Genomic DNA, 50,516 nt, shown 5'->3' on the forward strand with positions numbered 1-50,516 from the left:
CGATTTCCCTGCTGTATCGGCCCCGCAACCGTTAAATCTTCGAAACCCTTGTCCTGATTGGGTTTGCGCTGCGCTATCATAGCAAGCGCCGCGAAGGGAGCGGCGGCACGGCCGCCAGACAGTCATCCGTCCGGCGCTATGTCCGGAGGGGATCCGGAGCCGCAGCTGCTCGACGGCGCGGCCCGCGCACGTATAATCGGCGCGTTCGCGCTGTTCGTGTCAACCTAAACTCAGAAAGGAACCTTAATGAACAAACAGGAACTGATCGACGCCGTCGCAGGTCAGACGGGCGCCAGCAAGGCTCAAACCGGTGAAACGCTGGACACGTTGCTTGAAGTGATCAAGAAGTCTGTGTCGAAGGGTGACGCGGTACAGTTGATCGGCTTCGGCAGCTTCGGTTCGGGCAAGCGCGCAGCACGTACGGGTCGCAATCCCAAGACCGGCGAAACTATCAAGATCCCGGCCGCCAAGACCGTCAAGTTCACGGCTGGCAAAGCGTTCAAGGACGCAGTCAACAAGCGCTAAGCAGATTACTGCCTGGCAGTTGACACCCGCCCACGGCGGGTTTTTTTCGTCTGCGATTTGTTTTCGGTTTAGCGGCGACGGGTGCCGCGGCTAAACATTCTGGTCGGGAAAACCGGCTCAGTCGTGGCGATGCAGGATTTCGCCGTGACCATGACCGTCGTGGTCATGATGGTCGTGGTCGTGGTCGCCATGGTCGTGATCGTCTTCGTCGAAGTCCCAGGCCGGGAACGGGTCGGCGAACTGTTGCCACGCTTGCGGCCCCGCTGCATATTCCGCGTCGGTCAGCAGGCACGCATTGAACTTCGCTTGCCAGACGGCCGGGTCGATGCTGATCCCGATCAACACCAGTTCCTGGCGCCGGTCGCCGATGCTCATATCGTCCGGATCGCCGTACCAGTCGCCGGCAATTTCGGCTGCCAGCTCATCGTCGCCGTCCGGCCATTCGCAGCGATCCTGAGCGGCCCACCACATTCCCGCCGGACCATGCCGGCAAGCGCCGCCCGCCTGCGACAGCGAACCGGCGATGTCGTTACGCGTCGCGAGCCAGAAAAAGCCTTTGCTGCGCAACACGCCCTGCCACTCCTGATGCAGCAGCGCCCACAGGCGTTCCGGATGAAACGGCCGCCGCGCTCGGTAAATGAAGTCGCCGATGCCGAATTCGTCGGCTTCGCCGTGATGTGCGTGGCCGTGCTCACGATCGTGATTCAGTGACGCCAGCCAGCCCGGCGCGCTCGACGCTTCGTCGAAGTCGAAGCGGCCGGTGTTCAGCACCTCGGCGAGCGGCACCGCGCCGAAGCGGCTCACCACCTGCGTGGCGCGCGGATTGATGCGCGCGAGGATGCGTTGCAAACGCGTGAGGTCGTCGGCGCTGACCAGATCGGCTTTGTTCACCACCAGCACGTCGCAGAATTCGATCTGCTCGATCAGCAATTCGACCAGTGTACGATCGTCTGCTTCAGTCGCGGCGATGCCGCGCTCGGCAAGCGCATCGGCCGAACCATAGTCGCGCAGGAAATTGAACGCATCGACCACCGTCACCATCGTGTCGAGCCGGGCGACGTCGGACAGCGACACGCCGTCAGCGTCGACGAAGGTAAAAGTTTCGGCGATTGGCATCGGTTCCGCCACGCCGGTCGATTCGATCAGAATCGCGTCGAAGCGCTTTTCGCCGGCAAGGCGCTTGACCTCGACCAGCAAGTCGTCGCGCAGCGTGCAGCAGATGCAGCCGTTCGACAGTTCGACGAGCTGCTCTTCGACGTGTGAGAGCGCGGCGGCATCGCGCACGAGGGTTGCATCGATATTGACGGCGGCCAGATCGTTGACGATCACGGCCACGCGCAAACCGGCCCGATTCGCGAGGATGTGGTTCAGGAGCGTGGTCTTGCCGGCGCCCAGAAAACCGGAGAGCACGGTGACGGGCAATAGCGGCTGGTTCATCGCAGTACGGAAATGCAAGAGGATTGGAAGGCGTGCCGGGCGCGGGGTCTGATGACACCATGACCAGACTGATGGCCATGCACCGACGGCAACACGAAGCCGCATTGTGCATCAAACGGACAGTGGCCGCGTGACGGGCTCCGAGTGGCGACTTGCGCAAGCTCGGGCGCACGCGTAAACAGGAAGGGCAGGAACGCCGTGCTTGCCCGCGCAACTGCCGGTCAGCGCGCAGCAGCCGTCGGCATCAGATGCCACTTGCGCAGGATCGCGGCGATCTCCTGAGCGTATTTATCGCGCAGCGCCGGTGTTTCGGAGTGGTAGGCTCCGACTGCTTGCCACGTATTGCCGTACTTGTTCATCTGGCGGCGCAGATGCCATGCGGCGATATAGACGTTCTTGCAAGGCTCCATCAGTGTGCCTTGCGAGATGCCGTACTGTGCGAGCGTGGGCAGATGGATCGAATTGATCTGCATGACCCCGTAGTCGGTCGAGCCGTTTGCGTTCTTATGCTGCGCGTCCGGCCGGTTGTGCGACTCCTGCCACGCAATCGCCCGCAGAATCAACGGGTTGACCTTCTGATACCCCGCTGCCGCGTCAAAGCAGTCGGCGCGCGCGGACCCTGCTGCGATCAGCACGGCAAGTCCTGCGGCGACGGTGACGAGGGTTTGTTTCATCGGTCAAGATGACTCAACAAATTGCAAGAGTAAGGTTTGGTAAGGTAATCAATCGGCCAAACTTCAGTCGCTCAAGGCCGGAGAGCCGCCTTGGCCGGGCGTGAGCCGGGCATGGGGGAAAACCCGCGTAGTCCAGCTACAACCAGCACCCCCAACGGCTCGTATCATACCGGCAGGCAATCGAGCGTCAAGTTGGCTAACCGACATAATCCAGCCAAAAACGCAGCACTATGCGGCACCGCGTACGGAAGCGCGAAAGCTTTCAAATACTTGACGATCCGGGAAGCTCCTTTGAGTAATCGTACGGGGCTGTTTGTTTTGTGACAAATTCGACATGAAAAACTGTTACTGTTCATTTTTTTCGGACATTGGGTGGCCGGCATCCAGGGCGGCGATTGCCCGTGAAGCCCGCCGGCAGACCGAAGGGGCTGCGGCTTGCTCATATGTCCGCATTGCGTGACCGCCGGCGGCTCAGGCTGTCGGCATCGATACCACATTCCATGAGAAGAAATCGTATGGCTTTGCGTCGCGTCGCAACGGCGCTGCTGGTGGCTGGATTGATCACCGCGCAGACAGCACAGGCACAGGTGACACTCAATTTCGTGAACGCCGACATCGATCAGGTGGCCAAGGCGATCGGCGCGGCAACCGGCAAAACGATCATCGTCGACCCGCGCGTGAAAGGTCAGTTGAATCTCGTGTCCGAAAATGCGGTGCCTGAAGACCAGGCGCTGAAGACTCTGCAATCTGCTTTGCGGATGCAGGGTTTCGCGCTGGTGCAGGACCACGGCGTGCTGAAAGTCGTGCCCGAAGCCGACGCCAAGCTGCAAGGCGTGCCGACCTATGTCGGCAACGCGCCGGTTGCGCGCGGCGACCAGGTGGTCACGCAGGTGTTCCAGCTGAGGAACGAGTCGGCCAATAATCTGCTGCCCGTTTTGCGTCCGCTGATCTCGCCGAACAATACCGTGGCGGCTTATCCCGCCAACAACACGATTGTCGTGACCGATTACGCTGACAACGTGCGGCGTATCGCGCAGATCATCGCGGGCGTGGATACGGCGGCGGGCCAGCAGGTCCAGGTCGTGCCGCTGAAAAACGCGAACGCGCTCGATGCCGCGCAGCAGCTCACGAAGATGCTCGATCCGGGCACGATCGGCAGCACCGACACGACGCTGAAGGTATCGGTCACGGCCGACCCCCGCACCAACTCGCTGCTGCTGCGCGCGTCGAACGCCGGGCGGCTGAACGCGGCGAAGTCTCTCGCGAAACAGCTTGACGGACCGACCGGACAGCCCGGCAACATGCACGTCGTGGCGTTGCGCAACGCGGACGCGACGAAGCTCGCGAAGACCTTGCGCGGGATGCTCGGCAAAGGCGGCGAGACCGGCTCGTCGACAGGCTCGAACGAAGCGACTTCGTTCAACCAGAGCGGCGGCGGCTCGTTTGGCAGCAGTTCGACGGGTACAGCGGGTACGCCCCCGCTGCCGTCCGGCGGACTCGGAAGCAGCTCGATGGCGTCGCCGATGGGCGGCGGTGCGGGAGGAGCATACGGCTCGAGCGGCGGCTCCAGTTCCGGCGGCCTGCTCGGCGGCGACAAGGAAAAGAGCGAGGACAATCAGCCGGGCGGCATGATCCAGGCGGACTCTGCCACCAACTCGCTGATCATCACGGCGTCGGACCCGGTGTACCGCAACCTGCGGGCGGTGATCGACCAGCTCGACGCGCGGCGCGCACAGGTCTATATCGAGGCGCTGATCGTCGAGCTGAACTCGAACACGAATGCCAATCTCGGCATTCAGTGGCAGGTCGCGAACGGTTCGGTCCTTGCCGGCACCAACCTGGCGACCGGCTCCGGCAACAGCATCGTCAATCTGACGGCGGCCGCGGCGACCGCGACCACCGGCGGTCTCGCGGGGGCGCTCGCAACCCAGAATCTCCAGCAGGGGCTCAACGTCGGGTGGGTGCACAACATTTTCGGGGTGCGGGGACTCGGCGCGCTGCTGCAGGCGCTGTCGCAGACCGCCGACGCGAACGTGCTGTCGACGCCTAACCTCATCACGCTCGACAACGAGGAAGCCAAGATCGTCGTCGGCACGAACGTGCCGATCCAGACGGGTTCGTATTCGAACCTCACGAGCGGCACCACGGGCAACGCGTTCAATACGTTCGACCGCGTCGACGTCGGTCTGACGCTCCACATCAAGCCGCAGATCACCGATGGCGGGATTCTCAAGCTGCAGCTCTACACGGAAGACTCGGCGATTGTGAACGGCACGACCAACGTGGCGACCAACCCGGCCGGCCCGGAGTTCACCAAGCGTTCGATCCAGTCGACGGTGCTCGCCGATAACGGCGAGATCATCGTGCTGGGCGGCCTGATGCAGGACAACTACCAGGTCAGCAACAGCAAGGTGCCGCTGCTGGGCGATATCCCGTGGCTTGGCCAGTTGTTCCGCTCGGAACAGAAGACCCGCCAGAAGACCAACCTGATGGTGTTCCTGCGCCCCGTGATCATCAACGATCGCGATACTGCTCAGGCCGTGACGTCGAACCGCTACGACTACATCCAGGGCGTGCAGGGCGCGTACAGGTCGGACAACAACCTGATCAAGGACAAGGACGATCCGGTGTTGCCGCCCAAGCCGATCGGCCCGGCCGAGGGCGGCTCGGCCGCCATGAACCTGTTTAATCTTGACCAGATGCGGCGCCAGCAGATGGCGCCGCCGCCTCCGGCTAGCGCTCCCGCACCGGCGACGAGTGGTGCTGTCCAGGCCAACCCTGTGCCCGCCGCGCCTTCCACCGCGTCGCCCGGAGTGCAGCCGTGAGCACGCCGTCCACGCCGCCGTCAGCTTCTGCGTCGTCAGCAGCGGCGCGAGCCGGTGCGTCGACCCATGCAGCGGCGATTCCGCCCGCGGTCGTGGCGGAGCATGCCGAGCGCATCGCGCCGTCGGCCGTCGCCGCACGACTCGTGCCGTACGGCTTTGCCCGCAGCGGCCAGATTCTGGTCGCGCATCAGCATGCAGACAGTCTCGAAGTCTGGATCAGCGAACGCACCAGCGACGCGGCGCTCGCCGAAGTCGCGCGCAATTTCGGCGCGCTGTCGGTCGTGCGTCTGCCCGCCGACGAACTCGCGCAGGCGATCAACCAGGCCTATGCGCGCCAAGACGGCAGCGCCGCGCAGGTGGTCGGCGAAGTGGAAGGCGAAGTCGATCTCTCGCGTCTGATGCAGGACATTCCCGAAGTCGAGGATCTGCTCGAATCGGAAGACGACGCGCCGATCATCCGCATGATCAACGCGCTGCTCACGCAGGCCGCACGCGAACAGGCATCGGACATTCATATCGAGCCGTTCGAGACGTCATCGGTGGTGCGTTTCCGGGTCGACGGCACGCTGCGCGATGTGGTGCGGCCGAAGAAAGCACTGCACGGCGCGCTGATCTCGCGGATCAAGATCATGGCGCAGCTCGACATTGCCGAGAAGCGTCTGCCGCAGGATGGCCGCATCACGCTGCGCGTCGGCGGCCGTCCGGTCGACGTGCGGGTCTCGACACTGCCCACCGGCCACGGCGAACGCGCGGTGCTGCGTCTCTTGGAAAAGGATGCGTCGCGCCTGAATCTCGAAGCGCTCGGCATGGCGTCCGACACGCTCGTCAAATTCGACAAGCTGATCGGCAGGCCGCACGGCATCGTGCTGGTGACCGGCCCGACCGGCTCGGGCAAGACGACCACGCTGTACGCATCGATGTCGCGGCTCGAGACCGCGACGACCAACATCATGACGGTCGAAGACCCGATCGAATACGACCTGTCCGGCATCGGCCAGACGCAGGTCAACGAGCGGATCGGCATGACCTTCGCGCGGGCGCTGCGCTCGATCCTGCGGCAGGACCCGGACGTCATCATGATCGGCGAAATCCGCGATCTGGAAACCGCGCAGATCGCGGTGCAGGCGTCGCTGACGGGTCATCTTGTGCTGGCGACGCTGCACACGAACGATGCCGCCTCCGCCGTGACGCGTCTGACCGACATGGGCGTCGAGCCGTATCTGCTGGCGTCGTCGCTGCTCGGCGTGCTGGCGCAGCGGCTGGTGCGGCGGCTGTGCCCGGTGTGCCGCGAAGAGCGCGTCGAGGAAGACGGCCGCGTGCACTGGCATCCGGTGGGCTGCGACAAGTGCGGGCAGTCGGGATATGCGGGACGGCGCGGCGTGTACGAACTGCTGCTGATCGACGACGAAATCCGCACGCTGGTTCACCGCAACGCCGCCGACGCGGAGATTCTCGCAGTCGGCCGCGCGCAAGGCATGCGCACGCTGCGCGAGGATGCGGACCGCTGGCTCGCGTCCGGACTGACGTCGCTGGAAGAAGTGATTCGCGTGACGGGCGGAGCATAAGCGCATGCCGGCATTTCGTTTCGAAGCGATCGACGCGGCGGGCAAAGCGCAAAAAGGCGTGCTCGACGCGGACAGCGCGCGCGGCGCGCGGACCAATCTGCGTTCGCAAGGCCTGACGCCGCTGGTGGTCGAACCGGCCGCGACGCGCACGCGAGGCGAGCGCAGTCAGCGTTTGTCGCTGGGGCGGCGCCTGTCGCAGCGCGAGCAGGCGATCCTGACGCGCCAGCTGGCGAGCCTGCTGATCGCCGGCCTGCCGCTCGACGAAGCGCTCGCGGTGCTGACCGAGCAATCGGAGCGCGACTACATCCGCGAACTGATGGCGTCGATTCGCGCCGAAGTGCTCGGCGGCCATTCGCTCGCGAATGCGTTGACGCAGCATCCGCGGGACTTCCCCGAAATCTATCGCGCGCTGGTGGCCGCCGGCGAACACACCGGCAAGCTCGGTCTCGTGCTGTCGCGTCTGGCCGACTACATCGAGCAGCGCAACGCGCTGAAGCAGAAGATCGTGCTCGCGTTCACGTATCCGACCATCGTCACGATCATCGCCTTCGGCATCGTCACGTTTCTGTTGAGCTATGTGGTGCCGCAAGTGGTGAACGTGTTCGCCAGCACCAAACAGCAACTACCCTTCCTCACCATCATGATGATGGCGCTGTCCGGTTTCGTGCGGCACTGGTGGTGGGCGGTGCTGATCGGCGTCGCCGGGCTGGCGTATCTGGTGCGCTCGATATTGAAGCAACCCGGCCCGCGCCTCGCATTCGACCGCTGGCTGCTGACCGCACCGCTGCTCGGCAAGCTCGTGCGCGGCTACAACACCGTGCGTTTTGCCAGCACGCTAGGCATTCTGACCGCCGCTGGCGTGCCGATTCTGCGCGCGCTGCAGGCCGCGGCCGAAACGCTCAGCAACAACGCGATGCGCGCGAACATCGACGACGCGATCGTGCGCGTGCGTGAAGGCACGTCCTTGTCGCGCGCGCTCGGCAATACGAAGACGTTTCCGCCGGTGCTGGTTCACCTGATCCGTTCGGGCGAAGCGACCGGCGACGTGACGACGATGCTCGACCGCGCGGCCGACGGCGAAGCACGCGAACTGGAGCGCCGCACGATGTTCCTGACGAGCCTGCTCGAGCCGTTGCTGATTCTGGCGATGGGGGGCGTGGTGCTGGTGATCGTGTTGGCGGTGATGCTGCCGATCATCGAGTTGAACAACCTGGTGCAGTGAAGCAGTGAGGTTTGCTGATTGCGCGGTTGCCGCAGGTTATTGCGGGTTGCCGCGGATTATTGCCCGCGGCGCAATCTGCCCGATCGGAGCAGGCTGGTTTAGCGCACGTAGATCGTAGGACCTGCCGCATTGGCCGGGAGGAACACTTCGGAATGCGCGCCATTGCGATCGATGATGATCGAGCGGGCGCGGACCTCGGAGAGTTTGGCGCCTTGCATGAGCGCGCTGCCGAGCGACACTGCATGCGGCGGCTCGCCGCCGACGCTGACGATCGCCGCGGAGCCCTCATGTAAAGCGAGGATGCCGAACAGATGCACGTCCTGGTTGGCGTTGCGCGTGAGCTGACCGCCGAACAGCGTAGCCGCCTGTTCGGTCGAGATCGGGGCATGCGCTGCGGCGGCGGGCAACGGAGCGCCCGACATCGTGGACAGCGTGATGACCCAGTAAGTGAGCGTCGCGCAGAACACGGCGAACAGCGCGAGCGAAAGAAGGCGAATTTGGATGGCGTTCATGCGCATCATTGTACGGACTATTGTGAAAATTGCGTTGGGTTGAAGCCCTTCAACTGCATGACATTAAAATGACCGGCCGGGCGTGTTCAATGGCACGCTGATTGCGAGTGCGCCTGCCAATGCGCGAATCCCGCCCGATCGAAAATTTCACCTGAAAAGAGGTAGCAAGCTATGCAACTGTCGACCACTCGCCGTATGGAATTCGCGGGTTCGCGCAGCCGCCTTCAACGCGGTTTTACGCTGATCGAAATCATGGTCGTGATCGCGATTCTCGGCATTCTGGCCGCGTTGATCGTACCGAAGATCATGAGCCGTCCCGATGAAGCACGGCGCGTAGCGGCCAAGCAGGACATCGGCACGATGATGCAGGCATTGAAACTCTACCGTCTCGACAACGGCCGTTATCCGACCCAGGAGCAGGGCCTGCGCGCGCTGATCGAAAAACCGGGCACGGACCCGGTGCCGAACAACTGGAAGGACGGCGGCTATCTCGAGCGTCTGCCGAACGATCCTTGGGGCAATGGCTATCAGTATCTGAATCCGGGCGTGCACGGCGAAATCGACGTGTTCAGCTACGGCGCCGACGGCAAGGCAGGCGGCGAAGGCAATGACGCCGACATAGGCTCGTGGCAGTAGTTCGCTGATTTTTCAGGCGCGCCGGATCGCCCTGCTCCCAGGCGATCCACCGCGCACTTTATCGACTCATCGTTTTTGATCGTTCGTGGCCGGCACTATGCGTATGTCCGCTTGCAAGTCCCGTGTGGACACACCGTGTACGGCGCCGATGCCGCACGCGGCGTGCGCCGGTGCGCGCGTGCGCGGCGCGCGTGGATGCGGATCGAAGCGTGCAGCGGGCTTCACGCTGCTGGAAATGATGGTGGTGCTGGTGATCGCGGGCTTGCTGGTGTCGTTGACGGCGCTGACGATGACGCGCAATCCGCGCACCGATCTGAACGAAGAAGCCCAGCGTCTCGCGCTGCTGTTCGAATCGGCAGGCGACGAAGCCCAGGTGCGCGCGCGGCCGATCGCGTGGCAGCCGCTCGAAGGCGGTTTCCGTTTCGACCTGCGCACCGAAGACGGCTGGCGTCCGCTGCATGACGATCTGCTCGGCCCACGCCGGTGGGAAGGTGGCGTGACCGGCGTGACGATCAACTATCCCGGCTCGGACGCACAGCCGAGCCGTGTCATGTTCGGCACCGAGGCGATCGACGTGCCGGTGCAGATCACGCTGTTTTCGGCGGCGGGGCGCGCGACGATCGTCGGCACCGGCAATGGCCGCTATGAGGTGCACTGAGATGCGTCGTTGCAGGAGCTTGGACCGTCGCGCACGGCAGCGCGGTTTTACGATGATCGAAGTGCTGGTGGCGCTGACGATCATCGCGGTGGCGTTGGCCGCGTCGCTGCGCGCGGTGGGCAGTCTGGCGAGCGGCGAAGCCGATCTGCATCGGCGCCTGCTGGCTGGTTGGAGCGCGGACAATACGCTTGCGCAATTGCGTCTCACGCATGGCTGGCCGAACGTCGGCGAAACCAGCTTTGACTGTTCGCAGGGCAACTTGCAGTTGACCTGTACGGAGCATGTGACGGCGACGCCGAATCCGGTGTTTCGTCGAGTGGAAGTGATGGTGACGATGCCTGGGGGTTCCGGCAATCTCGCTCAGATGGTTACGGTGGTCGCGAATGAAAACAACCGTTCGCTCTGAGCGTCGCCGCCGGCCGGTCGCGGGAGGTTTTACGCTGATCGAGCTGCTGGTCGCGATTGCGATCATGGCGGTGATCGCGGTGTTGTCATGGCGCGGGCTCGATCAGATCATCCGCGGTCGGCAGACCATTACGAGCGCAATGGAAGACGAGCGCGTCTTTGCGCAGCTGTTCGACCAGATGCGGATCGATGCGCGCCAGGCCGCTTCGGATGACGAGTCTGGGCAGGCGGCCGTTTCGATTGACGGCAGCGTGCTGCAGATCGTGCGGCAGATGGTGGTGCCGGAGGCTGCGCCGCGTTTGCAGGTGGTGCGGTACCGGGTTTCCGAGGGACGCGTGATTCGGTATGCGTCGCCGCCGTTGGGCAATGTCGGCGAATTGCGGCGGGCGCTGCGAGGTGGCGAAGGCGACGGTTGGACCGCGGTGCCTTTGATGGGTGGCGTGGGGACCATTTCTACTCGCGTTTATGTGCCGAAGGTCGGCTGGACCACGCAGATGAAGGATGTGCAGGCCGCTATTACGGAGAACGACAATAATCTGAAAGTGCCGCAGCTCGGCAATGCGCCGTTGCCGCGGTCCGTGACTGGGCTCGAAGTTGGCATTGGGGCTACGTCGTTGGCGCGGCCGGTTACGCGGGTTTTTCTCGTCGGAGAATGATATGAAGTTCTCTTTGTTGTCTCCGCGACGGTCTGCTTCTTCCTCGCTGTTGTCTTTGCCTGCGCCGCGGGCAAAACAGCAAGGCGCAGCAATCATCAGCGCGCTGCTAGTTGTCGCGCTATCGGCGATATTGGTCTCCGGCATGCTCTGGCGCCAGCAGGTCCAGATCCGAAGGATAGAAAACCAGCGCCTCCTGTCGCAAGCCCAATGGGTGGCAAGAGGCGCGCTGGACTGGACGCGCCTGATCCTCCGTTCGGAAGGCGACACCTCCGCAGGAATCACCTACTTAGGTGGCCTATGGGGCGTCCCCATCGCCAAAACACGGCTGTCGGATTTCCTCGGCCAGATCGGCGAAGTCAGAGCCGAGCAAGGCGCGGCAACCTACCTGTCAGGTTCGATCGAAGACGCCCAGGCGAAATTCAACCTCCGCAATCTGGTAGCAAGCCCGGCCCCAGGCGTATTGCAACTGAACATGGAACAGATTGGCGCCTACCAGCGTCTGCTCGTCTCCCTCGGTGTGAATAGCCAACTGGCGAAAAGCACCGCCGTCCAGATGCGCGCGAGCCTCGCTCAATCGGCGACACGTTTTCAAACCGTCACGTCCCTCACCGGCACGTCGGCGACCCCGCCCATCCAGGGCGGTGCGACCGGCGGCGGCAATTACACCGACAACCCCGGTCTCGAAGACAGCAACGAGAACGCAGCGCTCGCGCCGCTGCAAATGACCAGCGTCGATTCGCTGCTCGACATTCCCGGCTACACGCTGGAGATGGTCGCGCGCTTGCGTCCGTTCGTCACCGTGCTGCCGACGGCGTCGGCGGTCAACATGAATACGGCCTCAGCCGAAGTCATCGCGGCGGTCGTGCCCGGCATGAACCTGTCGAGCGCGCAGGCCTTCGTCGCGCGGCGGCAAACGGTGTTTTTCCATAACGTCGCCGATGTGCAGCTCGCGTTGCGCGGCGCCGGCGTGCAGTCGGTGTCGATCGATACGAGCGAACTCGACGTCAACACGAACTACTTTCTGATCCACGGCCGCGTGCAGCACGAGCGTGCGCAAGTGGACCGCACGACCCTCGTCTATCGCGACGCATTGACTCACGCTACGCGTATCGTGCGGGTACAAGACCAACTATGAGTAACGCTTTTCCCAGAGAGAGTGGCCTTTGAGCACGCTGATCGTCCTACTGCCGCCGCGTGACCCGGCGGTGCCATCGCAGGAATGGCAACTGCCGGAGCTGCCGTTCCTGCTGCTCGACAAGTCGGGCCGCACCCAACGCGCAGGCCGCTCGGCGCTCGCGCTGCTGCCGCGCGCTTCGTCGACGGTGCTGATGGTCGCCGCGCGCGACCTGCTGATGATGCCCGCCACGCTGCCGCCGCTGCGCGGACCACGGTTGCGTCAGGCGCTGCCGAACGTCGTCGAGGATCAACTGATCCAGGATCCGCAAACCTGTCACATCGCCGTCGATCCGCAACCGCTCGCGGGCGGCCGGCAATTGCTCGCGATCGTCGACCGCGGCTGGTTCCGCTTCATCTGCGAAGGCTTCGCCGCCGCCGGACACCGCAGCTTGCGCGCCGTGCCGGTGACCCGCTGCCTGCCGCAAGCGGTCGCGCTCGATATGCCCGTTGAAGTCGCCGAAATGGTCAACGCAGGCGAGCCGGTATCGGCGGGCCCGGCCCGCGTGGCGACAGCGGCGCCTGGCGCCGCAGCTGCGGCCGCGCCCGGCGTCGCGCCGGCGGTGCCGATGGTGGCGGCCGTACTGGGCGCCGTGGTTCAGACCGCGCCGGCGCTGCTGCTCGAAGGTGCGTTCGAAACCGGCGCACCGCGCGTCGAACTGGCGATCGCGCGTGGCGTGCAGGGCGAAGGGCTGGCGGTGCCAGCCACCGCGGTGAACGCGACCCTCGCCGCGCTGGCGGGCGCTGCCCCGGTCACGCTGTACATGCTGACCGAGGTGTCCGGCAATGAGCCGAGTCTCGCCGAAACCGGCCCCGCGAGACTTGCGGCCCATGTGCACGGGGCAAGTCCGCTGCCATTCGAGCAACTCGCGCGGCGTGCGCTGGATTGCCGTTTCGACCTCTGCCAGTTCGAATTCGCTTCGCAGCCGTGGCGCCTCGATCGCGCGACGCTGCGGCGTCTGCGCCTGCCGGTGCTGCTGGCGGTCGGCGCGCTCGTGGTCGCGATCGTCGGTGCGAACGTGCAGTGGCTGATGCTTGCGCGTCAGCGCGACGCGATCAACACGCAGATGACCGAACTGCTGCTCAACGCCTTCCCGAAAACGACCGTCGTGCTCGATGCGCCCGATCAGATGTCGCGCCAGCTGCAGCAGCTGCGCGTGGCGGCAGGCGAGCTGTCGCCGGACGATTTCCTGTCGCTGGCGGATCGTCTCGCGCGGTCGTTGGGAGCCGTGCCGGTCAACGGCATCGCCGCGCTCGATTATCACGACCGGCGGCTCGATGTCGCCTTCAAGCCTGAGATCAAGGTCGATCCCGATTTCGCGAAACGCCTTGCGCGCAACGGCCTGAACGGCGCGATCGACAGCAATACCGGCAAGTGGACCATCAGGAACGGACAATGAAAGCTGAACTCGCCCAATCGTGGGCTGGATTCTGGGAGCAGCGCACCGAGCGCGAAAAAATGCTGCTGACGTGGGGCAGCGCGGCGTTGGGCGTGGTGATCGCGTGGTCGGTGCTGTGGGCGCCGGCGCAGGACGGCCGTGCGCATCTGCGCGAATCGCTGCCCACACTGCAGCGCCAGTTGGCGCAGATGACCGCGCAGGCGAACGAAGCGCGGCAACTGTCCGCGGCGGCTCAAGGCGTCGCGCCGACCGGCGGTGCGCTGAAGGACGCGCTGAGCGCATCGCTCAGCGATCATGGCCTTGCCGCGACCCAGGTCCAGGTGATCGGCAACGCGGTGCAGATCCAGATGAAAAACGCGTCGTTTCCGGCGTGGACGAGCTGGGTCGACGATGTGCGCAAGCAGTTCAAGGTGCAGGTCGCGGAGGCGCATGTGACTGCGCTCAAGGAGGACGGCCAGGTGGATCTGACGGCGTCGTTGCAGCCGTCGACCGTCAAATGACCGCGCAGTCACAGGATCTCGCATGACCTTCCGGATGGGGCGCCTGCGCGTCGCGCTACCCTGGCTGGTGGTCGCCGTACTGTCGAGCGCCGCTGTCATGCTCGTGTTGTTGCCGGCCGCCTGGATCACCCCGCAATTCGCCAAACAGACCCGCGGCCATGTCAATCTTGTCGATCCGGCCGGCTCGCTGTGGCACGGCTCGGCGACGCTGATGCTCGCCGCCGGTTCCGACCTGAGCGCGGCGACGCTGCTGCCCGGACGGATCGAATGGCGCACGGCGTTCTGGCCGCTCTTCACCGGCCGCGTGCGCATGACCATGCGGCAAAGCGATGCGATGCCCGATCCGATCACCGTCGACGCCAGCCCGCGTAGCGCGACCGTCACGCAAGGCACGATCGGCGTGCCGGCTTCGCTGCTGACCGGCTTGGGCGCACCGTTCAATACGCTCGATCTGCAAGGCGACGTGCGGCTGTCATGGTCGGACTGGCGCAGCTTCAACAAGGAAGCGTTCGGCCAGCTGACGGTGACGCTGAACGACGTCAGCTCGCGCGTGTCGCTGGTCAAGCCGCTCGGGTCATATCGGCTGCTGTTCCAGGCGCAAGGCGTGTCGTCCACGATCGATCTGACAACGCTCAAGGGCCCGCTGATGCTGACCGGCAACGGCACCGTGTCGGCCGTCTCGACGTCGTTCCGCGGCACGGCCAGCGCCGTGCCAGAAGCGCGCGACAACCTCGCGGGACTGCTGAATCTGCTGGGGCGGCCGAGCGGGCCGGGTACGGTCACGTTGACGTTCGCGCACTGAAGCGTGCGCTTGCGCCGTTGCAGGTGTGAAGAGCGGGCCTAGTTGCTCGGCGCTTGTTGCGGCGCGGCGGTCCCGCTTTGCGCTACCGGCGTGGCCGACGACGCGGGCAGCGGCGCGGGTGCCGCGACGCCGCCGGTTTCGCGATTCATCTGCGAGACATCCCAGCCGCCGCCCAGCGCCTTCACCAAACCGACCGACGACACCATCCGCTGCCCGGCGATGCTTTGCAGCTTTTGCTCGGTCGTGAAGGCAGTGGTCTGCGCGGTCAGCACGCTGAGGTAGCCGACCGTGCCCGCCTTGTACTCGTTCGTGACGATGGCCAGCGCCTGGCGGGCCGACTCCACCGCTTGCTGCTGCACGACGATTTCCTGTGCAAGGATGCGCTGCGAGGCCAGGTTGTCCTCGACATCCTGGAATGCGGCCAGCACCGATTGACGATAACTCGCGACGTCCTGATCGTAGGTGGCGCGCGCGGCTTCGGTCTTTGCCTGGCGCAAGCCGGCGTCGAAGATCGTTGCGGCGAGTTGCGGGCCGAGCGTCCAGAACCGCGACGGCGCCGTCAGCAATTGCGAGAACACCGAGCTTTGGAAGCCGCCCGTGGCCGACAGCGTCAGCGTCGGGAAGAACGCGGCAATCGCGACGCCAATCTGTTCGTTCGCCGCTGCCGCTTTGCGCTCAGCCGATGCGATATCCGGGCGCCGCTCGAGCAGCGCCGACGGCATTTGCGCGGGAACATTGGGCGGCGTGGCGGTGAGCGGCATCGGCGGAATCGAGAAGGTCGAGGCCGGTTCGCCGACCAGCACGGCAATGGCGTGTTCGTCCTGGGCGCGCTGGACGCCGTTGTCGATCGCGGCAGCTTGTGCCGATTGCAGCTGTGTTTGCGCCTGAATCACGTCCGAGCGCGCGGCCACGCCTGCCGCGTACTGGTTTTTCGTGAGTTGCAGCGAGCGCTGATAGGCCGCGACGGTTTCGTCGAGGAGTTTTTGGGTGGCATCGAGCGAGCGCAGTGAGAAGTAGGTCTGCGCGAGCGTGGCCTGAGCGGATAGCCGGGCGTTCGCGAGATCGGCGGCGGCGCTCTGCTGACCGGCTTTCTGGGCGTTGACCGCGCGGCTCACCGAGCCCCACAGATCCGGCTCCCAGCTTGCGTCGAGCTGGACGTTGAAGCTGTTGCTGACGCGGGAGCTGCTCGAGCTGGTGGACGACGAGCCATTGCCGGAACGTGTCGCGCCCGCGGATGCGCCCACGGTCGGGAAATATGCCGCCCGCGCCTCGCCGACCAGCGCACGCGCTTGCCGGTAGGCAGCGGCGAACTGGGCGATGGTCTGGTTCGATGCGTTCAGCTTGTCTTCGAGCGCGTTGAGTTGCGGGTCTTCGTAGAGGGTCCACCAGTCGCCGCGGTCTTGCTGATCGGCCGGTTGAGCGACTTTCCAGCCGGGCGCGGCTTCCTTGTACGAGGCGGGAATCTGGGCAGCCGGCCGCTGATAGTCGGGGCCGACCGCGCAGCCGGCCAGTACGGTGGCGAGCGCCGCTGCCACCGCGAGGGTCAGGGCACGAGGCGCAATGGTCCGCGCGCGCGCGTTTCGATCAAACTGCATGTTCAATGAATTCCTTCTGGACGCCACGGTGCGGCCATTGGCGGCACCGCCAGCTGGACGAGATCATGGCTCTGCTGGAATGTTAGCGTATGGGCCCGCTTGGGCGCGGGAAACTGAAAGGGTAATGCCCGGGAGGTGGGTGGTGTGTTACTTAGGGTGTCGGGATGGTTACGTGGTGTTACGGGTTCTTTGCTTGGGCGGTAACTCCACGCCAGAAAACAGAAATTAACCGCGCAGAAATTAACCGCGCAAAGATCAACCGCGCGAATCGGTGCTCGCTTGCCGAGCCTGCTTACCGGCAGCCGCGCGACACGGCGCATCGCCGCGTGTCCGGCAGGTGCCAACTGAACTCACCGCCCCAGCGACCTTCTCCGCCGCCACGGCGGAACCTGCTAACTCCACTGGCGCAGTCATGGAAGACGCTCCCTTCTGCCCCCGCCGATGCCCAACCCAGGCAAACACCATCATCCCCACCGACCCGCCGGGAAGCACAAACAACGCGGCAAACAGCGCCAGTTTCCACCAGCGATGCGGGCCTTGAAAGCTGTTCAGCGCGGAATCGGTCAAAGAGCGGCTCAAGCCGCCAAGGGTGTTTTTCAGGTACGGCATCGGGGAATCCTTTTTGCACACCAAACACGCTGCGTGCAGACAATCGGTCAGAACATGGTCTCGGGTGGCGCGGATCGCGCGTAACTCGTTGCCTATAATAATATTGACTATGCAATTAAATTTCAAGATACTTTGCCTCGCAACAAACGGCGGTGTTGTTTTTCCGCCTTCCGCTCGGCACAAAATCAAATTTGACTTGTCTGCTTAGGCAGCTAAAATCCGTTCTGCTTGCCGATGTCCCTGGATACACGATGACCGATGGTCCCTACAACGCGGATGAGATTCACCTCGAATCGAGTCTCGGCTATTACCTGACGAAAGCGCGAAACGTGCTCGTCGAGCGGATGGATCGCGCGGTCAAACCGCTGGGGCTGACTGCCCAGCAGATCGGTGTGATCCTGCTGCTCTCAGCGCGGCGCGCGAACACGCCGTTCGAGTTGTCGCGGGTCATGTCATATGACAGCGGATCGATGACCCGGCTGCTGGATCGCCTTGAAAAGAAAGGCTTTGTGGTCCGCATGCGTAGCGACGCCGATCGCAGGATGGTCAAGCTGGAGTTGACGCCGCAAGGCCACGAAGCCGCGCGTCAATTGCCTGGGTTGGGCGCGGCGGTGTTGAACGAGCAGTTGCGCGGGTTTTCCGCGGCGGACCATGCCGCGTTGCTCGACCTGCTGGGCCGTTTCATCGCCAACGGCATCGGCGGGGGCGCGAGCGCTGCGTGCGGGCTCGGACCCTCGTCAGAATCGTCGGAAGAATCAGCTGAGGAATCACCTGAAGCGACGCCGCCGGAACACGGCGGGCAGTAACCAGTCGGCGCTTTTGAAGGCGCCATTATTTGCAAATATCTGTCTGGGCAGAGGGTGATCCGGCATGTAAGCGCACCATTCGGCATGCGCGATAAAGCTGCCGCGACAAGCTTTCCAGGCTGAGGAGAAACACATGGCTGCCACGGCTCCCGCCGCTGCCCTACCCGCCGCCGAGCCCGCTCCGCTCAAAGGCGGCGCGCTGGCTTTGCTTACGGTCGGTCTTGCGCTCGGCACTTTCATGGAAGTGCTCGATACATCGATTGCGAACGTCGCCGTGCCGACCATTTCCGGCAGCCTCGGCGTGGCGACCAGCCAGGGCACCTGGGTCATCTCGTCGTATTCGGTGGCCTCGGCGATCGCGGTGCCGCTGACCGGCTGGCTCGCACGGCGGGTCGGCGAAGTGCGGCTCTTTACCTTGTCGGTGCTGCTCTTCACGATCGCGTCGGCGCTGTGCGGCTTCGCGCACAACTTCGAGTCGCTGATCGCGTTCCGGCTCGTGCAAGGGCTCGTCTCCGGGCCGATGGTCCCGCTCTCGCAGACGATTCTGATGCGCTCCTATCCGCCGGAAAAGCGCGGGCTCGCACTGGGTCTCTGGGCCATGACCGTGATCTGCGCGCCGATCTTCGGGCCCGTGATGGGCGGCTATATCACCGATAACTACACGTGGCCGTGGATCTTCTACATCAACGTGCCGATCGGGGTGTTCTCGGCGGTGTGCGCGTTCCTGCTGCTGCGCGGCCGCGAGACGAAAATCACCAGACAGCGCATCGATGCAGTCGGCCTCTCGTTACTCGTGATCGGCGTGTCGTGCCTGCAGATGATGCTCGACCTGGGTAAGGATCGCGACTGGTTCAACTCCACGTTCATCGTTGTGCTGGCGATTATCGCGGTGGTGTCGATCGCGTTCATGCTGGTGTGGGAGATGACCGAGAAAGAGCCTGTCGTCGATCTCTCGCTCTTCAAGGATCGCAACTTCGCGCTCGGCGTGTTGATTATCTCGTTCGGCTTTATGGCGTTCTTTGGGTCGGTGGTGATTTTCCCGCTCTGGTTGCAGACGGTGATGGGCTATACCGCCGGGCTTGCCGGACTTGCAACCGCGCCGGTCGGCTTGCTCGCACTGTTCCTGTCGCCCTTGATCGGGCGAAATATGCATCGGCTCAATCTGCGGATCGTGGCGAGTTTTGCGTTTATCGTGTTTGCTCTTGTGTCGTTCTGGAATTCGACTTTTACGCTCGACGTGCCGTTCAATCATGTGATCTGGCCGCGGCTGGTGCAAGGCATTGGGGTCGCCTGTTTCTTTGTGCCGATGACCACCATTACGCTGTCCAGCGTATCGGATGAGCGGCTCGCCAGTGCCTCTGGTCTATCTAACTTCTTTCGGACTTTGTCGGGGGCGATTGGGACGGCTATCAGCACCACGTATTGGGAGAACGACACGATTTACCATCATGCGAGGTTGACCGATTCGGTGAATGTCTATGCGGCCAATACCAATTCTTATACGAATGCGCTGGCTGGTCTCGGGCTCTCCGGCGACGGGATCACCGCACAGTTGAATCAGATCGTCACGGCTCAGGCTTATATGATGGCCACGAATGATTTCTTCCGGATTTCCTGTGCGGCGTTTGTTGTGCTGGCGGCGCTGGTTTGGATTACTAAACCGCGCAAGGGGGTTGGGCCTTCGATGGGGCATTGATGCTTTTTTGCCCACGGCGTTGCCTTCCCGTTTCACTGCGTTATCGATTCGCCATTCGTTCCCGGGATCGATTGTCCCTGTAACGTATCCGGGTGCATCGCCGATGAGGTGGGTTGCGATGGTTTCGCGCCGCTCGGCGGCGCGCCGGTTGCAGTGCCTCGTACATACTGCTTGAAGGCGGCTCCTGCCACCCACGGGTTCGGCGTGCAGCCGAGCGAGCTGTCGCAATGCGCCGCAAAGCCAATCGTCGATGTGCCGTCAGGATTCGGGGCAAGCGTAATCTGGTACGCCAACGCCCGCTTGCCGCCGTCTGGGCCGGCGGTCTGGATCAACGTGTCCGTCGCGGCTTCGACCTTGTATTTCGAATGGGTCGTCACCCACGTCTGCGCGCGTTGCCACCAAGCGTCGCACTCGGCTTTGCTCGAACACGTCAGCGGCGCCGTCGCGATCTGCATGACGTCCGGATCGACCTGCCCCTGTGTCGAGCACCCCGCCGCCACTACGCACAACACGGCCAACAGACCTTTTTTCATCACGGTGATTCCTCCCCTCTGAAGCACGCCATGCAGGTTGGACCGCAACGCCGGCACCGTGTTTCACCCGCGCCGGCGAATCGTCAGCACGTACGGAATTTTTGCCGAGTTAAGCCGGCCGCGCGGCGGGCCGCTCGCGTAGACGTTACTTGTGAAGAATAAAAAAAGCGGCCTCGAAGGCCTAATGCCGTTCAGTTAGCCGCTGAACGGCATTAGCCTCGAAGGCCGCTTTTTTTGCATCCGGCTACTCGCCGTTCAGACGCTAAACCGGTTCAACGTATACGCCCGGTAAGCCGCGACGAATGCGTCGAACGAACCCACTTCCTGCTGTTCGAGTTTGGTCTGCTCCGCCAGCGACTGCGCGGCGAGTTCGGCGAACTCCTTCATTTGCGCGGCATTCAACGCACGCGCGCGAAAATGCGCGGCGTGCGCCTCGCTTTGTTCGAGGCCGAATGCCAGGAAGCTCTGCTGCTTGTCGCGCATGGTTTGCAGCACGCGCGCCGACGGCGTCAGCGACGGGTCCGCCAGCCTCGCGCGTTGAACCGCCACGGCGCGCGCGTGCGCGTCGCCGCCCTGCAAGGCATCGAGCGTCGCTGCGGCCGCGTCGATCTTGACGAGCAGTTCGTCCGCCCAATCCGTCATCGCAACCGTTTGGCCGTTGCGCGTCAGTTCGAGCCCCGGCTTGCGCCCTTCCATCGTCACGCGGCCGAAGTTCTGATTCGCTTCGGCGTAGGCGTCGGGTGGCAACAGCGCGCTCTCGTCGAGGGCGCAGACCAGCAGGTAGGCATCGAGAAACCGCGCGGTTTCCAGCGAAATACCGATCGGCTCGAACGGGTCGATATCCATGCAGCGCACTTCGACGTATTGCACGCCACGCGCGGCCAGCGCATGCAGCGGACGCTCGCCGGGATAGGTGACGCGCTTGGGCCGGATCGTCGAGTAGAACTCGTTTTCGATCTGCAACACATTCGTGTTGATCTGTACCCACTCGCCGTCGCGCTGCGTGCCGATCGCTTCATACGCGGGATACGGCTGGCTCACGGCCTTCGCGAGGGCGTCGAGATAGCCCGGCAGCGTGTCGTAGTCCGCATGCAGCGCGGCTTGCGCGGTGGTGTTCGAATAACCGAGATCGCTCATGCGCAAGCTGGTTGCGTACGGGCGGTACAGCGTATCGGCGTCGAACGTCTCGAGCGTGTGTTTCCGGCCGCGCAGGAAGCGGCGATCCAGCGCCGGCGACGCGCCGAACAGATACATCAGCAGCCAGTTGGTGCGGCGGAAATTGCGGATCAGCGCGAGATAACGTTCGGACTGGAAATCGACGGCGTTGGCCGTGGATTGCTGGTCGGCATGCAACAGCCGCCACACTTCTTCGTTCAGCGAATAGTTGTAGTGGATGCCCGCAATGCACTGCATCGTGCGGCCGTAACGGAGCGCGAGGCCGACGCGGTACACGTACTTCAGCTTGCCGATATTCGAAATGCCGTATTGCGCGATCGGAATGTCCTCGTCCTTTTCGGGCAACAGGCCCGGCATCGAGTTGTTCCACAGAATTTCGTCGCCGAGTTCGGCATAGACGAAACGATGCAACGTGTCGAGTTTCTCGAGCGTGATGGCGGCGTCGTGCTCCGCCGGCGTAATCAGTTCGAGTAGCGCCTCGGAATAGTCGGTAGTGAGCGATGGGTGCGTGAGCGCCGAACCGAGTGCGCGCGGATGCGGGGTCAGTGCGAGCTGGCCGTCGTGCATCACGCGCAGGCTTTCCCTTTCGATGCCGCGCAGGCCGCGGATCAGCGCGTCGCGCTGGGGGCCGGAGCTCAGCACGGACAGGCGGTGCAAGAACGCGTCGGTCGTGCGGGAAGGTGTGTTGTTTGGCATTGATGCAAGTCGGGCGTTGTCGGCCGCCATGTGCCGCGTGTCTGCATTCGATGCAGCGCTGGCGGTTGACAACGTTCGGCGGAATTTTCAGGTAGCGGGCACTTTAACATCTCGCCACGGCGGCTGCTTGAGGCCGCTTCGCGGCACTCGAGCCCGTCTGTTTTCCGGCCGAATCAGCCTGGCGGCGACCCGCTCACTCTACCTTTCACGCGTCCGGCTTTCACGCGTCCGGCGCGCGATCCGCGGTTCTCCCCGACCCGCCTCGGCGGGCGGGGCTTACACGGCCGATACCGGGTTAGCCGCGTGTTAGCCGCCGCGCGCGGCGCCGGCCCGGTCCGCCACCTCGTTCCATAGATGCATCGCCGCATACGCGCGCCACGGCCGCCACGTGTCGGTGCGGGCACGCTGCTGGGTGGGCCGCACGAGCGACGGATCGCGCGCGCAGATCGCCTGCATCAGCACGAGGTCCCAGGCGGGCCACGCGTCGGCGTCGCGCCATGCGCGCATCGCGACGTACTCGACCGTCCAGGGGCCGATGCCAGGCAGTGCGAGCAACGCGGCGCGCAGGCTGGTGGCGTCGGCCACGCTGCTGTCGAGCGGCACGTCGCCCGAAGCGACCGCGTGCGCGAAGCCTTGCAACGCGGCTACGCGTTTACCCGGCATGCCGATCTTTTCCAGATCCACCGCCGCCAGCGCGGCGGGCGTCGGAAAGCGCCACGCGGTGTTCTCGTGCGGATGCCCGTCGATGCGTTCGCCGGCGCGCTGCACCAGCCGCCCGATGATGGTGGTCGCGGCCTTCACGCTGACCTGCTGGCCGACGATCGCGCGCACCACCAGTTCGAAGCCCGACCACGCACCCGGCACGCGCAGGCCCGGCACCGATTCGATCAAAGGCGCGAGCCACGGGTCGGCGGCGAGTTCCGCGCCGATCTTTTTCGGATCGGCGTGCAGATCGAACATCTTCGCGATCGGCGCGGCGAGCGCGTCCGCGTGACGGCTCGCGGAACCCTCGATGCTCGCGACGATGCAGCGCTTGCGCGGATGCAGACGCACCGTCAGGGTGCCGCTGTCGCCGGCCCAATCGATGGCGCGGCGATAGGCACCGTCTTCGACCGCTTCGACGCCCGGCGTCGCGCGTCCGCCGAAAAAGCGCAGCAGCCGCGGCCAGTCGAAGGGAGGTTTGAACGGCAGTTCGAGTGTTGCGACGTCGTCAGGCGTGCTCACGCGGCATGGTCCAGGTTGGTGGCAGCGTCGGCAATGGCGTCGGTCTTGCGTTTCCCGGCGGTGTCGTGATCGTCGTGCGCGTCGTGGGCGTGTTGTGCTTCGTTGTCGAGCAGCGCAGCCTTGCGCGGCAGTCCCCAGCGATAACCCGCCAGCGCCCCGCTCTTCTGCACCACACGATGGCAAGGAATCGCCAGCGCGACCGGATTCGTCGCGCACGCGCTCGCCACCGCGCGCACGGCGCGGGGGGAACCGACCGCTTCGGCGATTTCCGAATAGCTGCGCGTCTCGCCATACGGAATGCGCCGCAGCGCGTCCCACACGCGTTGCCGGAAGGCGGTTGCGGCGATATCGAGCGGCAGATCGAAGCGCTCGCGCGTGCCGTGCAAGTAGGCGTCCACTTGCGTGATGAACGGAGCAAGCCGCGCCGGATCCTCGACCAGTTCGGCATTGGCAAACTCGCTGCGCAGTTCGTCGGCGAGCGCCGCGGCGTCGTCGCCGAAACCGATCTTGCAGATGCCCTTGTCGGTGGCGGCCACCAGCACGAAGCCGAGCGAAGTCGGCGCGCTGGCGTAGCGTACAACCAGGCCGGCGCCCTTGCGGCGAAACGCGGACGGCGCCATGCCCAATTCGGCCGATGCGCTGTCGTACATTCGCGACGGCGAACCGAAGCCGGCATCGAGCGTGGCGCGGGTGACGTCCGAGCCGCTCCGGAGCGCGTCGCGCAAGGCGGCGCCGCGCTTTGCGGCCTGATACTGACGCGGCGAGACGCCCACCACGCGTTTGAAGAGGCGTTGCAAGTGAAACGGGCTGACGTGCACGGCGTCGCTCAACTGCGCGAGCGTAAGGCGCTGTTGCGGATCGGCGTCGAGCGCGGCACAGGCGCGATTGACGACCTCGAGCTCGCGCGGCAGGCCGCCGGGCTGGCAGCGCTTGCATTCGCGATAGCCCGCGGCGCGCGCGGCGTCCGCGTCGGCGAAGAAATCGACGTTTTCACGGCGCGGCTGACGCGACGCGCACGACGGACGGCAGAACACGCCGGTGGTTTTGACGCCGTAGAAGAACGCGCCGTCGGCCTGCGGGTCGCGGCGGGTGACGGCGTCCCAGCGGTCGGCGTCGGAGGTCCACTGGGGGACAGCGGTGTGGTCGGCGCGGTTCATGATGCTTCCGGAAAGGCGGTGTCGATGCTCACCAATGTAAGCCGCATGCCGACACACTACGCTCCGGTTCTTGCTCTGTCATTGCGCTTCCTCGTAGGCTGGAAGCCGCGCCAAGCGGTCGTTTCGCCACAAAGTGCGACAATTTGGCACGATATCGGGTTTTCCCTTAAAAAGTTATTGCGTCGCACCAACCCCATGTGTATATTAGTACTTGTCTCCTCCATGTCTCCTCCTGATATGGATTCAGCCCGCTCCACATAGAGCGGGCTTTTTTTCGTCCGTACTTTTCATCTGTCGTTTCCTGATCCGCCCCTTTGCGGGTGATCGATGACGGATTGCATGCTGCCATCACGGCGCCACCCTTTCCTCCTACACTGGTTACTCATCCGTTCAGCGAACCATCCAAGGGGCGTTCGACATGAAAATCCACATTCGCGAGATCGATCACATCGTCATTCGAGCGGCGGACGTCGCGCAGATGTCGCGTTTCTATTGCGACGTGCTCGGTTGCAGCGTAGAGAAGGAGCAGCGCGATCTGGGCTTGACGCAGTTGCGAGCCGGGCGCTCGTTGATCGACCTGCTGCAGGTCGGCGCAAAGCTCGACCACGCCGAAAACGGCACGCCCGGCGCGGGACGCAACATGGATCACGTGTGTTTGCGGATCGAACCGTTCGATGCCGACGCGCTCAAGGTGCATCTGAGCGAACACGGCGCGCGGCTTGGCGAAACGGCGCTGCGCTATGGCGCGGACGGCTTCGGGCCGTCGCTGTATCTGTTCGATCCGGAGGGCAATATGGTCGAGCTGAAAGGGCCGCCGGAAGCGGCGCGTATGACGTCGCTGTAGTTACGCCCTGTAGTTACCCCCGCCGCTGCTGCGGGCCGGGCAGCGGAAAACAACGTAGACGCAGGCGCGCAAGCTGTACCCACGCAATGCGATCAGGCGTCAGCCGGGGCCTTCAACACCGTCCACTTGATCGGCACCGCGTCCGCCTCGGCGCTGCCGAGCCACGCTTCGCCGTCCTGCACGGTGCATTGCAGACGCATCGTGCGTTCGGCGAGCGAGCCGAGTGCGGGGGCGACGTCTTCGTCGAGCGTCCATACCGTCACATTGCGCATCCGCTCGACCTTGTTCTTCACGCCTAGCCACCAGATGCCCGAGGCGCGGCCGCCGTAAGCGATCACGATCACTTCGTTCGCGCGGCCGCTCGCCTTGGCGATGCGCCGTTCGTCCGGCTGGCCGACTTCGATCCAGGTTTCGATCGCGCCGGTCAGGTCCTTCTGCCACAGGTCTGGTTCGTCGACATCCGACAAGCCTTTGCAGAATTCGAGCCGTTCCTGGGCGAACAGCGCGAACGCGGCGACGCGCACCATCATCCGCTCGTCGGTTTCCGAGGGATGGCGGGCGATTGTCAGCGAATGGTCGGCGTAATAGTGCCGGTCCATGTCGGCGATCTGGAGTTCCGCCTTGTAAATCGTCGATTTGAGAGCCATGCCGTTGCTATACCAGGTGTTCGCTCCACCGGAGCGAACAGAAAAAGAATCGTCGACGGCTCGTTGCCGTTTACCGTGTTGTTTGTACATCGCTTGCCCCTCCCGTGCCGAAGGCCGGCGTTCCGCTGCGGTTCGGATCGCAGCGAAACGTGCGGCCCAGGGGCCGCGGTGCGCTGTCTGAATGCCGTCAGTTAGACGGCGCGACCGGCTGCTTTCTGCAACAGGAGAAGCATTTATCGCGCCACTGCCGGCTCGAAGGGGGCGCCGTAGACCTCGACAGCGGCTTCCCGCAAGGCTTCGAGCACAACGGAGGCCGCCGGCGAAAGCAGGTGCGACTGGCGCGTGATGATACCGAATGTATCCATCCTGCACGGTAAATCGATCGGCACCCGCTTCAGAACACCATACTGTTGGTATTGACGCGCCACTTCGTCGGGTAAAACCGCGAGCATGTCGCTTTGCAGCAGCAGGCTCGAAATCGCCAGAAAATTGTTGGTATTGACCACGTTTTGCGGCGGATTCAGCCCGATTTGCGAAAACATCAGATCGAAGCGATGGCGCAAAACGCTGCCCGGCGGATGCAAAACCCAACTCGCGTTGACGATTCCCCGCAGTGTCAAACCTGTTTCATTTTCGAGAGGATGACCGGGACGCGCGACCACGCACAGCGGTTCGTCGGCGAGCGGTTCATAGCGAACTTCGGTTTTGAACTGGTTCTGCCGTTCCAACACGCGGCCGACCATGATGTCCAGTTCGCCTTCTGCGATTCTCGGCAGCATCACGTCGGAGGTTTCCACTTCCGCCCAGATCTGCAATTGCGGATAGCGTTCCTTCACGCTGGCGATCGCGCGCGGCACCATCGTCGCGGCGGCGGCGGCGATCACGCCGATGCGGACCTGGCCTGCCAGACCGGCGCGCAGAGCCGAGATTTCGTCGTGCGCGTGGCTCAGGTTCGACAGCACCATGCGCGCGTGGCGGATCATCACTTCGCCGTACAGCGTGGCGTGCATGCCATGTGGCGTGCGGTCGAACAGACTCACCTCCAGCACGTCTTCCAGCTCTTTCAGAAGACGCGAGGCGGCGGGTTGCGTCATGCCGAGCACGTCGGCGGCGCGCCGGACGTTGCCCTCCTCTTCCATCGCCGCGAGTAACAGCAACTGTCGCGTCTTCAGCCGCGCGCGCACGAACCAGTTCGAGTAGCTGCGGGTCATGGCCTGTCTCCATAAAGCGGCTCAAGGCCGTCTGCTGGGGCGAAGGCTTCATCATGCCATACCAGAATTGATATCGCGAGAGCCCAAAAAGGGATTGGAAAGTTATTGGGACGGCTCATACCATTCGTGGACTTTCCGAGCTTCCTCACGTGGCGTCTACCCTTCGATTTCGATGAATCGCGATCCGCTCGTCCCCCTCGTTGCAAGTCCGTTCCGCCATTACATCAACGGCGGTTGGGAGACGGGTGCGACCACCGGCGTGTCGCTCAATCCATCGGACCTCGACGAACCGGTCGGCGATTATGTGCGCGCCGATGCGCGGCAGACCGATACCGCGATCGAAGCGGCGAGCGCGGCGTTCCGCGAATGGTCGCTGGGTTCGGCGCAGCGCCGCGCGGATGCGCTCGACGCGATCGGCAGCGAGATGCTGGCGCGCCGCGACGAGCTGGGCCGGCTGCTGGCGCGCGAAGTCGGCAAGACCTTGCCGGAAGCCCTGGCCGAAGCGACGTGCGCCGGCCAGATCTTCAAGTTTTTCGCCGCCGAGGCAGTGCGCGCGTCCGCCGAGCCGGCGGCTTCGGCGCGCGCCGGCGTCGAGATCGACGTGACGCGTGAGCCGCTCGGCGTGGTCGGCATCATCGCGCCGTGGAGCGCGCCGCTGGCGATCGCCGCGGCGAAGCTCGGCGCCGCCCTCGCCCACGGCAATTGCGTCGTCTTCAAGCCGGCCGAATCGGCGCCGGCTTGCGCGGCGGCGCTGACGACGATCGTGAGCCGCGTCGGCATGCCTGCGGGCGTCTTCAATCTCGTGATGGGCAGCGGCCGCCAGGTCGGCGCGCGGATCGCGGCGCATCCGCTGGTAGCGGCAATCAGCTTCACCGGTTCGGCGGAAACCGGCACGCGGGTTCTGCAAGCCGCGGCCGCGCGGCAGGCGCGCGTGCAGCTGGAAATGGGCGGCAAGAATCCGTTCGTGGTGCTGGCCGATGCCGATCTCGACGGCGCCGTCGATGCGGCCTTGAGCGGCGCATATGGCTCGAGCGGTCAACGCAGCACTGCGGCGTCGCGCCTGATTGTCGAACGCGCGGTGTTCGAGCCGTTTGTCGATGCGTTGCAGTCCAAGCTCGCCAGACTCACTGTCGATCATGCGTTGAAACACGGCACGGATATCGGCCCGGTCGCGAACGCCGCGCAGCTGGAGCGCAATCTCGATTACGTGCGTATCGGTCAACAGGAAGGCGCGCAATTGCTGCATGGCGGCCGGCGACTGGAACGCGCGACGCGCGGCTATTTTTTCGAGCCGGCGCTATTCATCGGCGAACCCGAACACCGTATCGCGCGTGAAGAGATTTTCGGACCGCTCGCCGTCGTGCTGCGCGCCGACGATTACGACCACGCGCTGCATCTCGCGAACGACACCGCCTACGGACTATGCGCCGGCATCTGCACGCGCTCGCTCGCCCGCGCGCGGCATTTCCGGCGTCACGTGCAGAGCGGCCTCGTGACGATCAACCTGGCGACCACCGCCGTCGAACATCACGCGCCCGCCGGCGGCCGCAAAGCGTCGGCCTACGGCACCACCGACTCCGCATTCTGGACGGCCGTGAAAACGGCCTACGTCGCGGACTGATCGCCATGGCATCCGCGCATCCACCCGCCTATCCACGTTCCGGCTGACGCCGGCCGTGCATCGCCCCGCTGCAACTAAACGAAATCAATGCAGCTTTTCAACGTCAGGAGACAGACATGACCAGCAAGCTTCGCCGTTTGACCCTATCCGCGATGGCCGCCGCCGCCCTCGCCGCGCCCTTTGCCGCGCAACTTTCCGCGCACGCGGATCAGCCGCTCAAAGTCGGCTTTCTCGTGAAGATGCCGGAACAGGCGTGGTTCATCAACGAACAGAAGGCCGCCACCGCGCTCGGCCAGCAGGATGGCTTCTCGGTGGTCAACATCGGCACGCCGGACGGCGAAAAAGTGCTGGCTGCCATCGACAACCTCGGCGCGCAAGGCGCCAAAGGCTTCGTGATCTGCGCGCCGGACGTGCGCCTCGGACCGGCGATTCAGGCGCGCGCGAAGCGCTACAACATGAAGTTCGTCACCGTCGACGATCAACTGGTCGACTCGACTGGCAAGCCGCTGCCCAACGTGCCGCATCTCGGCATGTCCGCGTTCAAGATCGGCAACCAGGTCGGCACGGCGATTTCCGATGAAATGAAGCGTCGCGGCTGGAAACCGGAAGAAGTCGGCGCGCTGCGCATCACGAACTACGAACTGCCGACCGCGAAATTGCGCACCGACGGCGCGACGCAAACGCTGCTCGCCGGCGGCTTCAAGAAGGAAAACATCTTCGACGCGCCGCAAAAGACCACCGATGACGAAGGCGGTTTCAACGCGTCGTCGCCGGTGCTCGCGCAGCACCCGAACATCAAGAAGTGGGTGATCTTCGCGCTCAACGAGGAGAGCGTGCTGGGCGGCGTGCGCGCGACCGAGCAACTGCACATTCCGGCAGCGGACGTGATCGGCGTCGGCATCAACGGCGCTGGCGAAGCATTCGCCGAGTTCCAGAAGAAGGAACCGACGGGCTTCTACGGCACGATCGCCGTGAGCTCGACGATGCACGGCAAGGAGAGCACGGAGAACCTCGTCGAGTGGATCAAGGGCGGCAAGCAGCCGCCGGCCGATACGCAGACCACCGGCAAGCTGATGGTGCGCGGCAACTGGCAGGACGTGCGTAAAGAGCTCGGGATTTAAGCGGGCTTCGCGTCCGCACGTTGCGGGCCGAAGCGCGCTCACGCGAGATCGGCCCGCACGGCTTGTCCACCAGCTAGAGGCTTTCGATGACGGTTTCCCACACTGACGAAGCGGCGCTTTCCGCGCAAGCGCCCTCGCCCGCGTTCGCTTCTGCGTCCGCCGATCCGTACCTGCGGCTCGACGGCATCACCGTGCGCTTTCCCGGCGTACTCGCGCTCGACCAGGTATCGCTCGAAGTGCGCCGCGGCGAAGTGCACGGCTTGATGGGCGAAAACGGCGCCGGCAAATCGACGCTGCTCAAGGTGCTCTCCGGCGTGAACCAGCCGGCGGCGGGTACGTTGTCGCTCGATGGCGTCGAGCAGCAGTTCGTCACCACCAAAGCGGCCATCGCGGCGGGTGTCGCGATCATCTATCAGGAACTGCATCTGGTGCCGGAGCTGACGGTCGCGGAAAACCTGATGCTCGGCGCCCTGCCCAATCGTTTCGGCGTGCTGGACGAGAAGGCGCTGATTGCTCGCGCAGTGCGCGAGCTGGAGCGGCTCGGTGAAAAAATCGATCCGGCGCAGCAGGTGAAAAATCTGTCGATCGGTCAGCGGCAGATGATCGAAATCGGCAAGGCGCTGATGCGCGACGCACGCGTGATTGCGTTCGACGAACCGACCAGCTCGTTGTCGTCGCGTGAGACCGCGCAGTTGTTCCGGATCATTCGCGCGCTGAAGGCCGAGGGCCGCGCGATCATCTACGTGACGCATCGGATGGATGAAGTCTACGAACTGTGCGACCGCGTGACGGTGTTTCGCGACGGCCGCCGCATCGATACGTTCGACGCGGGTGCCGGACTCGATCGCGACCGATTGATCAGCTGCATGGTGGGCCGCTCGATCGCCGACGTGTACGGCTACCGCTCGCGCGATATCGGCGACGTGCAACTCGACGTCAAAGGCGTGATGGGGCGCGGCCTGCGCGAACCGGCTTCGTTTGCGGCGCATAAAGGTGAAATCCTCGGCTTCTTCGGACTGGTCGGCGCGGGCCGTTCGGAGTTGATGAAGCTGATCTACGGCGCTGTGAAACCGACCGCCGGCGAGATCACGCTCAAAGGCAAGCGCATGCGCTTCACCACACCGCGCGACGCGGTGCGCGCGGGCGTCGCGTTATGTCCTGAGGACCGCAAGCAGGAAGGCATCGTGTCGATCGCCTCCGTTTCGGACAACCTCAACATCAGTTGCCGCCGCCACTTCAGCCGCTTCAACGTGCTCAACGGCCGCAAGGAAGCGCAGACCGCCAAAGAGTTCATCGGCAAGCTCGCGATCAAGACGCGCAACGGCGAGACGCCGATCGGCACGCTCTCCGGCGGCAATCAGCAGAAGGTGATTCTGTCGCGCTGGCTCGCCGAAGACATCGACGTGTTCCTGATGGACGAACCCACGCGCGGTATCGACGTCGGCGCGCGCAGCGAGATTTACGGCCTGCTGTATGGACTTGCCGAAGCGGGCCGCACGGTGATCGTCGTGTCGAGCGATCTGGCTGAAGTGATCGGCGTAGCGGATCGCGTGATCGTGATGAAGGAAGGCCGCATTGTCGGCGATCTGCCGAAGGCGCAGGCCACGCCCGACGCATTGATCAAGCTCGCGCTGCCGCGTTGATGCGGGCACCGGGATACACAGAGACACCGCGCCATTGAAAACGGAATAGATATCATGCACACACCCTCCACCGACTCCTCTACTCCAGCCGTCGCTCATGCGGGCCTAAGCGCACGCGCGGCGCGTACATGGGATCTGATCAACAAGTCCGGCATCGTGATGGTGTTCATCATCCTGTTCGCGGTCTTGTCATTCGCCGTACCCGATTTCCTGAGCTCGCGAAATATCCAGGGCCTGCTGCTGTCCGTCACGCTGATCGGTTCGATCTCCGTGACGATGATGTTCGTGCTCGCGTTGGGCGAAGTGGATCTGTCGGTCGCGTCGATCGTCGCGTTTGCGGGCGTGGTCGCATCCACCCTGATCACCGCGACGCATAGCGTGCTGCTCGGCGTGGCAGCCGGCGTGCTGGCAGGCGGCGCGGTCGGACTCGTGAACGGCGTGCTGGTCGCGCGCTACAGGATCAACTCGCTGATCGTCACGCTCGCGATGATGGAAGTCGTGCGCGGCCTCGCGTTCATCACGTCGAACGGCGACGCGGTGATGATTTCCGAAGAGCGTTTCTTCGACCTCGGCGGCGGCTCGTTCCTCGGCATTTCGTATCCGATCTGGAGCAACATCGTCGGCTTCGTGCTGTTCGGTTTTCTGCTGAAAAAGACCGTGTTCGGCAAGAACGTGCTCGCCGTCGGCGGCAATAGCGAGGCGGCGCTGCTCGCGGGCCTGCCGGTCACGCGCATCAAGATCACCGTGTTCGTATTGCAAGGGCTCGTCACGGGCTTCGCCGGCGTGATGCTTGCGTCGCGCATGAGTCTGGGCGACCCGAAGACTTCCGTCGGGCTTGAACTCGGCGTGATTTCCGCGTGCGTGCTCGGCGGCGTCTCGCTGACGGGCGGTGTCGCGACGATTTCCGGTGTGCTGGTCGGCGTACTGATCATGGGCTCCGTGCAGGACGCCATGAGCCTGCTGAACGTGCCGACCTTCTATCAATACCTTATTCGCGGCGGGATTCTGCTGCTCGCGGTGCTGTTCGATCAGTTCCGCCGCAGCAAGCGCGTGCACTGACGCGCGCCCCGGGCTAGGCGCCCCCCTCTACATGCTTGCCAACAGGAGATTTCATGGCTGATTCGAACCAGACTAAAAAGCCGCTGCGCAGCCAGGCGTGGTTCGGCCTCAAGGACCGCGACGGCTTTCTGCATCGCTCGTGGATGAAAAACCAGGGCATTCCGCACGACGAATTCGACGGACGTCCGGTGATCGGCATCTGTAATACGTGGTCCGAACTAACGCCGTGCAACGCGCACTTTCGCGAACTCGCCGAGTACGTGAAAAAAGGCGTGCACGAAGCCGGCGGTTTGCCGCTGGAGTTTCCGGTGATGTCGCTCGGCGAAACCAATTTGCGGCCTACCGCGATGCTGTTTCGCAACCTCGCTTCGATGGACGTCGAGGAGTCGATTCGCGGCAACCCGATGGACGGCGTGATTCTGCTGGTGGGCTGCGACAAGACCACGCCGGCACTGCTGATGGGCGCGGCGTCGTGCAATTTGCCGTCGCTCGCGGTGTCGGGCGGGCCGATGCTCAACGGCCGGTTCCGCGGCAAGCATATCGGCTCGGGCACGGGCGTCTGGCAAATGTCGGAGGAAGTGCGCGCCGGTTCGATGACGCAGGAGGAATTCACCGAAGCCGAGTCATGCATGAACCGCTCGCGCGGCCACTGCATGACCATGGGCACGGCGTCGACGATGGCCTCGATGGTCGAATCGCTCGGCATGGGTTTGCCGCACAACGCGGCGATCCCCGCAGTCGACGCACGCCGGCAAGTGCTCGCGCATCTCGCGGGCCGGCGCATCGTCGAGATGGTTCGCGAAGATCTGACGATGGACAAGATCCTCACGCGCCAGGCGTTCGAAAACGCGATCCGAACGAACGCGGCGATCGGCGGCTCGACCAACGCGGTCGTGCATCTGATCGCATTGGCGAAGCGCATTGGCGTCGAGCTGGCGCTGGAAGATTGGGAGTTGGGATCGAACGTGCCGTGTCTGGTCAATCTGCAACCGTCGGGCGAGTACCTGATGGAGGACTTTTACTACGCGGGCGGTTTGCCCGCGGTGCTCAAGCAACTCGGCGAGCAAGGGCTGCTGCATCGCGAGGCGCTGACCGTCAACGGCAAGACGATCTGGGACAACGTGCGCCACGCACCGAACCACGACGAGAAGGTCATCACGACGTTCGCCGAGCCATTCAAGCCGAAGGCGGGCATTGCAGTGCTGAGGGGCAACCTCGCGCCGAACGGCGCGGTGATCAAACCGTCGGCGGCCACCCAGCATCTGCTGAAGCATCGCGGACGCGCGGTGGTGTTCGAGAACATCGAGGAATTGCACGCGAAGATCGACGACGAAGCGCTCGAGATCGATGAGCACTGCATCATGGTGCTCAAGGGCGCGGGGCCAAAGGGCTATCCGGGTTTTGCGGAAGTCGGCAATATGCCGCTGCCGAAGAAGGTGCTGCAAAAAGGCATCACGGACATGGTGCGCATTTCCGACGGGCGCATGAGCGGCACGGCATACGGCGCGGTGGTGCTGCACGTGTCGCCGGAAGCGGCGGCAGGCGGGCCGCTCGCGTTCGTGCAGACCGGCGACATGATCGAGCTCGATGTCGAAGCGCGCCGCCTGCATCTGGATGTCCCGGAAGCCGAACTGGCGCGCCGGCGCGCCGCGTGGCAGGCGCCGGAAGCGCCCACGCGCGGCTACTACAAGCTCTACGTCGAGCACGTGCTGCAAGCGGATCAAGGCGCGGATCTCGACTTCCTGGTGGGATCGAGTGGTGCGCCGGTACCGCGCGATTCACATTGATCGACGTTTGTGTTGTTCCTGCGCTTTGCGAGAAGGCGTGCTGCCGATGCGGACCGAAAATCCGCATCGGTTTTTTTAATTCGCTTCAGCAATCCGGGCAATCTCGATCGAGCCGCAAATTAGAGCCGCAAATAAAAACGGCCGGGCGATTTACCCAGCCGTTTTTTAACTCGCAGATTCACCACCTCCGGCTTTTACAGTCAGAGGATTTTCAGTACACACTGGGTCCGGCGTTTCACCGGAGTGCGTAAGCTTATTGCTTGATGAACCGGTCGTTAGCCCAGAGGCCTTGCGTATCGCTATTAGCGGAATTCACGAATTCGACGTCATGGCCGACTACGCGCACCACGCGGAAACTCGAATTTTCCGGCGTTGAAATGCACTGGTATCCGGAGAAGAATTCCTGCATCTTTTGCTGTTCACCGGCTTGCGCATGCTGATCGGCGGCGTCGAGTTTATCCTTCGACAGACAGCCATACGCATTGGCCTTGAACTGGATGGTTTGCTGCGGCTTGACGACAACGTCTTGCGCTTGAACGGATGCGGCAGCCAAACCCGCAATGGCGAAAAGAAGGGCGATTCGTAATTTCATATTTCCTCCGGTGCGGGTTGATTACTCAGGTTAGCTATGTATTTAACTTTAACGTCGAACCCGCATCTTGCACTTTAGGAGAACGCGAGCGAACGACAAGCACATCTTGTGTGCGGTCGCAACAGCGGCGAATTGTCGCACCTGCTGCCGCAGCCCGTTAGCCGTCGGGCGAAGGCTTGAATACGCAGGATTGAAACGGATAACTAAAAGACGGGCGGGGCGCGCCGCTTTAACCGGTAAAGCTTTGCGGTTCGTATTCGCGTAAACGCGCAGCGACAATTAAGCGACTTAATACAATCAGGAAGTGCGGTTGGTGCATTGCACACAAAGTCATTCGACCGACTAAATGAAAAACGCGAAATAACGGTGTATGTGCAGAAGATAAACGGTGCCAGCTCTATCGGCCGGCGCGCCGGCGCGCGCCCTTGCCAAGCAGCGGGTCAATCGCCGCGTTGATTGGTCTCGAAGAACTCGGACTGAAACATGCACATGCGCAAGGCGTTGTGATACCGGCCATTGCCGAAAAACTCTTCGATCAGCTCGGCCTCGTGCTTGAAACCGCACTTCTCGTAAACGTGAATGGCGGCCGTATTCGACTTGTCGACGATCAGATAGATCTTGCGCAGATTCAGCACTGAAAACGCATAGTCGATCGCGAGCCGCGTGGCGAGGGTCGCATAACCGCGGCCCTGCGCATGCGGAGCGATGATGATCTGGAACTCGCCGCGCCGGTGGATGTAGTCCAGTTCGATCAGCTCCACGACGCCGATGGTTTCGCCGGCGTTGTCGATCGCGACGAAGCGCCGTTCGCGTTGATCGTGCACGTGCTGGTCGTACAGTTGGGTCAGCTCGGAGAACGTTTCGTACGGCTCCTCGAACCAGTAACGCATGATTTTCGCGTTGTTGTTCACTTCGTGGACAAAACGCAGATCGGCTCGCTCGAGCGGGCGTAACGTGAGTTCGCTGCTGCGTTCGCTGCTGCGTTCGATAGTCATTGGATTCCCCTTGAGAATATTTGCTTTGAACAGGCGGCCTGGAGGCACGCGTTTCTGTTAGTCCGGGCGCAGCGCACGGAGTTCTTGCAACGCGCGCAGGCGGCGCTGCGCGTTTTTTGCAAAGCGCGAGACGGCGCGCGGATTCGGCAAGAGCAGGGCGTCGCATTGTCGCAGGCGGGTTACCGCAAATTTATGAGCGGTGCGGCACGGTGTGGGCACGCATGCTGCTCTACAATGAAATCATGCTTTTGCGGTCAGGAGGCTACCGTGATCGAGCAACTGATTCTGGGCGCATTTCTGGTTGTGCCGCTCGTGATTGTCGCGTTCCTTTTCTCTGACGAATTGTGGCAAGAGCATCGACATCAGCAGGAGTTGCGGCCCACGCATCTACGGCCTCGCCGTATCGACTGGCGGCATCCGTTGCGCCGCACGCGGCATCGTCCTTGAGCCGTCGCTCAGTCCGCGCGCCAATGCTCGCGAATGCGCCTGGCAAGCGCTTCGAGCGTGGCGGCGTCGGCGACGTCGCGCGCGTGCATGCGCAGCGGCTGTCCCTCCCAGCGCGGAATCACATGAAAGTGCACGTGCGGCACGGTTTGTCCCGCGGCGCTGCCGTTGAACTGCCCGATGAACATGCCGTCCGGGCGCAAGGCCTTGCGTAGCGCGATGGCCAGTTTCTGCGACATCCGCATGCAAGCGACCACCGACGCATCCGACAACTCGAAAATTTCCACCGCCGCTTCCTTCGGCACGACCAGCACGTGACCGTCGGCTTGCGGCATCAGGTCCATGAAGGCGAGCGCCGCGTCGGTTTCCGCGACCTTGATGCAGGGTAGTTCGCCACGCAGAATCCTTGCGAAGGGATTGCTGTCGTCGTAGGTCTTCATCACGCGTCCTCTCTGGTTGCCGTTCAAATCGGGGTTGTGCCGCTGTCGCCGATATTGTCCACCAGATCTGTTACAGCGCACGCGCCGCGCGTTTGATCGCCTGCGGCGGCTGGCTGAACGCACGCAGAAACGCGCGCCGCATCCGCTCGGTGTCGACAAAGCCTGTCTCTGCGGCAACCGCCTCCATCGAATGACGGCCGGCTTCGAGCATCGAGCGCGCGGCTTCGACGCGCAGCGCCTCGATGGCCTTTGCCGGCGACTGCCGCGTCTCGTCGCGAAAGGCCCGGCTGAACTGGCGCGGGCTCAGATGCGCGAGCTCGGCGAGCTGTTCGACCGTGAGCGGCTCGCGCAGATGCGTTTTTGCATACGACAGCGCGTCCTGGATGCGATCGGACTTCGGTTCCAGATCCAGCATGGCCGAGAACTGCGACTGGCCGCCGGCACGCCGGTGATAGACCACCATCTTCCTCGCGACCGCGCGCGAGACGTCGACGCCCAGATCGTTTTCGACCAGCGCCAGACACAGATCGATGCACGCCGTCATGCCGGCCGACGTCCACACCGTTCCGTCGACGATAAAGATGCGGTCTTCATCGATCCTCACCTCGGGATAACGCTGCTGCAATTCGCGGGCATAGCGCCAATGTGTCGTGACATGCCGGCCGTCGAGGATGCCTGCCTCGGCCAGCACAAACGCGCCGGTGCAGATGCTGGTGGTGCGGCGCGAAGCGGCGAGCGCTTCGTTCAGAAAGGCCAGCAAACCCGGCGACGACGGCTCGATCCGCAGTGCACCCGTGACGACCACCGTGTCATACGACGGATCGCCGAACGGCTGCGTGGCGATCTGCACGCCGGACGAACTGCGCACCATCCCGCCGTGCTCGGAGATGACTTCCACCGCGTACTCCGGCTGCGGCGCTTCCATGTTGGCCAACTCGAACACGGAGTTCGCCACCAGGTCGAGGATCTGGAAGCCGGGGAAAACCACCACGCCGATACGTTTCATCGCGATGTCCTAAAACGAGGTAAATACGACATTTGAGACAATAGGCTACGCGCCTAGACTTGCCTCGTCAACGCCGCACCGCCCAAAAAAACGGCGCGGCGGCGGAGGTCCCAGGTTTTCCCATTCATCAATAGGGCGAGGGCGCGATGCGCATGGCCCGCAAGGAGAGATTCAAATGTCAACGCAAGCGAACAAGGGCACGGCATTGATTACGGGCGCATCGTCGGGCATCGGCGCCGTTTACGCGGACCGCCTCGCGCGGCGCGGCTATGACCTGATTCTGGTGGCGCGCAACGTCAAGGGCCTGACCGCCGTGGCCGAGCGTCTTACCAGCGAGACCGGCCGTCATGTCGATATCGTCGCCGCCGATCTGACCGTCAAGGCCGACACGCGCCGCATCGAAGAGCGCCTGCGCACGGACAGCAGCATCACAATGCTGGTCAACAACGCCGGCGTCGGCGCGACCGCGTCGCTAATCGACTCCGACGTCGACGAACTCGACAAGATGATCGAGTTGAACGTAACGGCGCTCACGCGTTTAACCGCAGCGGCGGTGCCGGGTTTCGTCGGGCGGGCGAACGGTATCGTGATCAATATCTCGTCGATCGTCGCACTGTCGCCGGAGACGCTGAACGGCACCTACAGCGGCACCAAGGCGTATGTGTTGAATCTGACGCAGTCGCTGCATCATGAAGTGGGCGACAAGGGCGTGCAGTTGCAAGCCGTGTTGCCCGGCGCCACCAGCACCGCGTTCTGGGACCGCGCCGGCCTCGCGGTCGAGCATCTGCCCGCGCAGATCGTGATGACCGCCGAGGATATGGTGGACGCCGCACTCGTGGGCCTCGACCAGCACGAACTGGTGACGATTCCGTCGCTGCCGGACGCGGCCGATTGGGAGCGTTTCAACAGCGCCCGCCAGCAACTGCAACCGAACCTGTCGCACAAGTCGCCGGCCGCGCGCTACACACGCGGTGCCTCAGCGGCTTAACGCCAGTCGGTCGCGACGTCGTCGGGATCGAGCAGCGTCAGTCCCGACGACGGCAGCGGCAGCGCCGTTTTATAGCGCACCTGTTTCAAGGCAAAACTGGAGCGGATGTTCGAGATGCCCGGAATCTTCGTCAGATGATCGACGATGAAGCGCTCCAGCGTCTGCATATCCGGCATGACGACGCGCAGCAGATAGTCGGCGTCGCCCGTCATCAGATAGCACTCCATCACCTCGGGGCGCTCCGAAATCGCCTGCTCGAAACGCTGCAGCGCGTCTTCCACCTGCTTTTCCAGACTCACCTGAATGAACACGTTGATGCGCAGCCCAAGCGGCTCCGGATTCAGCAGTGTGACCTGCTGCTTGAACAGCCCAAGCTTTTCGAGCGCACGCACGCGGTTGAAGCAGGGCGTCGGCGACAGATTCACCGAGCGGGCCAGATCCGCGTTGGTGATGCGCGCGTTCTGCTGCAACTGGCTGAGGATGCCGATGTCGATTCGATCGAGACGTCTGGGTGGCGTGGTGGTCATAGATGAAATATTCCGTGAGAGACGCGAAATTCGGAATAAATAGCCTATATCAGCGCGGGATCGCAAGCAATTGAGACGCTCATTTTGCGCATGGATGGGTACCATTATTTCACTCGATTTCGAACCGAATGCCTCCATGCGGGAGTGGCGCCATGACGGATTTGTCCAGCGGTAGCGAGCAGTTGCGGTCTCTGAATGTTCAGGGTGGGGAGCGCGTGGAGCGTGAGGACGCCGATCCGCAGGAAACCGCCGAATGGCTGGAGGCGCTGGACGCGGTAGTCGCGCACGTGGGCCGCGAGCGCGCGCAGTTTCTGTTCGACAAGCTCGCGGAGTATGCGCTGTCGCTGGGCGTGGAATCGGCGCGGATCAACGTCACGCCGTACCAGAACACGATCCCGTTCGGGCAGCAACCGCGTTATCCGGGCAATCTCGAACTCGAAGAGCGTCTCGCCGCCGCGCTGCGCTGGAATGCACTGGCGATGGTGGTGCGCGCGAATCAGGCGTATGGCGAACTCGGCGGGCATATCGCGAGCTATGCGTCGGCGGCGGATCTGTTCGAGGTCGGTTTCAACCATTTTTTCCGGGCCGCGGCGCCGGGCGGAGAGGAGGGCACAGGCGACCTCGTGTACTTTCAGCCGCATTCGTCGCCGGGCGTGTACGCGCGGGCCTATCTCGAAGGCTTTTTGAGCGAGCAGCACCTGCAACACTATCGTCGCGAGATTGCCGGACCGGGGCTGTGCTCGTATCCGCATCCGTGGCTGATGCCGGACTTCTGGCAGTTCCCGACCGGCTCGATGGGCATTGGCCCGATCAACGCGATTTACCAGGCGCGCTTCATGCGCTACCTCGCCAACCGCGGCCTTGCGCAAACGCACGGCCGCAAGGTGTGGGGCTTCTTCGGCGACGGCGAAATGGACGAGCCGGAATCGACCGGCGCGCTGTCGCTGGCCGCCCGCGAGGGGCTCGATAACCTCGTGTTCGTGATCAACTGCAACTTGCAGCGCCTGGATGGTCCGGTGCGCAGCAACGGCCGCATCATCGACGAACTCGAGGCGCATTTCATCGGCGCCGGCTGGAATGTGATCAAGGTGATCTGGGGCTCGGACTGGGACCCGCTGTTTTCACGCGACCGCACCGGCGCGTTGCTGCGAGCGTTCGCGCACACCGTCGACGGGCAGTTCCAGACCTTTTCGGCGAACGACGGTGCGTACAACCGCGAACGCTTCTTCGGCCAGAATCCGGAGCTTGCGGCGCTCGCCGCGCAGTTGAGCGACGACGACATCGACCGCTTGCGCCGTGGCGGTCACGACGTGCGCAAGCTGCACGCGGCGTATGCGAAGGCGCTGGCGCATCGCGGCCAGCCGACGGTGATCCTCGCGAAGACGATGAAGGGCTTCGGCATGGGCGCGGCAGGCCAGGGCCGCATGACCACGCACCAGCAAAAGAAACTCGGCTTCGACGACCTCAAGGCGTTTCGCGACCGCTTCCGCCTGCCGCTCACGGATGAGGACGTCGAACAGGTGAAGTTTTACAAGCCAGCGGACGACAGCCCAGAGATGCAATACCTGCATGCTCGCCGGGCTGCCTTGGGAGGCTATCTGCCCAGAAGGCGGAGAGTTGCATCGAAGGGGCTGATCGTCCCGCCGATGTCCTCCTGGGGACAATTCGCGCTGGACTCGAACGGTCGCGAGATGTCCACGACGATGGCGCTCGTGCGCATGCTGACCGCGCTGCTCAAGGACGACGAAGTGGGGCCGCGAGTGGTGCCGATCGTCGCCGATGAGGCGCGTACCTTCGGCATGGCGAACATGTTCCGTCAGGTCGGCATCTATTCGCCGCTCGGGCAGCTGTACGAGCCGGAGGACCTCGGCTCGATGCTCTATTACCGTGAAGACACCAAAGGGCAGATTCTCGAAGAGGGAATTTCCGAAGCAGGCGCGGTGTCGTCGTGGATTGCAGCGGCCACGTCGTACAGCGTGCACGACCTGCCGATGCTGCCGTTCTACATCTACTACTCGATGTTCGGCTTCCAGCGCATCGGCGACCTGATCTGGGCCGCGGCGGATCAGCGCGCACGCGGTTTCCTGATCGGCGCGACCTCGGGCAAGACGACGCTCGGCGGCGAGGGTTTGCAGCATCAGGACGGCACGAGCCATCTGGCGGCATCGACGATTCCGAACTGCCGCGCCTACGATCCGGCGTTCGCGTATGAAGTCGCGGCGATCGTCGACGAGGGCATGCGCGAGATGGTCGAACAGCAGCGCGACGTGTTCTATTACGTGACGGTGATGAACGAGAACTACGCGCAACCTTCGGTGCCCGGTGGCGATCCGCAGGCGCTGCGCGAGGGCATCCTGAAGGGGATCTATTCGCTGAGTACTCAGGTGCAGACGCAGACGCAGACGCAAGCGGTGCAAGCGGCGCAGGTCCAGTTGCTGGGCGCGGGCGCGATCCTCGGCGAAGTCATCGCCGCACAACGGGCGCTGAAGGACGACTGGCAGATCGAAGCCGCGGTGTGGAGCGTGACCAGCTTCACCGAGTTGCAGCGCGACGGTATGGAGTCTGAGCGCCTCGCGCGTCATGGCGAGACGACGGAGGCGCCGTATGTGACGAAAGCGCTCGGAGCGTCCCAAGGTCCGGTAATCGCCGCAACCGATTATGTCCGCGCGGTGCCCGAACTGATCCGCGCCTATGTACCGCGCCGCTACGTGACGCTCGGCACTGACGGCTTCGGCCGCAGCGACACGCGCCAGGCATTGCGCGAGTTCTTCGAAGTGGACCGCACGGCGATCGTGATCGCGGCGTTGAAAGCACTGGTGGACGAAGGCGCGCTCGAAGCCGGCGCGCTCGCCGAGGCGCGCCGGAAGTATCGCGGCGACGCTCCCGCAGGCGCAGCTTCATGGCAATGCTGACGCAACGCCGCGGCAAATGAAAACGCGCCCGGCACCACGACCGCAAACTCCTCGCCGCCGAATCGCGCCGCGAGATCCGACGAGCGTCCGAGACAGGACTCGACCGTGCGGCGAATTCTAGATTGATCGGGGGAATGGAGGTGGGTTGCGATGGTCTTGCAAAGGCGACAGCAACGGCTTTGAAGAGCGGTTTCAGCGTTACACCGGTAATTCCCCGTTACCACTTGCAGCATCTATTTCCGCGCGCGCCATACACAATCTGTTTCATGCCTAAACGGCGGGGAGTCAGACATGAAAAAGATTGCAGTGGCGTTGTTGATGGTCGGAAGTCTGAGTGTGACCGGACAAGCGTCGGCTCATGGCAATGGCGGCGATGTGGTCGGCGCGCTGATCGGCGGTGCGTTGCTCGGCGCCGTGGTGACGTCCGCTTTGAATCCGGCGCCGGTGGTGGCTTACCAGCAGCCTGTCTACGCGCAACCGGTGTATCAACCGGCTCCTGTCTATGCGGGGCCGCCGCCGGGATACTGCTTTGACCAGTACCAGCGTGCGTACGTCGCGTGCGGTGCGCCGCCGCCCGGACAGTACTACGGTTATCCGCAGGAGCCTCCGCCGGGGTGGTAAACAGGCGGATAGGTGGGGCGAGCCGGCGCGCGCAGCTGATGATAATCGCGCGCTACACAAAAAGGCCGTCGCGGCATGCGACGGCCTTTTCATTTGTGCGGTGCTCAGTGTTTGTGATGCAACCATTCCGCATAGTGCGTATCGAGCCAGCGCTCCAGGCGTTCCGGCCTTGTCTTGTGGCTATAGTGCGACGCAGCCCAGATCGCAACGCCGACCACCAGCATCACCAGGGGTCCCAGCAAATAAGCCATCAACGATTCAGACATGGGAGCCTCCGTATCGGGTTGCGCGCATGCTTCAGTTTAGGCGATGAATGGCGAGAGAAAAGGGCGCTGTGCGTTGAAAGTGATGAGAGCGCGAACGCGTTGTTATCGACGCGAGAGGAACCTGGTGGGGAGATAAATTTTCGTTTTTCTACAGCACCTTGCATATGGTCTACGTGGCTCTGTGTACCAACCATCGAATGGGAACTGTCTTCGGTAAGGTGGGCAACGCCCTATCTGCCGGATGCCATCAGAACGGGCCCGTCCCTACATTTCGGCCGCCCTGGATCTGGGTATCGACGAAGTCTGCCCAGCGCTGCAAGATCCCGCGCCGCTCGGCGGCATCTTCCACGCCATTGGCGCTTGCGGTGTCCTTGATCGTATGCGCCAAGGTCTTTTCGATCGCGCCTGATGGCTGTCCCAACTCGCGCAAATGCGTCGACGCGGTGCGCCGAAAGTCATGCAAAACGAAATGTTCCACGTCGAGTCCGAGTGCCTTGACGGCTTGATTGAGGGTGCTCTTCGCGATGGGCCGGTCGTCGCCCCTGACGGTCGGGAATACGAAATTTCGACTAGCCGTGCCGCCGCGCAACTCCCGAAGCATCGCAACCGCCTGGTACGAGAGATACACGTCGTGGCCCCGGTCTTTCTTCATTCGCGCGGCCGGAATCGTCCAGAGCGCTGCGTCCAGGTCGAATTCGGACCACGTCGACTCGACGAGTTCGGACTTTCGAACCATCGTCAGCACCAGAAGGTGCAAGGCTAGCTTCAGCGGTCTCCGGATACTCGATGCGTAAATCGAACGGAGCATCGTGCCGATTTCGCCTGGGGAGAGGACGCGGGTGCGGCTGTCCGATGTAGCTATGGAGCGGGCCGCAATGACCTGCGCGGGGTTTGTCGTCGCGAGTTGGCGGGCGATCAGATACTCATAGAGCCGCTTCACCACATTGCGCGTATGCAGCGCCATTTTTGGGGAGCCACGGCTTTTGATCGTGTCGGATATCGCGAGGATGTCGTCGGCAGTCACGGCTTTTATCGGCTTGCCGCCAATCGAGGGCAACACGTCCTTTTCCAGTGCCCGCCGCGTGGTGCGTTGATATTCTTCCGACTTGCCGGCCATCTCCGTCGCGAGATAGAGCTCCGCGCCCTCTCGCAGAACGTCCGCCTTGCTTTCCGCGCCACGGTCTCTGCGCGCCGTGGCCACCGGCGAGACGCCGCTTGCGACCATTTCGGCGTACTTTTGCGCCTTCGCGCGGGCGACCCGCAGCGAGATCATTCTGTAGTCGCCGATCGTGACGAGCGGCTGCCGCTTGCCGTTGAGCGAATAACGGAAACGCCAGACTTTTGTGCCGGTCGTCATGACTTCGATGACCAGGCCGTTGCCGTCGGCTACTGAATATCGGGTCGCGCGCGGTTCTAGCGCACGTATCTGAGTTTCGGTTAGGGGCGCGGCTAGTTTTGGCATTCTCGAATCGTTGACTCACGGACAGACGCGATTCTAAACCGTGTACCCGCTGTGTACCAAAGATTTGGGCTGTTTTGGGTCAACGAAGCCTGGTCGAATGTTTTCGGAAGTAATGCATGACGAGGCTGCTATACCAGTCATAGCGGGCTTTTCCCCGCAAAATTCGGAAACTCTCTACTTGCCGATACAGAACCTGCTGAAAATCACGCCGAGCAAGTCGTCCGAACTGAATTCACCGGTGATCGAGTTCAACTGGTCCTGTGCGAGACGCAGCTCTTCAGCGAAGAGATCCAGCGCCTGCGAGTTCTGATCGGCGTGTGCGGCGGCCGTCGCCAGATGCTCCTCTGCCGCGCGCAGCGCGATCAGATGCCGCTCGCGCGCGAGATACACGCTCTCCGCGCCGGCTTGCCAGCCGGCGATCCGCAAGAGTTCCTGGCGCAGCAGCGTGACGCCGTCGCCTTGTTTCGCCGACAGCCGCACCTCGCTCAGATCGACGTCTGCCGCCGTGCTGAGCAATTTCACCTCCGGCGCCAAATCAGTCAGATCGGTTTTGTTCAGCACCCGCACCACCGGCACGCCGCCCGGAAAGCGGCCGCCGATCGTCTCGTCTTCGGCGGTCATGCCGGTTCTTGCGTCGAGCAGATGCAGCACCACGTCCGCGCGTTCGATCTCGCTCCACGTGCGTGCGATGCCGATCTTCTCCACTTCGTCCTCGGTATCGCGCAGGCCGGCGGTGTCGATCACGTGCAGCGGAATGCCTTCGATCTGGATGGTCTGCGCAACCTTGTCGCGTGTCGTGCCGGCGATCGGAGTGACGATGGCCAGTTCCGCGCCGGCCAGCGCGTTCAGCAGCGACGATTTGCCGACGTTCGGCTGCCCCGCGAGCACCACCGACAAGCCCTCACGCAGCAATGCACCTTGCCGCGCTTCGCTCAGCACGTGCGCGAGCCGCTCGCGAATCCGCGCGAGCTTGCCGCGGGCATCCGCGGCTTCGAGGAAGTCGATTTCTTCTTCCGGGAAGTCGAGCGTCGCTTCGACCAGCATCCGCAGCGTGATCACCTCTTCGACCAACGCGTGAATGTCGCGCGAAAACGCGCCGTCGAGCGAGCGCCCCGCCGAGCGCGCGGCGGCCTCGGTGCTGGCCTCGATCAGATCGGCAACGGCTTCGGCCTGCGCCAGATCCAGCTTGTCGTTGAGAAACGCGCGGCGCGTGAACTCGCCCGGCTCGGCCAGACGCAGACCGAACGCGCGGCCGGCGTCGATGCAACGCTGCAAGACCAGTTGCAGCACGACCGGGCCGCCGTGACCTTGCAGTTCGAGCACATGCTCGCCGGTGTAGGAGTGCGGCGCGGGAAAGTACAGCGCGATGCCGCGATCGAGCGCGTTGCCGCTGTCATCGAGGAACGGCACGTAGCTGGCGTGGCGCGGTGCGAGCGTCTGGCCGGTGAGCGCTTGCATCAGCGGCTGGGCCGCCGTTTCGGCTGCGCGGCCAAACGAAATCCGCACGACTCCGATACCTCCTCGGCCGGGCGCGGTGGCAATGGCGACGATCGGATCGGAATCGGTGGTGAGCATGGGAAGGAAGCTGTCAGAAGAGATTGAAACGCCCGCCAGCGGGCGCCGGGCATTGTAACGCGGGCACTCGCGCGCACCTTCAAGGGCAAGGGACTCCTAAGGCTCTGCGCAGCTCATCAGACAAATAAGGATTTATCTCAAATAAGCTAAGATGGATTAAGACGCGCTGGCGACTCCTTGACGCGCATAAACCTCTGAAGTCCACGCTGCAGAAGGAAAAAGCGATATTCGACGAAATCGCGAAAAGCGTTATTTGATGGCCATTTCAGGCTAAAAATAGCCTATTTACGCTAAAAACTAGCGTGAGCGGTTGTCCACTGATTATGCGCTGAATTGCACAATCGGGCCATGCCGACCTCCAAAGAAAAAGTAGCTTTCGCCAAACGGCTGAAAGACTCACTCCCTAAAGATATTAAGGGTGGGACAGATTTAGCCAGGAAATTCAATCTGCTCTATAGCAGCGGCCCCGCTGTCTCGCCGCAAACCGCCCACAAATGGCTCGCAGGTACGACGATTCCGAAGCCCGATAAGTTGCAGGTTTTGGCCACCTGGTTGCAAAAGGATGTCCATTGGCTGCATTACGGGCCACCGCCTGTGGGCAAGGTCAAACCGCTCGCGCGCGGCGAGAAATATCCGCTGTCGCCTGAAATGATTGAGCTTGCTTCGAGGCTTGCGGGATTGCCGCCGCGTCAGCGAAATCTGGTCGAAGAAATGATCACGGAATTGTATGGCGGTGCTGACGATCAAATAGACGGCGAACCCTGAAGCCCAATAAAAAAGCCGCCCGGCGCAAACCGGGCGGCTTTTTTGCGGCCGGCTTTTCAGCTGGCTTCTTCAGTTTCCGACAACCGGCGGGCGCTACTGCCGCCCGCCACTGACATCGTCAGGCCGCTTTCGTCTTCGACTGGCCCATCATCCGCGTGATGTAGTACTGCTGGGCGATCGACAGCACGTTGTTCACGACGTAGTACAGCACGAGACCCGCCGGGAAGAAGAAGAACATGACCGAGAACGCGATCGGCATGAACATCATCATCTTGGCTTGAACCGGGTCCGGCGGCGTCGGGTTCAGCTTGGTCTGCAGGAACATCGAGACGGCCATCAGCACCGGCAGGATGAAGAACGGATCCTGTTGCGACAGATCGTGAATCCACAGAATCCACGGCGCGCCGCGCATTTCCACCGACGACAGCAGCACCCAGTACAGCGAGATGAACACCGGAATCTGGATCACGACCGGCAGACAGCCGCCGAACGGATTGACCTTTTCGGTCTTGTACAGCTCCATCAGCGCGGCGTTCATTTTCTGCGGATCGCCCTTGAAGCGTTCACGCAGCGCCTGCATGCGCGGCGTGATCGCCTTCATGCGCGCCATCGACTTGTAGCTCGCCGCCGACAGCGGGAAGAACACCGCCTTGATCAACAGCGTGAGCAGCACGATCGCCCAGCCCCAGTTGCCGACATAGCTGTGGATCTTCTCGAGCAGCCAGAAGAGCGGCTTCGCGATGATCGTCACATAGCCGTAGTCCTTCACGAGTTCGAGGCCCGGTGCGACGCCTTCCAGCATGCGCTCTTCTTCAGGACCGGCGAACAGGCGTGCCGCGACGTCGACCGACTGGCCCGGGGCGATCGTCGCCACCGGCTGCTTCACACCGACGCGATACAGCGCCGGATCGATCTTCTCGACGTAAATATCGCGCTTCGCGCCCTGCTGCGGAACCCACGCCGACGCGAAGTAATGCTGCACCATCGCGATCCAGCCGTTGTCGGCCGTGTTCGCGTAGGTTGCCTTGTTCTTGTCGATGTCGCTGAAGTCGATCTTCTGGAAGTGATGCTGATCGGTGTAGACAGCCGGTCCGATGAACGTGTGCGAGAAGCGCGGCGTTTCCACCGGCTGACTGTCGCGCACCAGTTCCATATAGACCGACGGGCTCACCGGCGCCGTGCCGACGTTCTCGATCTTCGTATCGACGCCGATCACGTAGCTGCCGCGCGTGAACGTGTAGGTCTTGATGACCTTCACGCCACCCTTGACCGGCGACTCGAAGCTGATCTGGAACGACTTGGCGTCGCCCGTCAGTTCGTGCGGCTGGTTCGGCACCGGCGTGTAGACGTCGTTATGGTTCGGGAAGTCGCCGCCGAGCAGACCCGTGCGCGCCAGATACGTGTGGTTCGCAGTGCGGTCGAACAGCGTGATCACCAGCTCCGACTGCTTGCCGTCGCCTTGCTTGACGAGCGACAGCTTCGACAGCGTGCCGCCGCGGGTGTCGATCTCGCCGTTATAGACGTCGGTGCTGAACTTGATCAGTTGCGACTGCGTTGCCGCCGGCGCGTTGCCCGGCGCTGCTGCATTGGTGGCCGGCAGATCGGCGGGCTGGGTTCCCGGCGTCGTGGTTCCCGGTTCGGCGCTACCGACGGCCTTGGTCGGCGTGGCGCTCGGGAAGAACATCGACGGGCGTCCGTGATCGCGTTGCCAGTTGTCGAACAGCATGACCGCTGACATGAAGAAGATGACCCATAGGACGGTGCGTTTGATATCCATGCGTTGTCTCAGTGTCGATGGAACGGCGCGTCAGCGCTTTTCAGAAGTGGGAGGCGGGACGAGATCGATGCCGCCCGCGGAAAACGGGTGGCAGCGGCAAATACGCCTGGCGGCGAGATAAGTCCCGCGCGCGGCGCCATGATACTGGATTGCTTCGCGCGCGTAATCAGAGCAGGAAGGGTAAAAACGGCACCGGTTGCCGAGCATGGGGCTCACGGCAATCTTGTAGAAACGCAGTAAAGCGATGAGTACCGTTTGCATGGCTGGTGCGGCCTGACAGCGCCGCGCAACGTGGAGTACCGGGCGACGCCCACGCAGCAGCGCTGCCAACGCTGCGGTATGGGCGGTCACTTGAGCGTCATTCCGTCTTGGGCGCTTCCGCGGGCGGCGCCTCGCGACGGACAATTTCGCGCGCTGCCTTGTCGAGCAGCGCCTCGATTTCACTGCGGCACAGCGCCTTCAACGGCGGCGACGAGGCGCTCGGCAAAGCCTTCTTGTCGAAGCGCGTGTGCAAACGCAGCAGCACATCCCAACCGCCGAATTCGGCGCGCCGCAGCCGGAAGGCTTCACGCGCGATTCGACGTACCAGATTACGCGTGGCCGCGCGCGGCGCATACTTCTTGCCGATCACGAGACCCAGGCGAGCGTCTTTGCCGGTGGGCCGGCCGTACACCACGAAGTGCGCGGTGCGGCGCCACGGTCGCAAACGAAAAACGGATGAAAATTCATCCGTTTTTAGCAGCCTCGCGGCTTTGGGGAAGTCGGCTTGCGCTCGCAACGGAACCGAGCCCTGTTGCTGCGCCCCAGCCGTTCCCGCTTCACCGCGGGCTTCGGTCACAGCGCGCAATCCGCTCGCCTGCCTTAGATGGCGAGGCGCTTGCGGCCCTTCGCGCGACGTGCGTTGATGACCTTGCGGCCACCTGCGGTCTTCATGCGAACGCGGAAGCCGTGGGTGCGCTTGCGACGGGTAACTGAAGGTTGGTAAGTACGTTTCATGTTGCTCTCACTTGATCGAAAAATAACCGCGCGATCATCGCTGAAAGCGCAATGGCCGGAGGTTCACTGAATTGGTTTTCGCGGAACCCGCTATTTAAACCGGTTTTCTGTTGGGCGTCAATAGTTTAGCCTGGTTCGGCCGCGGGCCCGGCGCGCTTTGTCAAGTGATCAGTCCCTGTGGATAACTCCCTTTCGGGTCCGATTTGGCGTTAGAATCTCGCCTTACTTTCCAAGAATCCTGCACGCCGCTCCGGCTCGCTTGCCCCGCAAACCCTTGTGGAACAAGCGCCTGGAGCCGTTACGCCTGGCTGCTCAGGGCCTTGTTGCGTGCGCGCGACAGTGGCAGCGGCGAACCGCCGTGCACACCATAACGACAGCAACTCGATGAACGATTTCTGGCAACACTGTTCCGCATTGCTGGAGCGTGAGCTTACGCCCCAGCAGTACGTGACGTGGATCAAACCGTTGGCCCCGGTCGCCTTCGACGCCGCTGCGAACACGCTCAGCATCGCTGCGCCGAACCGCTTCAAGCTCGACTGGGTCAAGAGCCAGTTCTCCGGCCGCATCGCGGATATGGCCCGCGATTTCTGGCACGCACCGGTGGACGTGCAATTCGTGTTGGACCCCAAAGCAGGCATGCGCGCCCCGGCGGCAGCGGCACCGGCGCGTCCGGTTTTGTCCGCGCCGATGGGCGGCAACATGGCCGTTGCCGCGGTGGACGCAGCGGTGGGCGCC

The 50,516-nt window shown here is 63.4% G+C and carries 49 protein-coding genes; 26 read left to right on the forward strand and 23 right to left on the reverse strand.

The features are described from left to right. Nucleotides 1-246 precede the first annotated feature (246 nt). Complete coding sequence (locus tag AC07WT_RS20950; RefSeq protein ID WP_006050811.1) at nucleotides 247-525, forward strand: HU family DNA-binding protein; 279 nt, start codon at nucleotides 247-249, stop codon at nucleotides 523-525. Nucleotides 526-642: 117 nt separating this feature from the next. Here AC07WT_RS20950 and AC07WT_RS20955 read toward each other — a convergent pair whose 3' ends face one another. Together AC07WT_RS20955 and AC07WT_RS20960 are read right to left on the reverse strand one after the other, a co-directional pair. Continuing rightward, the gene (locus AC07WT_RS20955; protein WP_494948322.1) at nucleotides 643-1,962 is read right to left on the reverse strand and encodes a GTP-binding protein; all 1,320 of its coding nucleotides are present in this window, start codon (nucleotides 1,960-1,962) and stop codon (nucleotides 643-645) included. A 221-nt stretch (nucleotides 1,963-2,183) separates the two neighbouring features. Further along, nucleotides 2,184-2,636 carry a lytic transglycosylase domain-containing protein gene (locus AC07WT_RS20960; protein ID WP_492590765.1) on the reverse strand — a complete coding sequence of 151 codons (453 nt, stop codon included), beginning with the start codon at nucleotides 2,634-2,636 and terminating at the stop codon, nucleotides 2,184-2,186. A 515-nt stretch (nucleotides 2,637-3,151) separates the two neighbouring features. On the opposite strand from AC07WT_RS20960, the gene gspD reads away from it, so the two are divergent. From gspD to gspF, 3 genes are read left to right on the forward strand one after another with little or no spacing between them, the layout of a single operon-like run. Continuing rightward, nucleotides 3,152-5,461 carry a type II secretion system secretin GspD gene (gene gspD, locus AC07WT_RS20965; RefSeq protein WP_494948323.1) on the forward strand — a complete coding sequence of 770 codons (2,310 nt, stop codon included), beginning with the start codon at nucleotides 3,152-3,154 and terminating at the stop codon, nucleotides 5,459-5,461. Continuing rightward, entirely contained in the window at nucleotides 5,458-7,026 is a 1,569-nt protein-coding gene (gspE, locus tag AC07WT_RS20970; RefSeq protein WP_492590763.1) for a type II secretion system ATPase GspE, read from the forward strand. The genes gspD and gspE overlap by 4 nt, the downstream gene beginning before the upstream one ends. A gap of 4 nt (nucleotides 7,027-7,030) precedes the next feature. Next, complete coding sequence (gspF, locus tag AC07WT_RS20975; RefSeq protein WP_492590762.1) at nucleotides 7,031-8,248, forward strand: type II secretion system inner membrane protein GspF; 1,218 nt, start codon at nucleotides 7,031-7,033, stop codon at nucleotides 8,246-8,248. A 98-nt stretch (nucleotides 8,249-8,346) separates the two neighbouring features. Here gspF and AC07WT_RS20980 read toward each other — a convergent pair whose 3' ends face one another. Further along, nucleotides 8,347-8,760, reverse strand: coding sequence for a type II secretion system protein N (locus AC07WT_RS20980; protein WP_492590761.1), 414 nt, complete (start codon nucleotides 8,758-8,760; stop codon nucleotides 8,347-8,349). Nucleotides 8,761-8,931: 171 nt separating this feature from the next. Here AC07WT_RS20980 and gspG point away from each other — a divergent pair, with 171 nt between their 5' ends. The 8 genes from gspG (at nucleotide 8,932) to AC07WT_RS21020 (ending at nucleotide 14,990) form a co-directional block, all read left to right on the forward strand. Then, entirely contained in the window at nucleotides 8,932-9,396 is a 465-nt protein-coding gene (gspG, locus tag AC07WT_RS20985; RefSeq protein ID WP_492590760.1) for a type II secretion system major pseudopilin GspG, read from the forward strand. Between the two features lie 97 nt (nucleotides 9,397-9,493). Then, nucleotides 9,494-10,054, forward strand: coding sequence for a GspH/FimT family pseudopilin (locus AC07WT_RS20990; protein WP_494948324.1), 561 nt, complete (start codon nucleotides 9,494-9,496; stop codon nucleotides 10,052-10,054). A 1-nt stretch (nucleotide 10,055) separates the two neighbouring features. Next, complete coding sequence (gspI, locus tag AC07WT_RS20995) at nucleotides 10,056-10,460, forward strand: type II secretion system minor pseudopilin GspI (protein ID WP_494948325.1); 405 nt, start codon at nucleotides 10,056-10,058, stop codon at nucleotides 10,458-10,460. Further along, a complete protein-coding gene (locus tag AC07WT_RS21000) occupies nucleotides 10,438-11,115 on the forward strand; it encodes a PulJ/GspJ family protein (RefSeq protein ID WP_494948326.1) in 678 nt (225 codons plus the stop codon). The genes gspI and AC07WT_RS21000 overlap by 23 nt, the downstream gene beginning before the upstream one ends. Nucleotide 11,116: 1 nt before the next feature. Further along, nucleotides 11,117-12,250 carry a type II secretion system minor pseudopilin GspK gene (gene gspK, locus AC07WT_RS21005; RefSeq protein WP_494948327.1) on the forward strand — a complete coding sequence of 378 codons (1,134 nt, stop codon included), beginning with the start codon at nucleotides 11,117-11,119 and terminating at the stop codon, nucleotides 12,248-12,250. Nucleotides 12,251-12,278: 28 nt separating this feature from the next. Further along, complete coding sequence (gene gspL / locus AC07WT_RS21010; protein ID WP_494948328.1) at nucleotides 12,279-13,688, forward strand: type II secretion system protein GspL; 1,410 nt, start codon at nucleotides 12,279-12,281, stop codon at nucleotides 13,686-13,688. Then, nucleotides 13,685-14,188 (forward strand): type II secretion system protein M, encoded by a 504-nt coding sequence (locus tag AC07WT_RS21015; protein ID WP_492590754.1) that lies wholly within the window; start codon nucleotides 13,685-13,687, stop codon nucleotides 14,186-14,188. Before gspL ends, AC07WT_RS21015 begins: the two co-directional genes overlap by 4 nt. A 22-nt stretch (nucleotides 14,189-14,210) precedes the next feature. Beyond that, entirely contained in the window at nucleotides 14,211-14,990 is a 780-nt protein-coding gene (locus AC07WT_RS21020) for a type II secretion system protein N (RefSeq protein WP_494948329.1), read from the forward strand. 38 nt (nucleotides 14,991-15,028) lie between these two features. Here the strand turns inward: AC07WT_RS21020 and AC07WT_RS21025 are convergent, their stop codons facing one another. Both AC07WT_RS21025 and AC07WT_RS21030 read right to left on the reverse strand, forming a co-directional pair. Then, on the reverse strand, nucleotides 15,029-16,585 hold the full coding sequence (locus AC07WT_RS21025) for an efflux transporter outer membrane subunit (protein WP_494948330.1): 1,557 nt from the start codon (nucleotides 16,583-16,585) through the stop codon (nucleotides 15,029-15,031). Nucleotides 16,586-16,840: 255 nt separating this feature from the next. Beyond that, entirely contained in the window at nucleotides 16,841-17,194 is a 354-nt protein-coding gene (locus AC07WT_RS21030; protein WP_494948331.1) for a hypothetical protein, read from the reverse strand. A 251-nt stretch (nucleotides 17,195-17,445) separates the two neighbouring features. On the opposite strand from AC07WT_RS21030, the gene AC07WT_RS21035 reads away from it, so the two are divergent. Beyond that, nucleotides 17,446-18,000: a MarR family winged helix-turn-helix transcriptional regulator gene (locus tag AC07WT_RS21035; protein WP_494948332.1), complete on the forward strand. Its 555-nt coding sequence runs from the start codon at nucleotides 17,446-17,448 to the stop codon at nucleotides 17,998-18,000. A 133-nt stretch (nucleotides 18,001-18,133) separates the two neighbouring features. After that, on the forward strand, nucleotides 18,134-19,696 hold the full coding sequence (locus AC07WT_RS21040) for a DHA2 family efflux MFS transporter permease subunit (protein WP_494948333.1): 1,563 nt from the start codon (nucleotides 18,134-18,136) through the stop codon (nucleotides 19,694-19,696). 32 nt (nucleotides 19,697-19,728) lie between these two features. Here the strand turns inward: AC07WT_RS21040 and AC07WT_RS21045 are convergent, their stop codons facing one another. From AC07WT_RS21045 to ada, 4 genes are all read right to left on the reverse strand, one after another. After that, complete coding sequence (locus AC07WT_RS21045; protein WP_494948334.1) at nucleotides 19,729-20,229, reverse strand: hypothetical protein; 501 nt, start codon at nucleotides 20,227-20,229, stop codon at nucleotides 19,729-19,731. A 255-nt stretch (nucleotides 20,230-20,484) separates the two neighbouring features. Then, nucleotides 20,485-22,101 (reverse strand): glutamate--cysteine ligase, encoded by a 1,617-nt coding sequence (gene gshA, locus AC07WT_RS21050; RefSeq protein WP_494948335.1) that lies wholly within the window; start codon nucleotides 22,099-22,101, stop codon nucleotides 20,485-20,487. Between the two features lie 306 nt (nucleotides 22,102-22,407). Beyond that, nucleotides 22,408-23,325: a DNA-3-methyladenine glycosylase family protein gene (locus AC07WT_RS21055; protein WP_494948336.1), complete on the reverse strand. Its 918-nt coding sequence runs from the start codon at nucleotides 23,323-23,325 to the stop codon at nucleotides 22,408-22,410. Beyond that, nucleotides 23,322-24,482: a bifunctional DNA-binding transcriptional regulator/O6-methylguanine-DNA methyltransferase Ada gene (ada, locus tag AC07WT_RS21060; protein WP_494948337.1), complete on the reverse strand. Its 1,161-nt coding sequence runs from the start codon at nucleotides 24,480-24,482 to the stop codon at nucleotides 23,322-23,324. The genes AC07WT_RS21055 and ada overlap by 4 nt, the downstream gene beginning before the upstream one ends. Before the next feature lie 418 nt (nucleotides 24,483-24,900). On the opposite strand from ada, the gene AC07WT_RS21065 reads away from it, so the two are divergent. Then, on the forward strand, nucleotides 24,901-25,326 hold the full coding sequence (locus tag AC07WT_RS21065; protein ID WP_494948338.1) for a VOC family protein: 426 nt from the start codon (nucleotides 24,901-24,903) through the stop codon (nucleotides 25,324-25,326). Between the two features lie 92 nt (nucleotides 25,327-25,418). On the opposite strand, the gene AC07WT_RS21070 is transcribed toward AC07WT_RS21065, so the two are convergent. Beyond that, a complete protein-coding gene (locus AC07WT_RS21070) occupies nucleotides 25,419-25,973 on the reverse strand; it encodes a YaeQ family protein (RefSeq protein WP_494948339.1) in 555 nt (184 codons plus the stop codon). A 233-nt stretch (nucleotides 25,974-26,206) separates the two neighbouring features. Further along, nucleotides 26,207-27,184 (reverse strand): LysR family transcriptional regulator, encoded by a 978-nt coding sequence (locus AC07WT_RS21075; protein WP_492590743.1) that lies wholly within the window; start codon nucleotides 27,182-27,184, stop codon nucleotides 26,207-26,209. Between the two features lie 172 nt (nucleotides 27,185-27,356). Between AC07WT_RS21075 and AC07WT_RS21080 the strand changes: the two genes are divergently transcribed. From AC07WT_RS21080 to AC07WT_RS21100, 5 genes are all read left to right on the forward strand, one after another. Then, nucleotides 27,357-28,805 (forward strand): aldehyde dehydrogenase family protein, encoded by a 1,449-nt coding sequence (locus AC07WT_RS21080; RefSeq protein WP_494948340.1) that lies wholly within the window; start codon nucleotides 27,357-27,359, stop codon nucleotides 28,803-28,805. A gap of 116 nt (nucleotides 28,806-28,921) precedes the next feature. Continuing rightward, the gene (locus AC07WT_RS21085) at nucleotides 28,922-29,926 is read left to right on the forward strand and encodes an arabinose ABC transporter substrate-binding protein (protein ID WP_492590741.1); all 1,005 of its coding nucleotides are present in this window, start codon (nucleotides 28,922-28,924) and stop codon (nucleotides 29,924-29,926) included. A gap of 86 nt (nucleotides 29,927-30,012) precedes the next feature. After that, nucleotides 30,013-31,569 (forward strand): L-arabinose ABC transporter ATP-binding protein AraG, encoded by a 1,557-nt coding sequence (gene araG / locus AC07WT_RS21090; RefSeq protein WP_494948341.1) that lies wholly within the window; start codon nucleotides 30,013-30,015, stop codon nucleotides 31,567-31,569. A 54-nt stretch (nucleotides 31,570-31,623) separates the two neighbouring features. Continuing rightward, entirely contained in the window at nucleotides 31,624-32,628 is a 1,005-nt protein-coding gene (gene araH / locus AC07WT_RS21095) for an L-arabinose ABC transporter permease AraH (protein ID WP_492590739.1), read from the forward strand. 53 nt (nucleotides 32,629-32,681) lie between these two features. Beyond that, nucleotides 32,682-34,415 carry an IlvD/Edd family dehydratase gene (locus tag AC07WT_RS21100; RefSeq protein ID WP_494948342.1) on the forward strand — a complete coding sequence of 578 codons (1,734 nt, stop codon included), beginning with the start codon at nucleotides 32,682-32,684 and terminating at the stop codon, nucleotides 34,413-34,415. Between the two features lie 253 nt (nucleotides 34,416-34,668). On the opposite strand, the gene sap1 is transcribed toward AC07WT_RS21100, so the two are convergent. Together sap1 and speG are read right to left on the reverse strand one after the other, a co-directional pair. Beyond that, on the reverse strand, nucleotides 34,669-35,007 hold the full coding sequence (gene sap1, locus AC07WT_RS21105) for a surface attachment protein Sap1 (protein WP_492590737.1): 339 nt from the start codon (nucleotides 35,005-35,007) through the stop codon (nucleotides 34,669-34,671). Nucleotides 35,008-35,447: 440 nt separating this feature from the next. Continuing rightward, entirely contained in the window at nucleotides 35,448-36,002 is a 555-nt protein-coding gene (speG, locus tag AC07WT_RS21110; protein ID WP_494948343.1) for a spermidine N1-acetyltransferase, read from the reverse strand. 267 nt (nucleotides 36,003-36,269) lie between these two features. Between speG and AC07WT_RS21115 the strand changes: the two genes are divergently transcribed. Next, nucleotides 36,270-36,449, forward strand: coding sequence for a hypothetical protein (locus AC07WT_RS21115; RefSeq protein ID WP_492590735.1), 180 nt, complete (start codon nucleotides 36,270-36,272; stop codon nucleotides 36,447-36,449). 8 nt (nucleotides 36,450-36,457) lie between these two features. Here the strand turns inward: AC07WT_RS21115 and AC07WT_RS21120 are convergent, their stop codons facing one another. Together AC07WT_RS21120 and AC07WT_RS21125 are read right to left on the reverse strand one after the other, a co-directional pair. Further along, nucleotides 36,458-36,886: an HIT family protein gene (locus AC07WT_RS21120; RefSeq protein ID WP_492590734.1), complete on the reverse strand. Its 429-nt coding sequence runs from the start codon at nucleotides 36,884-36,886 to the stop codon at nucleotides 36,458-36,460. 70 nt (nucleotides 36,887-36,956) lie between these two features. Further along, entirely contained in the window at nucleotides 36,957-37,892 is a 936-nt protein-coding gene (locus AC07WT_RS21125; RefSeq protein ID WP_494948344.1) for a GlxA family transcriptional regulator, read from the reverse strand. Nucleotides 37,893-38,067: 175 nt separating this feature from the next. Between AC07WT_RS21125 and AC07WT_RS21130 the strand changes: the two genes are divergently transcribed. Further along, a complete protein-coding gene (locus AC07WT_RS21130; RefSeq protein WP_494948345.1) occupies nucleotides 38,068-38,880 on the forward strand; it encodes an SDR family NAD(P)-dependent oxidoreductase in 813 nt (270 codons plus the stop codon). On the opposite strand, the gene AC07WT_RS21135 is transcribed toward AC07WT_RS21130, so the two are convergent. Next, nucleotides 38,877-39,407, reverse strand: coding sequence for an Lrp/AsnC family transcriptional regulator (locus AC07WT_RS21135; protein ID WP_494948346.1), 531 nt, complete (start codon nucleotides 39,405-39,407; stop codon nucleotides 38,877-38,879). The two genes, AC07WT_RS21130 and AC07WT_RS21135, sit on opposite strands and share 4 nt — an antisense overlap. 152 nt (nucleotides 39,408-39,559) lie before the next feature. On the opposite strand from AC07WT_RS21135, the gene mdeB reads away from it, so the two are divergent. After that, nucleotides 39,560-42,319 (forward strand): alpha-ketoglutarate dehydrogenase, encoded by a 2,760-nt coding sequence (gene mdeB / locus AC07WT_RS21140; protein WP_494948347.1) that lies wholly within the window; start codon nucleotides 39,560-39,562, stop codon nucleotides 42,317-42,319. Nucleotides 42,320-42,610: 291 nt separating this feature from the next. Further along, entirely contained in the window at nucleotides 42,611-42,940 is a 330-nt protein-coding gene (locus AC07WT_RS21145; protein WP_494948348.1) for an ecotin precursor, read from the forward strand. Between the two features lie 104 nt (nucleotides 42,941-43,044). Here the strand turns inward: AC07WT_RS21145 and AC07WT_RS21150 are convergent, their stop codons facing one another. The 3 genes from AC07WT_RS21150 to mnmE all read right to left on the reverse strand — a co-directional run bounded on the left by AC07WT_RS21150 (nucleotide 43,045) and on the right by mnmE (nucleotide 46,243). Then, entirely contained in the window at nucleotides 43,045-43,206 is a 162-nt protein-coding gene (locus AC07WT_RS21150; protein ID WP_494948349.1) for a hypothetical protein, read from the reverse strand. 247 nt (nucleotides 43,207-43,453) lie between these two features. Further along, nucleotides 43,454-44,668, reverse strand: a complete 1,215-nt coding sequence (locus tag AC07WT_RS21155; protein WP_494948350.1) for a tyrosine-type recombinase/integrase — start codon at nucleotides 44,666-44,668, stop codon at nucleotides 43,454-43,456. A gap of 174 nt (nucleotides 44,669-44,842) precedes the next feature. Further along, the gene (mnmE, locus tag AC07WT_RS21160; protein WP_494948351.1) at nucleotides 44,843-46,243 is read right to left on the reverse strand and encodes a tRNA uridine-5-carboxymethylaminomethyl(34) synthesis GTPase MnmE; all 1,401 of its coding nucleotides are present in this window, start codon (nucleotides 46,241-46,243) and stop codon (nucleotides 44,843-44,845) included. A 348-nt stretch (nucleotides 46,244-46,591) separates the two neighbouring features. Here mnmE and AC07WT_RS21165 point away from each other — a divergent pair, with 348 nt between their 5' ends. Further along, on the forward strand, nucleotides 46,592-47,008 hold the full coding sequence (locus AC07WT_RS21165; protein ID WP_494948352.1) for an XRE family transcriptional regulator: 417 nt from the start codon (nucleotides 46,592-46,594) through the stop codon (nucleotides 47,006-47,008). 118 nt (nucleotides 47,009-47,126) lie between these two features. On the opposite strand, the gene yidC is transcribed toward AC07WT_RS21165, so the two are convergent. The 4 genes from yidC to rpmH all read right to left on the reverse strand — a co-directional run bounded on the left by yidC (nucleotide 47,127) and on the right by rpmH (nucleotide 49,781). Next, nucleotides 47,127-48,785, reverse strand: a complete 1,659-nt coding sequence (gene yidC / locus AC07WT_RS21170) for a membrane protein insertase YidC (RefSeq protein WP_492590721.1) — start codon at nucleotides 48,783-48,785, stop codon at nucleotides 47,127-47,129. Between the two features lie 30 nt (nucleotides 48,786-48,815). Next, nucleotides 48,816-49,046: a membrane protein insertion efficiency factor YidD gene (gene yidD, locus AC07WT_RS21175; protein WP_492590821.1), complete on the reverse strand. Its 231-nt coding sequence runs from the start codon at nucleotides 49,044-49,046 to the stop codon at nucleotides 48,816-48,818. A gap of 97 nt (nucleotides 49,047-49,143) precedes the next feature. Further along, nucleotides 49,144-49,623 carry a ribonuclease P protein component gene (locus tag AC07WT_RS21180; RefSeq protein ID WP_492590720.1) on the reverse strand — a complete coding sequence of 160 codons (480 nt, stop codon included), beginning with the start codon at nucleotides 49,621-49,623 and terminating at the stop codon, nucleotides 49,144-49,146. 23 nt (nucleotides 49,624-49,646) lie between these two features. After that, a complete protein-coding gene (rpmH, locus tag AC07WT_RS21185) occupies nucleotides 49,647-49,781 on the reverse strand; it encodes a 50S ribosomal protein L34 (protein WP_004198824.1) in 135 nt (44 codons plus the stop codon). 384 nt (nucleotides 49,782-50,165) lie between these two features. Here rpmH and AC07WT_RS21190 point away from each other — a divergent pair. After that, a partial coding sequence (locus tag AC07WT_RS21190; RefSeq protein WP_494948353.1) for a DnaA N-terminal domain-containing protein occupies nucleotides 50,166-50,516 on the forward strand: 351 nt, incomplete at its 3' end.

Source organism: Paraburkholderia sp. GW821-FHT02A12, from assembly GCF_059422005.1.

Coding starts and splice junctions, on each gene's coding strand:
- AC07WT_RS20950 (WP_006050811.1), top strand. CDS start 247: ATGAACAAACAGGAACTGATCGACGCCGTCGCAGGTCAGACGGGCGCC.
- AC07WT_RS20955 (WP_494948322.1), bottom strand. CDS start 1,962: ATGAACCAGCCGCTATTGCCCGTCACCGTGCTCTCCGGTTTTCTGGGC.
- AC07WT_RS20960 (WP_492590765.1), bottom strand. CDS start 2,636: ATGAAACAAACCCTCGTCACCGTCGCCGCAGGACTTGCCGTGCTGATC.
- gspD (WP_494948323.1), top strand. CDS start 3,152: ATGGCTTTGCGTCGCGTCGCAACGGCGCTGCTGGTGGCTGGATTGATC.
- gspF (WP_492590762.1), top strand. CDS start 7,031: ATGCCGGCATTTCGTTTCGAAGCGATCGACGCGGCGGGCAAAGCGCAA.
- AC07WT_RS20980 (WP_492590761.1), bottom strand. CDS start 8,760: ATGAACGCCATCCAAATTCGCCTTCTTTCGCTCGCGCTGTTCGCCGTG.
- gspG (WP_492590760.1), top strand. CDS start 8,932: ATGCAACTGTCGACCACTCGCCGTATGGAATTCGCGGGTTCGCGCAGC.
- AC07WT_RS20990 (WP_494948324.1), top strand. CDS start 9,494: ATGCGTATGTCCGCTTGCAAGTCCCGTGTGGACACACCGTGTACGGCG.
- gspI (WP_494948325.1), top strand. CDS start 10,056: ATGCGTCGTTGCAGGAGCTTGGACCGTCGCGCACGGCAGCGCGGTTTT.
- AC07WT_RS21000 (WP_494948326.1), top strand. CDS start 10,438: ATGAAAACAACCGTTCGCTCTGAGCGTCGCCGCCGGCCGGTCGCGGGA.
- gspK (WP_494948327.1), top strand. CDS start 11,117: ATGAAGTTCTCTTTGTTGTCTCCGCGACGGTCTGCTTCTTCCTCGCTG.
- AC07WT_RS21015 (WP_492590754.1), top strand. CDS start 13,685: ATGAAAGCTGAACTCGCCCAATCGTGGGCTGGATTCTGGGAGCAGCGC.
- AC07WT_RS21020 (WP_494948329.1), top strand. CDS start 14,211: ATGACCTTCCGGATGGGGCGCCTGCGCGTCGCGCTACCCTGGCTGGTG.
- AC07WT_RS21025 (WP_494948330.1), bottom strand. CDS start 16,585: ATGCAGTTTGATCGAAACGCGCGCGCGCGGACCATTGCGCCTCGTGCC.
- AC07WT_RS21030 (WP_494948331.1), bottom strand. CDS start 17,194: ATGCCGTACCTGAAAAACACCCTTGGCGGCTTGAGCCGCTCTTTGACC.
- AC07WT_RS21035 (WP_494948332.1), top strand. CDS start 17,446: ATGACCGATGGTCCCTACAACGCGGATGAGATTCACCTCGAATCGAGT.
- AC07WT_RS21040 (WP_494948333.1), top strand. CDS start 18,134: ATGGCTGCCACGGCTCCCGCCGCTGCCCTACCCGCCGCCGAGCCCGCT.
- AC07WT_RS21045 (WP_494948334.1), bottom strand. CDS start 20,229: ATGAAAAAAGGTCTGTTGGCCGTGTTGTGCGTAGTGGCGGCGGGGTGC.
- gshA (WP_494948335.1), bottom strand. CDS start 22,101: ATGCCAAACAACACACCTTCCCGCACGACCGACGCGTTCTTGCACCGC.
- ada (WP_494948337.1), bottom strand. CDS start 24,482: ATGAACCGCGCCGACCACACCGCTGTCCCCCAGTGGACCTCCGACGCC.
- AC07WT_RS21065 (WP_494948338.1), top strand. CDS start 24,901: ATGAAAATCCACATTCGCGAGATCGATCACATCGTCATTCGAGCGGCG.
- AC07WT_RS21070 (WP_494948339.1), bottom strand. CDS start 25,973: ATGGCTCTCAAATCGACGATTTACAAGGCGGAACTCCAGATCGCCGAC.
- AC07WT_RS21075 (WP_492590743.1), bottom strand. CDS start 27,184: ATGACCCGCAGCTACTCGAACTGGTTCGTGCGCGCGCGGCTGAAGACG.
- AC07WT_RS21080 (WP_494948340.1), top strand. CDS start 27,357: ATGAATCGCGATCCGCTCGTCCCCCTCGTTGCAAGTCCGTTCCGCCAT.
- AC07WT_RS21085 (WP_492590741.1), top strand. CDS start 28,922: ATGACCAGCAAGCTTCGCCGTTTGACCCTATCCGCGATGGCCGCCGCC.
- araG (WP_494948341.1), top strand. CDS start 30,013: ATGACGGTTTCCCACACTGACGAAGCGGCGCTTTCCGCGCAAGCGCCC.
- araH (WP_492590739.1), top strand. CDS start 31,624: ATGCACACACCCTCCACCGACTCCTCTACTCCAGCCGTCGCTCATGCG.
- AC07WT_RS21100 (WP_494948342.1), top strand. CDS start 32,682: ATGGCTGATTCGAACCAGACTAAAAAGCCGCTGCGCAGCCAGGCGTGG.
- sap1 (WP_492590737.1), bottom strand. CDS start 35,007: ATGAAATTACGAATCGCCCTTCTTTTCGCCATTGCGGGTTTGGCTGCC.
- speG (WP_494948343.1), bottom strand. CDS start 36,002: ATGACTATCGAACGCAGCAGCGAACGCAGCAGCGAACTCACGTTACGC.
- AC07WT_RS21120 (WP_492590734.1), bottom strand. CDS start 36,886: ATGAAGACCTACGACGACAGCAATCCCTTCGCAAGGATTCTGCGTGGC.
- AC07WT_RS21125 (WP_494948344.1), bottom strand. CDS start 37,892: ATGAAACGTATCGGCGTGGTGGTTTTCCCCGGCTTCCAGATCCTCGAC.
- AC07WT_RS21130 (WP_494948345.1), top strand. CDS start 38,068: ATGTCAACGCAAGCGAACAAGGGCACGGCATTGATTACGGGCGCATCG.
- AC07WT_RS21135 (WP_494948346.1), bottom strand. CDS start 39,407: ATGACCACCACGCCACCCAGACGTCTCGATCGAATCGACATCGGCATC.
- mdeB (WP_494948347.1), top strand. CDS start 39,560: ATGACGGATTTGTCCAGCGGTAGCGAGCAGTTGCGGTCTCTGAATGTT.
- AC07WT_RS21145 (WP_494948348.1), top strand. CDS start 42,611: ATGAAAAAGATTGCAGTGGCGTTGTTGATGGTCGGAAGTCTGAGTGTG.
- AC07WT_RS21150 (WP_494948349.1), bottom strand. CDS start 43,206: ATGTCTGAATCGTTGATGGCTTATTTGCTGGGACCCCTGGTGATGCTG.
- AC07WT_RS21155 (WP_494948350.1), bottom strand. CDS start 44,668: ATGCCAAAACTAGCCGCGCCCCTAACCGAAACTCAGATACGTGCGCTA.
- mnmE (WP_494948351.1), bottom strand. CDS start 46,243: ATGCTCACCACCGATTCCGATCCGATCGTCGCCATTGCCACCGCGCCC.
- AC07WT_RS21165 (WP_494948352.1), top strand. CDS start 46,592: ATGCCGACCTCCAAAGAAAAAGTAGCTTTCGCCAAACGGCTGAAAGAC.
- yidC (WP_492590721.1), bottom strand. CDS start 48,785: ATGGATATCAAACGCACCGTCCTATGGGTCATCTTCTTCATGTCAGCG.
- yidD (WP_492590821.1), bottom strand. CDS start 49,046: ATGCAAACGGTACTCATCGCTTTACTGCGTTTCTACAAGATTGCCGTG.
- rpmH (WP_004198824.1), bottom strand. CDS start 49,781: ATGAAACGTACTTACCAACCTTCAGTTACCCGTCGCAAGCGCACCCAC.